General features: G+C 41.9%; 32 protein-coding genes (1 of these 32 cut by a window edge). 10 read left to right on the forward strand and 22 right to left on the reverse strand.

Going from position 1 to position 41,228, the window contains the following annotated elements:
- From M595_RS04480 to cdf31, 4 genes are all read right to left on the reverse strand, one after another.
- On the reverse strand, nt 1-675 hold the 5' portion of the coding sequence (locus M595_RS04480) for a threonine/serine exporter family protein (protein ID WP_040483557.1). Its footprint begins 600 nt before the window's first position; only the first 675 of its 1,275 coding nucleotides appear in the window; its start codon is at nt 673-675; its stop codon lies off the left edge, out of view.
- 68 nt (nt 676-743) lie between these two features.
- On the reverse strand, nt 744-1,448 hold the full coding sequence (locus M595_RS04485; RefSeq protein WP_023064881.1) for an esterase/lipase family protein: 705 nt from the start codon (nt 1,446-1,448) through the stop codon (nt 744-746).
- Between the two features lie 157 nt (nt 1,449-1,605).
- Nucleotides 1,606-1,794 carry a hypothetical protein gene (locus M595_RS04490; RefSeq protein ID WP_023064865.1) on the reverse strand — a complete coding sequence of 63 codons (189 nt, stop codon included), beginning with the start codon at nt 1,792-1,794 and terminating at the stop codon, nt 1,606-1,608.
- Nucleotides 1,795-1,975: 181 nt separating this feature from the next.
- Nucleotides 1,976-2,902 carry a CDF family zinc efflux transporter Cdf31 gene (gene cdf31 / locus M595_RS04495; protein WP_023064844.1) on the reverse strand — a complete coding sequence of 309 codons (927 nt, stop codon included), beginning with the start codon at nt 2,900-2,902 and terminating at the stop codon, nt 1,976-1,978.
- A gap of 648 nt (nt 2,903-3,550) precedes the next feature.
- On the opposite strand from cdf31, the gene M595_RS04500 reads away from it, so the two are divergent.
- Complete coding sequence (locus M595_RS04500; RefSeq protein ID WP_023064788.1) at nt 3,551-4,573, forward strand: calcium-binding protein; 1,023 nt, start codon at nt 3,551-3,553, stop codon at nt 4,571-4,573.
- 182 nt (nt 4,574-4,755) lie between these two features.
- Nucleotides 4,756-4,899 (forward strand): hypothetical protein, encoded by a 144-nt coding sequence (locus M595_RS31730; protein WP_023064823.1) that lies wholly within the window; start codon nt 4,756-4,758, stop codon nt 4,897-4,899.
- Nucleotides 4,900-5,567: 668 nt separating this feature from the next.
- On the opposite strand, the gene panB is transcribed toward M595_RS31730, so the two are convergent.
- On the reverse strand, nt 5,568-6,347 hold the full coding sequence (gene panB, locus M595_RS04505; RefSeq protein ID WP_023064805.1) for a 3-methyl-2-oxobutanoate hydroxymethyltransferase: 780 nt from the start codon (nt 6,345-6,347) through the stop codon (nt 5,568-5,570).
- A 145-nt stretch (nt 6,348-6,492) separates the two neighbouring features.
- Entirely contained in the window at nt 6,493-8,226 is a 1,734-nt protein-coding gene (locus M595_RS04510; protein ID WP_023064878.1) for a serine/threonine protein kinase, read from the reverse strand.
- Between the two features lie 303 nt (nt 8,227-8,529).
- Between M595_RS04510 and M595_RS04515 the strand changes: the two genes are divergently transcribed.
- Nucleotides 8,530-10,239 carry a cation:proton antiporter domain-containing protein gene (locus M595_RS04515; RefSeq protein ID WP_023064816.1) on the forward strand — a complete coding sequence of 570 codons (1,710 nt, stop codon included), beginning with the start codon at nt 8,530-8,532 and terminating at the stop codon, nt 10,237-10,239.
- A 136-nt stretch (nt 10,240-10,375) separates the two neighbouring features.
- On the opposite strand, the gene M595_RS04520 is transcribed toward M595_RS04515, so the two are convergent.
- Nucleotides 10,376-10,705 (reverse strand): hypothetical protein, encoded by a 330-nt coding sequence (locus M595_RS04520; RefSeq protein ID WP_023064828.1) that lies wholly within the window; start codon nt 10,703-10,705, stop codon nt 10,376-10,378.
- A gap of 581 nt (nt 10,706-11,286) precedes the next feature.
- Here M595_RS04520 and M595_RS04525 point away from each other — a divergent pair.
- From M595_RS04525 to M595_RS31520, 5 genes are all read left to right on the forward strand, one after another.
- Nucleotides 11,287-12,717: a form I ribulose bisphosphate carboxylase large subunit gene (locus M595_RS04525; protein ID WP_009785551.1), complete on the forward strand. Its 1,431-nt coding sequence runs from the start codon at nt 11,287-11,289 to the stop codon at nt 12,715-12,717.
- Between the two features lie 92 nt (nt 12,718-12,809).
- Entirely contained in the window at nt 12,810-13,211 is a 402-nt protein-coding gene (rcbX, locus tag M595_RS04530) for a RuBisCO chaperone RbcX (protein WP_023064799.1), read from the forward strand.
- A 52-nt stretch (nt 13,212-13,263) separates the two neighbouring features.
- Nucleotides 13,264-13,608, forward strand: coding sequence for a ribulose bisphosphate carboxylase small subunit (locus M595_RS04535; RefSeq protein ID WP_023064797.1), 345 nt, complete (start codon nt 13,264-13,266; stop codon nt 13,606-13,608).
- A 986-nt stretch (nt 13,609-14,594) separates the two neighbouring features.
- Complete coding sequence (locus tag M595_RS04545) at nt 14,595-18,485, forward strand: GAF domain-containing protein (protein WP_023064860.1); 3,891 nt, start codon at nt 14,595-14,597, stop codon at nt 18,483-18,485.
- A 354-nt stretch (nt 18,486-18,839) separates the two neighbouring features.
- Nucleotides 18,840-18,992, forward strand: a complete 153-nt coding sequence (locus M595_RS31520) for a hypothetical protein (RefSeq protein ID WP_023064861.1) — start codon at nt 18,840-18,842, stop codon at nt 18,990-18,992.
- An 80-nt stretch (nt 18,993-19,072) separates the two neighbouring features.
- On the opposite strand, the gene M595_RS04550 is transcribed toward M595_RS31520, so the two are convergent.
- The 11 genes from M595_RS04550 to M595_RS04600 form a co-directional block, all read right to left on the reverse strand.
- Nucleotides 19,073-19,882, reverse strand: a complete 810-nt coding sequence (locus tag M595_RS04550) for an endonuclease (RefSeq protein WP_023064818.1) — start codon at nt 19,880-19,882, stop codon at nt 19,073-19,075.
- 99 nt (nt 19,883-19,981) lie between these two features.
- A complete protein-coding gene (locus M595_RS04555) occupies nt 19,982-20,374 on the reverse strand; it encodes a DUF4189 domain-containing protein (RefSeq protein WP_238987023.1) in 393 nt (130 codons plus the stop codon).
- A gap of 88 nt (nt 20,375-20,462) precedes the next feature.
- On the reverse strand, nt 20,463-22,793 hold the full coding sequence (pbpC, locus tag M595_RS04560; RefSeq protein ID WP_023064858.1) for a penicillin-binding protein 1C: 2,331 nt from the start codon (nt 22,791-22,793) through the stop codon (nt 20,463-20,465).
- A 368-nt stretch (nt 22,794-23,161) separates the two neighbouring features.
- Entirely contained in the window at nt 23,162-23,851 is a 690-nt protein-coding gene (locus M595_RS04565; protein WP_023064765.1) for a pilus assembly FimT family protein, read from the reverse strand.
- Between the two features lie 61 nt (nt 23,852-23,912).
- Nucleotides 23,913-24,548 carry a type II secretion system protein gene (locus M595_RS04570; RefSeq protein ID WP_023064892.1) on the reverse strand — a complete coding sequence of 212 codons (636 nt, stop codon included), beginning with the start codon at nt 24,546-24,548 and terminating at the stop codon, nt 23,913-23,915.
- 71 nt (nt 24,549-24,619) lie between these two features.
- Nucleotides 24,620-25,624 (reverse strand): hormogonium polysaccharide secretion pseudopilin HpsC, encoded by a 1,005-nt coding sequence (gene hpsC / locus M595_RS04575; RefSeq protein WP_023064883.1) that lies wholly within the window; start codon nt 25,622-25,624, stop codon nt 24,620-24,622.
- Nucleotides 25,625-25,718: 94 nt separating this feature from the next.
- On the reverse strand, nt 25,719-26,390 hold the full coding sequence (gene hpsB, locus M595_RS04580; RefSeq protein ID WP_152983530.1) for a hormogonium polysaccharide secretion pseudopilin HpsB: 672 nt from the start codon (nt 26,388-26,390) through the stop codon (nt 25,719-25,721).
- 38 nt (nt 26,391-26,428) lie between these two features.
- A complete protein-coding gene (gene hpsA / locus M595_RS04585) occupies nt 26,429-31,369 on the reverse strand; it encodes a hormogonium polysaccharide biosynthesis protein HpsA (protein ID WP_040483559.1) in 4,941 nt (1,646 codons plus the stop codon).
- Between the two features lie 731 nt (nt 31,370-32,100).
- Nucleotides 32,101-32,337 carry a 50S ribosomal protein L28 gene (gene rpmB, locus M595_RS04590; protein WP_040483560.1) on the reverse strand — a complete coding sequence of 79 codons (237 nt, stop codon included), beginning with the start codon at nt 32,335-32,337 and terminating at the stop codon, nt 32,101-32,103.
- Nucleotides 32,338-32,988: 651 nt separating this feature from the next.
- Nucleotides 32,989-34,947: a molecular chaperone HtpG gene (gene htpG / locus M595_RS04595; protein WP_023064849.1), complete on the reverse strand. Its 1,959-nt coding sequence runs from the start codon at nt 34,945-34,947 to the stop codon at nt 32,989-32,991.
- Nucleotides 34,948-35,084: 137 nt separating this feature from the next.
- Nucleotides 35,085-35,930 (reverse strand): sulfotransferase family protein, encoded by an 846-nt coding sequence (locus M595_RS04600; protein WP_023064811.1) that lies wholly within the window; start codon nt 35,928-35,930, stop codon nt 35,085-35,087.
- A gap of 46 nt (nt 35,931-35,976) precedes the next feature.
- Between M595_RS04600 and M595_RS04605 the strand changes: the two genes are divergently transcribed.
- Nucleotides 35,977-36,963, forward strand: coding sequence for a glycosyltransferase family 2 protein (locus M595_RS04605; RefSeq protein WP_023064834.1), 987 nt, complete (start codon nt 35,977-35,979; stop codon nt 36,961-36,963).
- Here M595_RS04605 and M595_RS04610 read toward each other — a convergent pair.
- The 3 genes from M595_RS04610 to hpsE (M595_RS04620) are packed head-to-tail and all read right to left on the reverse strand — an operon-like array spanning nt 36,949 to nt 39,790.
- A complete protein-coding gene (locus M595_RS04610) occupies nt 36,949-37,842 on the reverse strand; it encodes a glycosyltransferase (RefSeq protein WP_023064886.1) in 894 nt (297 codons plus the stop codon). The genes M595_RS04605 and M595_RS04610 overlap by 15 nt on opposite strands.
- Before the next feature lie 54 nt (nt 37,843-37,896).
- Nucleotides 37,897-38,820, reverse strand: a complete 924-nt coding sequence (gene hpsE / locus M595_RS04615) for a hormogonium polysaccharide biosynthesis glycosyltransferase HpsE (protein ID WP_023064891.1) — start codon at nt 38,818-38,820, stop codon at nt 37,897-37,899.
- 19 nt (nt 38,821-38,839) lie between these two features.
- Nucleotides 38,840-39,790, reverse strand: a complete 951-nt coding sequence (gene hpsE, locus M595_RS04620) for a hormogonium polysaccharide biosynthesis glycosyltransferase HpsE (protein WP_023064808.1) — start codon at nt 39,788-39,790, stop codon at nt 38,840-38,842.
- A 190-nt stretch (nt 39,791-39,980) separates the two neighbouring features.
- Here hpsE (M595_RS04620) and M595_RS04625 point away from each other — a divergent pair, with 190 nt between their 5' ends.
- Complete coding sequence (locus tag M595_RS04625) at nt 39,981-40,946, forward strand: glycosyltransferase (protein WP_023064787.1); 966 nt, start codon at nt 39,981-39,983, stop codon at nt 40,944-40,946.
- Here the strand turns inward: M595_RS04625 and M595_RS04630 are convergent.
- Nucleotides 40,931-41,228, reverse strand: a 298-nt coding sequence (locus M595_RS04630) for a ClpB D2-like domain containing protein (protein ID WP_023064889.1), incomplete at its 5' end; no start/stop codon positions are given. The two genes, M595_RS04625 and M595_RS04630, sit on opposite strands and share 16 nt — an antisense overlap.

The raw sequence follows: 41,228 nt of genomic DNA on the forward strand, positions 1-41,228 counted from the left end.
TACCGCATTAATTAAATGAACCCCCGGTATCAACATCAACGAAGGAACAATTAAACATAATTCCGGTGTCGAACCCCAACCCAAGCGCACCGCCACGCCGCCAATACATCCGCCCACAAACGCCGCTAAAAATGAGATTAAAAAAGGATTTAGTTTGCGTTTTCCCAACTGTTGACGCAAGACAACTCCCAGGGCAGTTGCAATACCAACAATAAAAAATGTTAGCCAGTCCGCCCCAAAAAGTTTCGCCAAACTTCCCGAGGTTATCCCCAACATTAAAATCAACAACCAAGGGTGATAATGAGGCAAGCCAGCATCAATTTTTTCTAATTCTTCAACGGCTTCTTTGGGCGTGATTTTCTCTTTTTTAATGGCATTAATAACTTGATAGACGCGAGTAATGACAGCCATATTAATATTCATCGCCGGAACACTGCGACTAAAACGAGAAATAAAACGATTTTCGACTTGTGCGGTTAACGTTAAAACTTTGTAGTCTACAAACAGACGAACAGGCCAACCAAATACATCCGCAAGTTGATAAACGGCTTGATGAACCCGACCCGTCGCCGCACTATTTTGTAATAACAACCGACCCGCTAATAGAATGAGATGAAATTTTTCTTCAATCCCTGCTTTTTCGGGAGATTTGAGAGAGTCTGTATCAAGATTCATCGGCAAAATATCAGAAACTTCAACGATTAAAAGCTGTTAAAAGTTGGGAATTTATGGTAGAATTAATATCAGGCTAAATAATCTAACCAGGTGGCTATAATATCGGGTGAACCGTACCATTTTCCAGGCGATCGCGGAGAATGCCAAACCCCCTCTAAAGTGATATTTTCAGCCCCTTCTAAATGTGCCGCTTCTACAGGTGTAATTCCATCTCCCCAAGTTTCTCCTTGACCAATGGTAAGCTGATAACTATTGTAAGGGAGCCAAGTTTTAAAGGTTCGTTGACCATAAACCGCTTTACCCGCAATACAAACATAACGCACCTGAGAATAAAAAGCACCTGGATAGTTATTTTTAACAAAGTCTAGATTCTTTTTAGTCCACCTTTCTTGACTAATGTGAGGCGTTCCTAGTGTAATTAAAGTATTGACAACGGGATACATATTCCACAAACCAATCATTTTTTCTGTGACATCACCATGCACAATATAAGGTTTTTCACCGATAAAAATTCTAGCGATCCATCCTCCAGCAGAATGTCCGACGAGATTAATTTGAGTAAGTGAATATTGATCTAAAACCTGTTTAACTGTTGTCTTTATTTTCTGCAAAATTGGCACCATCGAACGTCCGCCAATGGTCTGAAACCAATCTCGTTTACGCAGAGGAACCACAACCGTTGGAATTCCCTGTTGGTTGAGATATTGTGCTAAGAGATAGTAATCTTCAGCACCCGCAAAAAAACCCGGTAAAATGACAGTGGGTAATGGCATTCTGATTTTTGATAGATAAGATAGAACGGTTTGACAGCTATTGAAATTTTAGCGGGATTTCCAAAAAGTGTAAACTTATCGATCAAAAAAACCCAGACTAAAAAACTGAGGAATTCGTAGATGATAAATTGTATCAAGTGATTCACTTTTTCAGGTTTTACCATTTGATAAAACGCTGACTCAACGCCAACAGTGATACCGCAAATAAACCTGTAAAATAAGACGGTTCAGGAATCTTTGCAGTATTGGTAACTGTAACATTCTCATCTCGTTGATCACCAACCGTATTTATATACTCTAAAGCATCTTGATCATTGAGAATATAAGCTCGTAAAAAATGCGACAACAGAAACGGGGTTAAAAAGCGTGATTTGTTGTTGATTCATCTGAGTTAAACCAAAAGTTATGCAATCAAGTTTTCAGGTGAATTAATCTGATCTAAAAAGAATTCTTATTAGATCCGCAATCTTTGTATTCAGTCAAGCGATCGCTATCCTTATGTTACGGGTTAATTTGGAGATTGATCTTTAAATTTTCGGATCTCCCTCGTAGGTAATCCGATCCGATTTATAACTCGGTGGTTCTACATGAATTACAGTTCTAACCGGACTAAAATGTTTTTCGAGTTGAGCTTCTACTTGTTCGGTAATTTGGTGAGCATTCTTGACGTCATCCGCTTCAACAATCATGTGCATTTCAATAAAAATCTGACGACCGATAACCCCCCGAGAAGCAATATCATGACAATTAACAACACCTGGAACTCTCATTGCTAATGCTCGAATTTTTTCCGGTGGAATTGCCACCCGATCCGTTAACCAAGGTAAATTTTCTTTGAGAATTTCCCAAGCACTATGAAACACTAAAACCGCCACGGGAAACGCCATCACCACATCTAAAGCTTCCAGTTGAGGAAAGTTCCATTTCCGACCTAACCACACTCCAATTAATCCAGCAATTACCATTAAAGTTGTCCAAATATCGCTCATGGTATGCTTGGCATCCGCCACCAATAAGGCGCTTCCCAAACGTTGACCCATGTAACGTTCGTAGTAGGCAACAAAAATGTTAATTCCGAGTACAATTAACAAAATCCAAAGTTGAACCGAAGAAATGTTGATCGTATTTCCACCGCCAAAAATACGTTCAATTGCACCCGTGAGAATTTCAAAACTCGCAATACATAGAAAAACTGTCACCGCCAAAGCACCCAAAGCGTCAAATTTTTGATGTCCGTAAGGATATTCGCGATCGGGTTCGGGAGAAGCAAATTGATTCGCCACTAAACCAATAATATTATTGGCTCCATCTGTTACACTATGTAACGCATCAGCTAGTAAACTTAGAGAGCCAGTCAGTAACCCTAAAGTGGCTTTAATCCCCATAACGACCACATTCAGTATGAGCGTGAGAATGAGAACTTTGCGAATTTTTGGACGATTATCAATAACCATAAGATCTCTTTTCTGTCAATAATTTTGGATATATCTCTAGTTTATACAACTAATAGCAACTAGAGCGACTTTTCAGAAAATAGCTTTGATGATTTTTAAGAATTTTTCTCAACAATTAATAAGACGAATTGATTAATATTTAGTGAGCCTAAAATTTAAAAAAGTTGAAATTAACCGATTAGAAAGGGATTATTTCCAACGAATAACATTCTTTGCTGGGTATTTCTCAGTCCTTTACTTGCAAATATTATCTGTAACTCTATCTATAACTTGCCTTGAGTTTTCAGTCAGTCATAGATTTTTGAGGAAATTGGACGAAACTAATCCGCTTGATGAACGTCTAGCCGATCACGTCTGTTGTATCCACAGCCCCCAATTCTACTTTTTTCGCTAATTAGTCCGGAATTTATTCCATGACACCTGCACAAACACATAGAGACCAACGAGTGTGACGAAATAGGGGAGGGTGGTTCCTCCCTCTTTCTAATCTCTAAGCGCTCAAACCGTTATAGATTAACGGATATAACTCGGCTAGTCCAGGGTAATTATCATCAGGATTTCGATGCAGTTGAGAAATAAAACAACATCTATCACTCAATCTGAAATCGAATACTATAACACTATTTATCGATTGGAATAGAGCTAGAAATGTTCAATATTTTTGATAACGTTCTGAATTTTTTTAAAGGGAATTGGCCTGTATTTGAACCCCTAGTTAAAGTTCTATTCCCCGCTTATACTCCATTAATTAATGCAGCAGAACCTATTGCAGATTTACTGATCAAGACTTTATTTTCTCAAGAAAAAACTGAATTTAATTCAAGTCAACTCATTAAAACTGAACCCGAAATTCTTGAGATTCAGAGTGATTCTGATTTTCTCAGTGATTACCAAACTCGGATGAATCGTTCTATCGATTCTATCGATTCCTCGAAATTATTTTTACTGACTAATGAAGCCGATATTTTAGCGCCTGCGGGTCTGGAAATGGAACCTCCCGCAACGGGTGAATTCAAACCCGAGTGGACCGCAGAATATCCGGGTGGAATTTTAGCTTTAGAGGGTGATGATTTCCTAATGGCTTCTGTTGAGATGGATGTAATAAATGGAAATATGGGTGATGATACAGTCGCTGGTTTAGGGGGTGATGATGTTCTCCGAGGGGGTAAGGGAAATGACATCATGGGAGGGGATTTAGGTAACGATTTAATCAATGGAAATCGAGGAAATGATCAAATTTGGGGGGGTGTTGGTGATGATATTGTCCGAGGGGGTAAAGATAGCGATACTTTGCATGGAGGTGAAGGAAACGATCTCTTAATTGGAGATTTAGGGATTGATATTTTAACCGGAGATGAAGGTGCAGATCAATTTGTTCTTGCAGGAACTAATACTGAAGCTGATGTGATTACGGATTTAAACACCGCAGAAGGGGATCAGATTTTAATTGTTGCGAATTTTGGGGGTGAGAATATTACGGTGAGTTCCTTTGATTCTACTAATATTACCTCAAATCTTCCGATTGATGTTGATAATATTAAAGGCACTCTCATTCAAGAAACACAAACCGGAAATGTTTTAGGAATTGTGACTGATATCACTGACATCGAACAGGTAAAAAATGCAATCACTTTTGTAAATCCCGATGACCCAATGTTAATGCTTGGTTAAGCTGCCGGATCTGATCGCCTCCCCGCTGTAAACCTGACTCAAATACTCCCAAAAACTGCATAAGTGTTGTGGCGTGAGACATATGTAAAAGTAGAGTCGTAAAACGCTCAACCTGATTATCTTTCTATTAATTTGAGGCTGTAGTTTGTGGGGTAAGCGTTCTACCCTGGAGGTGCTCCAAAATGCAAGTAAGATGGAAAAAACTAATTACTAAAACCTTGATTTGGCTACTTGCTGAACTCTTACTCAACTTGATTGGACTGGACGACTTGGCTGACTACAGTGAGTTTCTTTTCGAGAGAAATGTGATTATTCTCAAAGCTTAATAAAAATAGGTAGACATCAATTTGCGATCATTAATGTCTACTTTTATATTATAAATGATATTTCTAATGAGTTGGTCACACTCACTTTAGATTTGGCATTGACGACAACTTTTGAACTTAAAATTAGATCAATTAATGAAGTCGTCCATTGTTGGTGGCTCTTAGCATTCGTTTACTAATCTTAAATCACTTTATTTAAAATCGCAACCCTAGAATTAAAATTCAACTGAGTTTTCAGAAATAAGATGGATTTTTGGAGGATTTCTTGTATAAATTACTGCACAAATACAAAAAAGAGACTGGAAACATTTTCCAAATCTCTTTGAGTCTATCTACTCCACATTATTGAGACAAATGAGAGCTTTGCGACTTAAACCCTTTGATGTTTCTAGTATGGCTAATTTTCGGCTTCACTAACATACATAAACTTAGTCTCTTAAAACAAACTCTAATCAAAAATTTTTACACAAACTTTAAAAACCTATTCTCAACTTTTACAAAAAAGTCTTGACTTCAAAAAATTTTCACCAAGCTGCTTGACAAAATCTTAATCAAACTGCCTTCAATCTAAAAAGTATCCCAACTTTTTCACAAGTTTCAGATTTCTCCACTTTTGTCAACTCAGAAAGTTATGCAATATTAAAAAAATCCGATATAAACCCCCTCACCTATTGAGGAAACTGTCTTGATCTCACCTCCTGACAATATTGTTGGATCGCTTGAGTGACCCCTTCTTCCAAATTGGCATAAGTTTTCACAAAAGGCGGTTGCCAAGCCGATAACCCCAACAAATCCGGCGTCACCAACACTTGACCATCACAATGCGCCCCCGCCCCAATTCCAATCGTGGGAATGGTTAACTTTTGAGTAATTTCCATTGCCAACTTTGCCGGAATATGTTCTAATACAACCGCAAACGCTCCCGCATTCTCCAAAGCGATCGCTTCCGTTAAAATCCGATCAGCCGCTTCGGCTGTTTTCCCCTGTTTACGAAATCCGCCCAACTGATGCACCGACTGCGGCGTTAACCCGACATGACCCATCACCGGAATACCCGCCTGTACCAAATAACGCACTGTTTGCGCCATTTCCGGATATCCGCCTTCTAGCTTCACCGCCTGCGCCCCCGCTTCCTTCATCACCTGTCCCGCCGATCGCATCGCTTGTTGGGGACTTTCTTGATAAGTTAAAAACGGCAAATCAACCACCATCAACGCATTTTTTACCCCACGCCGCACCGCTTTGGCATGATGCAACATCTCCGCTAACGTCAGGGGTAAAGTCGTTTCATAACCCAACGCCACCATCGCCAGAGAATCTCCGACTAAAATCACATCTACCCCTGCGGTATCCAACAGTCGCGCCATCCCATAATCATAAGCAGTCAACACGGCGATCGCACGGCCTTGTTGTTTCCATTGCATTAATTGTTGAATGGTAATACTCATAATAATTTAGGAATTTAGGAATTTAGGAGTTTAGAAAACTGTTATTGGTAAACGCATTAAATTGTCATTCTTAACCAGCGTGAAGAATCTCTTCGATCCTTCTTTTCACTCAGGGTGACAGGTGACTGTAAAGACTGCTAACTGTCTACCGCCATCCTAACCAACGCAAAATCGGCACAATTAAATAATGACTCACAGCCAAAGATAAACCCGTTGCACAGCCCAAAAGCCCAATAAACCCCAAACCAAACCAAAATTCTTCCCACTGGGGTTGAATTCCAACAGAGGGAAATTGCAATACCTCGGGCGGAAACGTTTGATCTAAACTGAGTCCCCAAAAAATTCCTGTTGTTCCTGCCGCAACGACCATCGCAGAAACCCAACGATGACTCGGTAGCCCTAACCCCAACGTCAGGACTGCTGCCGAAAGACCCATACACAAATGTCCTAAAGTCCCAAAAAGACTCAGAATTTGCCAACTGATCCCACCCACGATATAACCCAAACTTCCCATCATCGCCGCCCGTTTATAACGACGGTTCATGTCATATCCACCCGCATCCGTTAAACCCAGTCCTGTTCCTAGCCCTGCCAAACCCAACACCAAAATTTGAGTTCCCAGTCGCATCGCCGCCCCCGGAAAGAACAAAGGAAAATTACTCGATAACGCCTCAGCAACAACTTGACCCACCGGAGTCCAATAAGCCAACACCAACCCAAACACCGCCCCCGCAATACCGCCAACCCCAGCCAGTCCCATTCCCCACAACGTTGCCATACTCACTTGCATCAGTTGGGCGCTCAAAGATCCCGTCGCTTTGATCAAATTCCACAAGGCGCGATCGCTTTCCAATAAAGCCGTTTTGACCACATCTAAACCCCACTGCGACAACGACATCATCCGGCGAGGATACCGTTTTTGACGGGCAATTTTAAACAAATAAGTCTGAATTTCGGTCGCAGTTTGGGGGCGGCGAATGGCTTGATCCTGAACCATTTGATCGAGTAAATTGGCAAACCACGGACTAACAACCGCCCGATGCTGCCATCGTAATTCTGCGGTAATGGGATCTTCAAGATCGGCAGGATATACACCCGTTAACAGATGAATACAAGTTCGACCCAAGGCATAAAAATCCGCAGGTGGCCCCACAGTAGCACCCACGATTTGTTCAGGAGGACTATAACCGGGAGAAACTAAACGAGTTGTGCTTCTGGGCGTAGCTTCGCGATCGCTCGACATCAACCGTCCTACCTGTTTCGCCCCGCCAAAATCAATCATCACCAATTGATGAGTTTGGATCGGAGTCACCGTTAATGGGAATGCAGGAGTCGAACGCAACATCAAATTAGACGGTTTGAGATCTCGATGAATGATATTTGCCCCGTGTAATTCCCGTAAAATCTCTAAAGCCTGTTGTAACCAGTCAATCACCCATTCTTCTGGACAACCGTGGGGATGCTCGTCTAAAATCTCCTGTAGCGTTAACCCGTGAATTTTTTCCATCACCAAACACGGCAACGGCGAGAGAGTAGAGTTGCGTTTTTTGAGGAGAAAATAGCTATCAGGCGATACTTTCGGCACTCCAGGGTGACGCATCCGTGCCAAAACACTCGCTTCTTGTTCAAAGAGTTCTAATGCTTTAGGAGACGGTTCTAGCAATACTTTTAAGACTTTTTCTGTTTGTGTTTTTAAGTCCCAAACCACATAAAGTGTTGAAAATCCTCCTGTTCCCAGACACCGTAAAGGAACATAACGATTATTGAGTTCTAAAGGAGCGCCGCAACGTTGGCAATATTTATTTCCCCAAGGTTGACCGTCCGGTTGAGAACACTTGGGGTTAATGCAGTGCAGTGTAGATGAAACAGGATGATCCACAGTGGGTTTTACAGTGAACAGCTTTTACAGTGAACAGCGCGAAGTGGGATCTTGCGGTCAGACAAGGTGCGAGGTTTCCAACTCCTGCGTAGAGCAACTTCGCGGCGAGAATGATCAGCGCTTGCCTTGCAACAGAGTAACTTGTGATCGTCAGTTTACAGTTCTACAAAGTTGTTAGTCTTCAATTAATAAGGATACCTTGTATGTAGACGATTGATCGGGGGCAATTGTTCAGTGAATCGCAGACCCTCTAACTTCTTCTTTTTTCGGGCTTCTCCATCCTCAATTAATTCCTAAAATAATATGAGCTTGCACCATATTTTACTAGACCTCGTTTTACTTTTAGCAATTACCACTATTTCTGTCATTTTATTCAAACGAGTTAAACTCGGTTCAGTTGTCGGTTTGTTAGTGGCGGGGGTGGTTCTTGGCCCTTCTGGTTTAGCGATTACAGACGATCCCGAAGGACTGCGACACATTACTGAACTGGGAGTGGTGTTTTTACTGTTTATCATCGGGTTGGAAATGCACCCGGAAAAATTGTGGTCAATGCGTCGGCTTGTTTTTGGTTTGGGTTCACTCCAATTGGGTTTAACTGCGATCGCTATTACTCTCTACGGACTGGTTCTCGGCTATTCTGGGAATGCCGCCTTAATTCTCGGACTGGGTTTGGCAATGTCTTCGACAGCATTTGTCATGCAGTTACTCGAAGAACGCAATGAAGGCTCGACTGAATACGGTCAAACGACTTTTGCAATTTTACTTCTACAAGATATCGCGATTGTTCCGATTTTGGCTTTGGTTCCTCTATTATCAAACCAACCGACCCAGGCTAATAGTATTCCTTTTTGGCAACAGGGAGCGACTGTATTTGGTGGATTATTTGCGGTTTATTTATTGGGATGTTATGGGGTGCCGTTTGTTCTCAAAATTGTGGTCAGTCAACGCAACCGAGAAGCGATCGCCGGGATTGTGGGTTTAACGGTGATTGGTTCGGCTTGGGTGATGGATTCGGTGGGGTTATCGATGTCTTTGGGTGCTTTTTTTATCGGAATGTTGTTGTCGGGTTCTCATTATCGCCATTATTTAGAATCGGAAATTGAACCGTTTAAAAATCTTCTCCTGAGTTTGTTCTTTATCTCTGTCGGGATGTCGATTAATCTTGAGGCTTTCTTGAGTGAAGGGTTTCAGATGGTTGGTCATGCTTTAGCTTTAATGTTGGTGAAAGCAATTATTTTGTTTGGCTTGTGTTTAGCGTTTCGCTTGAGTCGATTAACATCGGTGCGGGTGGCGACTTTACTTCCTCAAAATGGTGAGTTTGGTTTTGTGTTATTTAGTGCAGCCGCTGAAACGGAGTTAATTAGTGATGAGGCGTTTTCTTGGTTGGTGGTGATTATTGTGATTTCGATGGTAACAACACCTCTATTAGTTCGGTTTGGAGATTCACTCGCGCAACGTTTATCTCAATCGACAAAAATGAGTGAAGACTCTGTTCAAGCTTTATCTAAACGCAGAATTCGGAACCCCAAAGCTGTTTTAGTGATTGGTTATGGTCGAGTCGGACAGGTGGTTTGTACGATTCTTGAACGCATGAATATTCCCTATATTGCTCTCGAAAAAGATCTTGAACAAGTCGCCGCAGGACGCGCATCAGGTCGAGCGGTTTATTTTGGTGATGTGGATAATCCTCGGATTTTATCAGCCGTTCGAGTGCGTCGGGCGCGAGCGGTGGTGATTACGGTTGGAGAGTCTAAAATTACCGAAAAGTTAGTGGGTTTGTTGCAAAGTTCTTATCCGAATTTACCCTTAGTTGTCCGAACTCGAAATTTAGAACAACGGAAAAAAATGTTAGGGGTTGGTGTCGGTCATGTCGTTCCTGAAGTGGTTGAAGCGGCGTTGATGATGGGAGAAAAAACACTCGAACTTTTAGGGATTTCTGAGCTAGAATCAACTTCGCTGTTGAGTTTACTTCGTCAAGATGAATATGCCGCCCTTCATCTCTCTAAAGATTAATGATCAATTTAATTTGAAAGAATAAAAAATTTATACAGGTTCTTTGAGTCCGATTGGGGAACTCAACATTCTCTGTCTGCTAAAAGTTTGTCAAATTCCCAGATGTCACAAGCATCTTACAGTTCAGTTGAATTTATTAATGAATTTCATTAAAGAGATTTTTACTCAAAAACTTGAATAAACTAAAAATAATCAAGGGCAAAGAAAACCAAACAATAATAATATTCATAAAATGAGTTACATTGTTTGCAAAAACTGCGTCTATTCTCCAACTCATAAAGACGACAGGAGATATTATTAAAAGCAAAGCAATTTCAGGTTGACTATTTAATTTAAAAGATAATTTAAAAGTTGCGATTAAACCTAAAAATATAGAAAAAATAATCGTAGATATTTCTGCCCATTCCCAAGCAGACTCTAAAATAGGATTTACTATTTCGGGGAAAGAAGTAACTGCAAGTATCATAGTATTTCCTTGTCTATAATTTGGGTTCACAACTCTATCATGTTTGCTTGATTATATAGCAGTTCTCAGAGCAATTACTCCCTTCTCCTTGTAGGAGAGCAGGGCTGTTTCATTCTCAGTTAAAAATTGCCGGGGGTGATGGGGAGAGGAGTTTTTTCCTCGGAAAAATAGCTTTTTATTAATAAAAATCGTCCCTACCTCCCTACCTCCCTACCTCCCCACCCCCCCACAAATCAAGTTTTAGGGCCTTAACGCGCACGGCCCTGCTTGTAGGAGAGGGGTTGGGGTGAGGTTAACAACAACAAACTCTCTATCAATCCTGAAAAAAAGAGACAACCCTTTGGAAAAACGTCATAATCTTTAAAAAAGTTAACATTTATCGTGACAATTTAGTGATACAGAAAACAGAAATCTAGCTTGATCTCTCAAAATGTAGGTAAATATAAAGAAATATAAAGAAATATTATGTAAAACTTAAAAATATTCAAGGTAAATGGGGACAGATTCTTGATACTATCTTAAATATCTTGGCACAAAGACCAAAATATAAGCGATTCCGACAAGGGAGATATCAAGGAGTTATGGCTTACTCGCAAACTCGAACTCAGTCAAAAGCTGGCTACCAAGCTGGTGTAAAAGACTATAAACTGACTTATTACACGCCCGACTATACGCCGAAAGATACAGATATTCTGGCTGCATTTCGTTTCAGCCCTCAGCCGGGAGTTCCTCCCGAAGAAGCAGGAGCAGCAATTGCGGCTGAGTCCTCGACTGGAACCTGGACAACAGTATGGACGGACTTATTAACTGACCTCGACCGCTACAAAGGCCGTTGTTATGATATCGAATCCGTTCCCGGAGAAGATAATCAATACTTCTGTTTTGTTGCTTATCCTCTCGATCTGTTTGAGGAAGGCTCTGTTACCAATATGTTGACCTCGATTGTAGGTAACGTATTTGGATTTAAAGCACTGCGATCGCTGCGTTTAGAAGATCTACGCATTCCTATCGCTTACATGAAGACCTTCCAAGGTCCTCCTCACGGAATTACCGTAGAACGCGACAAACTCAACAAATACGGTCGTCCGCTCCTCGGTTGTACCATTAAACCCAAACTCGGTTTATCGGCAAAGAACTACGGACGTGCTGTATATGAATGTCTGCGGGGTGGCTTAGACTTCACCAAAGACGACGAAAACATTAACTCTCAGCCCTTCATGCGCTGGCGTGATCGCTTCCTGTTCGTTCAAGAAGCTATCGAAAAAGCTCAAGCAGAAACCGGAGAAGTTAAAGGTCACTACCTCAACGTTACCGCTCCCACCTGCGAAGAAATGCTGGAACGGGCAGAATTTGCCAAAGAAATTGGCACCCCGATCATCATGCACGACTACCTCACAGGAGGTTTCACCGCGAATACAACCTTAGCAAAATGGTGTCGTCGTAACGGTCTGTTACTCCACATTCACCGGGCAATGCACGCGGTAATTGACCGTCAACGCAACCACGGAATTCACTTCCGCGTCCTCGCCAAGTGCTTACGGATGTCCGGTGGTGATCACCTCCACTCCGGTACTGTTGTGGGTAAACTCGAAGGTGAAAAAGGTATCACCATGGGTTTTGTAGACCTAATGCGTGAAGATCACATCGAACAAGACCGTGAACGCGGTATTTTCTTCACTCAAGATTGGGCTTCTATGCCGGGTGTAATGCCTGTAGCCTCCGGTGGTATCCACGTATGGCATATGCCGGCGTTGGTTGAAATCTTCGGCGACGACTCCTGCTTACAGTTCGGTGGTGGTACTCTCGGACACCCCTGGGGTAATGCTCCTGGTGCAACTGCAAACCGGGTTGCTCTCGAAGCTTGTATCCAAGCACGTAACGAAGGCCGTAACCTGTTCCGTGAAGGCGGCGACGTCATCCGTGAAGCGACCAAGTGGAGTCCTGAACTGGCTGTTGCTTGCGAACTGTGGAAAGAAATCAAGTTCGAGTTTGAAGCAATGGATACAGTCTAAATCCACTTCCAGAGTGATGAGGATGAATTTTAAGCAATAACTAGATAAACTTAGAATTCAAAACTCAGAACTCTTGGAGGTTGGTGTCAGACATGGATATCAAAAAAGTTGCAAAAGACACGACCAAGGTACTAACAAGCTACCTAACCTACCAAGCTGTACAGGTGGTTTCATCTCAATTAAAAGAGACAAACCCCGGTCTAGCAATTTGGTTGAGCGGATTCTCGTCCACCGGAAAAATTCAAGACGGTGAAGCGTATCTCAAAGAGATGCTTCAGGAAAACCAGGAAATGGCTTTCAGAATTATGACGGTGCGAGAACATCTCGCTCAAGAGGTGGGAGGTTATTTACCGGAAATGGTGCGTGAATCGATTCAGCAAGGCAATATGGAACATCGCCGTCAATACCTTGAACGGATGACACAGGTTTCCTTGTCTGACACCAGTCCTCATCCCGAATTTCAGATAGATTCCGAACCGACTCAGGATGAATAGAGCCTGATCGCTGGACTGTTGTATACCTTTTTTAACGTTTTAGGAAATCGCAATGCAAACTTTACCCAAAGAGCGTCGCTACGAAACTCTGTCTTATCTGCCTCCGTTGACTGATGCTCAGATTGACAAGCAAATTCAATATATGCTGTCTCAGGGTTTTATTCCGGCTGTTGAGTTCAACGAAACCGCAGAGCCAGAAGTTCACTATTGGACATTGTGGAAACTGCCCCTGTTCAATGCAACCACTGTCCGTGATGTGATGATGGAAATTCAAGCCTGCCGTCAAGAATATCCGAAGTGTTTCATTCGGGTTGCTGGTTTTGACAATGTGAAGCAGTGCCAAGTCTTAAGCTTCATTATTCACAGAGCTGATCAGTCGTCCGGTTATCGGTACTAAATCGCCCAGTTTAACAGATTAATTTGGAAAGGTAGGGAGTTATCTCTACCTTTTTTGTGCTAGCTGCAAATTAAGCTCGCATTATAACATCAAATAAATTTTATATGAGTCCCTTGACATTAGACCCCGAGTATAGGTATCTTAGTTTAAGGAACAGGTTTTTCACAATTGGAGTAGTTAATCTGTTAAGGTTATTTGATTTTAGGGTGTGTTGTGACAACTGAAGATAGACAGTGAAAGTCAATCTCATCTTTTCAGGGGCAAACAAACAGTAGACTTTCCGGTTAATTTTACGATCAGGACGAGGGTGATCTAAACCAAGGTTGGTATAATCTGATCGCAGAGAAATGTGATTAGTTGTCATATTTTTCATATTCATTATTATCCAGTGGGTAACTGGAGATGTTTCAGTGTGCATAAATTGATAAAATACTTACGTTTTTAAATAGTCGGAGGTGTATGTTAATGGTTTTTTTTTCAGGCTTAAAACAATATTCAACTGAGAAAAATACAAGAAAATATTATTTGATACGGTTAAAATTTAACTTCAAAGATTGGATACAATCTTTAGCAATCTTTGAAAAAATTCGTTACAATGTTATTACAAGAAATGAGATAGATAAATCTCCATCAGAAAACTAGAACTCAAAGTTTATACATCATCTTTGTGAACCAATCTAATTATGAGTGCATCAGTTAACCTCATCGAAGTCAAAAGATGAAATAAGTTAAATCAGTGACTACAACTGATCAATTAATTCTCACTGCATCAGAACTCTAGCTCTGCTCAAATTAGCATAGAAACTTTTATTGATCATCGGGGATAAAAAACAAAAATGATTGATTTTTTTTCAATAAAATGAATAGAAATTGATCAGTCATTTGAAGCATCTACACATTAGCTCAAACCCTAGATAGAGAGCTTAAAATCTGCTGACTGTAGTTATTATTCAAATCCGTCCTTCATCAATTAACACTCAAACTCAATGAACGATTCTGCTATTATTCCCGTACAATCTTTTGTCGTCGAAACCGATGCGAACTCCTCTGAATCCGAAGCGAGTCTAGGAGATCCAGCAAAAAATACAGCACTTGCAAAAGAATTAGCTGTTTTACGTTCTCACATGGAATATCGAGTCAATCAACTTCAAGAATTAGTTGAAAAAGAAGGTGCAGCAAGTCAACGCGCCCAACTCCTAGATCGTATTACAGCCCAACTGCGGGAATCTATTAGCAGCGATGAATTACTTAAAACATTAGTTCAGGAAGTTCGTTCAGCCTTAAAAACAGATCGGGTTGTAATCTGTCAATTAACGTCCAGTTTTTCAAAGAAAAATACTCAGGGAAAAATTATCACAGAATCGGTTGAAAGCCCGTGGTTATCTTTACTAAACGCAGAAATTACTGACCCCCGATTATCCCGCTATGCTGAACAGTATCGTCACGGCAAAGTGCAAGCGATCGCCAATATTAAAGATGCCGGACTTGATCAACAGATGGTTCATCAATTCACAACCTTACAAGTCCAAGCGAGACTCCTCGTTCCTGTTTATACTCGCAATCTCAACCTTAACGAAGAAAAAACAAGAGGGGAAAAACAGCTTTACGGCTTCTTAATCGCTCATCAATGTAATCAACCTCGATTTTGGCAACCTTCAGAAATCGAATTTTTCCGGGCAATTTCCCTACAATTCAGTTACGCCCTCGATGAACTGCGACTGCGACAACACCAACAAGCCATTATTCAACAAACCCGACGCTTAAACCAGATTAACGATCACCTGCGTCAATTTACCTGCGTCAATGAGATTTTAATGAGCGCTGTTGAAGAAACCCGAGATGCTTTAAACTGCGATCGCGTTTTGGTGTACGAATTTGGGCCAGAATGGGATGGAAAAATCATCGCCGAATCCGTTGATAGTCAATGGCCTGCGGCAATTGGAGCCAAAATTGATGATCCTTGTTTTGCCAAACGCTACGTCCAACCTTACCAACGAGGACGAGTCAAAGCCACCGATAATATCTATGAAGCCGGTTTAACCGAATGTCATCTCAGTCAACTCGAACCCTTTGCGGTGAAAGCCAATCTCGTCGCCCCAATTTTGGTAGAAAATCAACTCAAAGGCTTATTAGTTGCACATCAATGTTCAGGGCCAAGAGCTTGGACAGAACTCGATATTGATCTGATTCGGAGTGTAGCAATGCACTTAGGCTATGCTCTCGATCAAGCTTCAGCCCTCGCCCAACAGCAAGCCAACGCTGAAAAAGCAAAAATCTTAAACGATATCACCTACCAACTTCGCAACAGCAAAACGATAGAATCAGTCTTTGATCTGATTGTCGAACAAGTGCGTCAGTTGTTCAAAACCGATCAAGTTTTCATCTACAAATATTGTGAAAACGGTTCAGGGAGAGTGGTTGCCGAATCCGTTGTCAATAACCTACCGAATCTCTTAGGATTAAAAGTGGAAAATGCAGCTTTGACAGAAGCCGATCTCACCATCCTGGGACGTAAACGAGTTCACCGGATTGATAATCTCAACACCTGTGAACTCAACACCGAACTTTCCAACTTCCAGCCCTATCTAAAATTGTTGGCATCTTCTAAAACGAAAACTCATTTAATTGCACCCCTGATCACGCCCACGCAGCTTCATGGTTTGTTAGTGATCAATCACGCCACTCAAGCCCGAATTTGGAAAGAGACAGAGTTAGACTTTCTCAAACAATTAACCGATCAAGTCAGTCTAGCACTCAATCAATTGACCTTACTCCAACACCAACAAACCGTCGCTCAACAAGAACATCGCCTCAATCAAATTAATGCCATACTGCAAGAGTCCCTCAATCCGACTGAGATTTTTAAAACGGTTGTCGGAGAAACTCGGGCTGTCCTCAATGTAGATCGCGTCAGCATTTATCAGTTTGAGACGGAATGGGAAGGTAAAATTGTTGCAGAATCAGTAGATCCGAAATTTCCGAGCGCATTGGGTAATCAACTCTACGATCCCAGTTCAACTCACGACATTCAACCCTATCTCAAAGGTGATTTCATGGCGATCGCTGATCTCAAAAAATCTTCATTAGAAGCTTTTCATCTGCGTCAACTCAAAAGCTTGTATGTCAAAGCCAAAGTAGCGGCACCAATTATCGCCAAACAAAAATTACACGGGTTGTTGATCGTTCACAATTGCAGTGAGTCTCGTCAATGGCAACGCCATGAAATCAATTTTGTGCGACAATTAGCCGTTTCTGTTGGACACGCCCTCAACCAAAACTTCCTACAACAACAACAACAAGCGACTCAAGAAGCCAAACAACTCAATCAGATTTGTTTACACATTCGCCAAACGCTCAATCCACAACAAATTTGTCAAACTGCCGTTGAGGAGTTGCTGGAATTGATGCCAGCGGATCGGATTATTTTATATCAGCCCGAAGTTGAGGAGTTGGACGTTAGAAGTTCTCCAAAGACTCAAATTATTGCCGAAGCTGTACGAGCAGATCATGTAAAAATTAGGGGTTCTGTCTTTCAAGTCAAGTATCCTGATAACAAACTGTTGAAAATACTCTCTGAGGGTGATGAAGTTGCACTTTGTGATCTCACAGAAGCCCCACTTACAAAGGATCAGAAACAACAACTTTATCAATGGCAGGTTCAATCTGCTTTAATGATTCCTGTTTTTGTCAATCAAACTCTTTACGTGATCGAAGCTCACTGTTGTCAGTCTCGTCAATGGCAAAACTCCGAAATCGAACTGTTTAAACAAGTCGGTTTACAAGTGGGTTATGCACTCGAACAAGCTCAACTTTTGCAACAAGTTCAGGAAAGTCGCAGCCTTGCCGAAAAAATGATGAACGAGCAACAGCAACAAAAACAACAACTCGAACATCAAATCGAAACCTTTTTAGGGCAAATAGAAGATTCTTTTCAAGGAGATTTAACCGTACGAGCGCAGGTGAGCGAAGGGGTAATGGGAACTGTTGCCGACTTTTTTAATGCCACGATTGAGAGTTTACAACAGTTAGTTGCTCAAGTTCATCAAAGTGCAAACATTGTCACTCAAACGGCTGCTGAACGAGAGCAAGAAGTGGAAAATTTATCTGGTGAAATTTCCCAACAAACAGAAGCAATTGTCGAGGCTTTAGCCCAAATTCAAACCCTGACTCATTCTATCGAAGCAGTTTCAACTTCCGCCCAAGCCGCCCAAACTCAAGTGCAAACTGTAGCGGAGATTTTACAGGAAGGAGATCGGGCGATGAACCGCACGGTTAACGGGATTTTGACTGTCGAAAAAACCATCCGAGGGACTGCGATAAAAGTGAAGCATTTGGGAGAATCTTCTCAAAAAATTTCACGCATTGTCAAATTGATTAATGAGTTTGCTAACCAGACTCATGTATTGGCATTAAATGCGTCTGTAGAAGCCAGTCGCATGAGTCATCAGGAAGGAGGGTTTGCGATGGTGGCGACAGAAGTACGAACTTTAGCCGAACAGTCGGGGAATGCGACAGCAGAAATTGAACAGATGATTGCGGAAATTCAAGCGGAAACTCACGAGGTTATACAAGCGATGAAAGTGGGTTTAAAACGAGTTCTTCAAGAAACAGAGTTGGTGAAAAAAACTCGTCAAACGCTGACTGAAATTGTACAAGCGAGTAATCAAACCCATGAATTTGTCAATGAAATTGCAACTTCGGCTCACCATCAAGCCCAAACTTCAACTCACCTGTCTGAAACCATGCAACAAGTCGCAGCCATCGCCCAGGCGAGTTCTCAGCAGTCTCTAGAGGTCCGTCAAGCTTTTTCTCAGCTGATGCAGGTTGCTCAAGAATTGCAGCAGGGAGTGACGCAGTTTAAGGTGACTCAAGACTAACAACACAGATCAATTCACTTAGATTCTGTACCCGAATATAGCAATGTTACCTGCGAAGTAAAAAAGTAATCGAGATCACCCCCCAATGTTGGGGGGAAGGGGGGCGCGCTTCGGAGGGGATTTGGAGGCAAAGTCGTTTACAAATGATTTCTTATTGCTATATTGATCCCATTTCTCAGTACAGAATCTCACCCTGGGTTGAATGGGTATCTAAGTCTGGAGATAGAGGTTTTTATGGGGTATGATCCATTAATCTTAAAAATGTAAAGTATGGTGTAGTTGCTCCATGCTGAATAAATTGTATTAGGAGATTGGGATTTAATATCCTGTTTCTTCATCTAAGGATTTTTGTTAATGTTGAAATATAGAACGACAATCGGTTGGTCACTTATTACTTCAGGGATTGTGACTCTTTTACTTAAATATATTTTACCCGGCGCCCCTGTGGGATGGGGAGTTGCATTTATTGTGATTGGTAGTGCTATTTTCTTTATCCGAAAAAGCTAAACTTTTCCTTCGATTAAAAAAGATTCCCGAGTGCAATTTCGGGAACCAATGTATTTTTTAAACAAACCAAGAATTAATTGTTATAACGAAGAACAATAGGTTCTAGCCGCTAAGGTTGAATCGATCACAAAAGGATTTTCATTGCCTTGATATTCTGCGACTAAATGAGAGCGAGTTATTTCTTCGTCATCAACGGGATCTTCTAGATTCCACTGACACAATGTTTTTTGTTGGGCGGGAAAGAATCTAGCGTCGGCAGCATCCGCTTTATATCGATAAATAGTATAGAAATAAAACATCGCTCGGGCAACGTCTCCTTCCTTACTTTCTCGGGGTTCAAATGCGCTTTTAGTGGCTTCGCTATACTCGTCAATTAATGTTGTGGGTTTCATTTCTTGGTATTGATCAAACCGGAACCAACCTTCTGTTTGAGTATCATTGATTTCGGCAAAGGGGTTATTTCCTCGTCTACTATTAACATAAACACGAGAGGGATAAAGACTGTGTAAATCACTTTTTGCCGAACCATTCGCCCCTTTACTTTGAGGATAAATATGTTCGGCGTTAATACCTTGTTGATAGGCGGTTTGTCGAGGTTCGGAAGAATTGGGATCGAGTTTGATGGTATAATCTGTATAAATTCCTTTTAATATCCCGTCGTGATTGTCAACTTTGCTGTATAATATATCTCGTCCGCGTCGATAACCTAATGTTTGTTCGGGAGTATAGTCTTGGGCGACAACTTTCAGGAGTTCAGTCCCTTTTAGGTTAGGTGAAATCACATGAAGTTGATGATTTTCTAAGTTCTCTGCAAAACTTGGAGAAATACCACTCAGGAGTAATAAACAACTTAACCCTAATCCGATGATTATTTTGTTGATCCAGTTCATTATAAACTTTAACTGACTTCTTGATGACTTTACTCCGGTTGTGACACCCAATCCGTCAAAAATTCACAATGATCTAGAATTTTTTGACTTAATTTTGACTCAATAACGAGTTGTACAAGCCCAGGTTTCGATCCGACACGTTCCGGTTCCACAAGCGGCAACAGCTGAGGCTTCGGCTTGTTTGCGAGTCTCTGCCCAAGCCCAACCTAGTTTTCCTTCTTCGTTTTTTGCCACGGCACCACAGGCATTTTTAAACCAAACTTGTACTTGACAATTTGATTCTCCACATTCTTCTAAAGCCCTTTGTTCGGCTTGTTCTCGCGAAGGATAATCATAAGCATAACCCCAAACTTGCCCATCTGGAGTAATTGCGATCGCCCCAAAGCTGTCTGATAGTTGTGCAGAAGCAATATGACTGACTAATATTTCAGTTCCCACAAACAATGCAGTCACAATTCCTAAACGTTTCATCTCGATTGAGTCTGGTGGCATCTTTTGTGAATAATATTATTATGCAACATTTAGCACAATTAAGAAAGGTAAGATTAATTAATACTGAGGTTTGAGTTGGGCTGAAATATTATTTGCTATTGTCAGACTGAACGACAGAAAATCCTCGACGATAGGGTTTCGGTTCAGTCTCTTGAACTTGAAACTGAACGCTTTCTGTGCGATCGCCTTGTTTAACTGTTAACGTCCATTTTCCCGGTTGCATTTGCCAAAATAGAGAATTAGCCGTTTTTGTTGCTAATTTCTGATCATTTAACCACCATTCTACAGGCTGTTGAGTATTTGTGGTAATTTTAAATTCGAGTTGATGAGATTGATTTTGATTAATTAAAAAATAATCATCTGATAGAGGAGATAAAATTCTCAGTTGATTTGGGGTTAAATCCCATCGATTTTGTTGGGCTAACCATTCGTTATATTCAGAGGTTAACTTCAAGTTTTCGGCTGAATTTTGATACGCTGGAATATCATCTTGATGAAAATATTCTAAGACAATTCCAGACTGACACTCTGATGTTGGTTTTTTTCCAGTTGTTGCACAAATAGGTAACTTGACAAACTCAGAAGGAACCGAAAAATTAAGCGGTTCTTCTTGGGAATGTAAGTGCATCATAATTCGACTCCACAACGGGGCGGCACCCATCACTCCTGAGACATTTTGCATTGGTTTTCCGTCAAAGTTTCCTACCCAAGTTGCAACGGTATAATCAGGGGTAAATCCAACTGTCCAAGTATCACGATGATCGGAAGATGTTCCGGTTTTCACAGCAACAGGAAAGGGTAAATTTAACACAGATTCAACTCCAAATGCTGCCGCCCTAGCATGAGAATCTCTCAACATATCGGTGATAATTTGCCAGTTTTCTGGGGTATGAATTTGGGGTGTTTTATCCTGACAACTTTGACTATTTTCTGAACAAGTTTGAGGGGGAGTTTCAGTTAATCTTGTTACTAACGGTTTAACCTGTCCCTGATTTGCTAACGTTACATAAGCTTGGGCGAGTTCCCATAATTTGACTTCTCCACTGCCTAAACTTAATCCTAAACCATAGTGTTCGGGTGGATGGTTTAAAGAGGCAAATCCTAATGTTTTTAAATGAGATAAAAAGACAGGAACGGTAACTTTTTCTAAGACTCTAACGGCGGGAATATTTAAGGAATTTGCCAACGCTAAACGCACTCTCACCGGGCCTAAAAATGTTTCGCTATAATCGGTTGGGGTGTAGAGTTTTGCACCAGGAATCGCGTAATAAGTGGGAATATCAGCGAGAATTGTATTGGGTTGAATTATGTCTTGTTCTAAAGCAAGTTCATAGAGAAAGGGTTTTAATGTTGAACCGGGTTGACGTAAGGCTTGAACCCCGTCATTACTCCCGAGTTTAAGAGTATTAAAATAGTTAGGAGAACCCACATAAGCTAAGACTTCTCCGGTTTGATTGTTAATCACAATTGCGGCGGCATGATTGACATTTTGATTGGACAATGCCATCACAACTTGCCGAACTTGGGCTTCTACAAATTGTTGTAAGTTTAAATCTAATGTGGTTTGAATATGGGGTTTTGGGTGAATATTTTGAGCAGAATTAGACATCTGTTCAGATACCCAAAATAAAAAGTGCGGGGCGGCGATCGCATCCAGTTGAGGGGGTTGTAATTCTACATTTTCTTGATAGGCATGATTCGCATAATTTAACGTAATATAACCCTCTGCAACCATCCGATCTAAAACATAGCGTTGTCGTTGTTTTAAAGCTTGCCAATTGTAGTAGGGATTTAAGTCAGTTGGATCATTGGGTAAAGCGGCGAGTAAACTGGCTTGAGATAGGCTTAAATCTGTGGCGGGAATGTTAAAATAAGCCCGAGAAGCAGCTTCAACTCCATACAGGTTTCCGCCCATGGGTAAACGGTTGATATAGGCTTGTAGAATTTCATCTTTATTCATTCCGGCAAATAACCGCCAAGCCAACCAAATTTCTTGACTTTTATTAACTAATGTTGTGGGTGCAGGTTCCAACATTCGGGCGAGTTGCATGGGAATTGTCGAGGCACCACTGACAATTTTTCGGGCTTGGATGGCTTCTAAAATCGCTCGAACGATGGCTATACTATCGACAGCACCTTGTTGATAATATCGTTTATCTTCTGCGGCAATAATCGCTTGAATAAAATGGGGGGAAACTTGCGCTAATGGCACCACTGCGGTATGATTTTGATCTCGGCTGAGTAGCGTTCCGAGGGGTTGTCCATAGCGATCGCTAAACTCAACCGCGAGGCTATCTTGAGTAATATCTTCGGCGTGAATGGGGGCGAGATAGGGGATTAATCGCACTGTTACCCCTGTCAGAAGAATAGCCAAAATCACTTTAATTTTTAAAGGGGAAAACCAACGAATTTGTTTCATCAAAATAAAATCTTCTAAATAAAATCTTCTCCGCCTTTCTCTATTCTATTTTGACAATGCGATCGCAGGTTATTCCGGAAAATTATCTTATGTCGTGATCTAACTTGATTGATCAAAATTAATTAATCTAATATAGCAATTCTTTAATCATTTGAAAATTGTTTAGCCCCCAAACCCCCAATAATGGGGGCTGTAAACGGGTAGGATTTTTCCGAATTATTTCACGGTAAACAATGGGAACAGTAGACGGTGAAGGGGTTTTAGGATTTAGAAATGACAATCATGTATTCGCGTACTGCTATAAGCCTTCTAATTTTTGAGACTTGGGGGCAATGTCGTTTACAAATGATTGCTTGTGGCGATAAAATTTAATAGCAGTATAAATCGTTTTGGGGTTTGGTATGTTCTTGTCCGATGCGAACCACTCCAATTAAAGTAGAAACAATCACACAACGTTTTGCATTTTCTAGGTTTTTGTGTTTGAGTCCCAAGCGTCCTCTTGCTCTCGGGTGAACTTGAGTACATTCATCGGTAGATTCATAGATGGGACAGCCTTTGTAGTTAAATAACGCCCGATAAACGGTACCCGCATTTCTAACTGAGTTATCAACAGGATCGACTTTGATAAGAGTCGTTTCAAGTTTACCTTTATCATTTTTTACTTTATCATCAATTAACACACCAGAAGGCAAGCTTTCCCAAGCACTATCTGAAAGTTTATCAGGGGGAATAGTCGCTAGATGAACCGCCCATTGAACTTGGTTATCATTCTCTCGAAAACTGGCTTGAACAGCAATTTTTTGACGTTTGGCTTCACTCTGAGCGGTTCGCATCGCCCAATACACTCGGTTTGCACCCGCACGCAATTGTTGACGCCCAACAAACCCATTCCAAGCAGGAACGGCGATCGCACTAAATAGACTAATTAAAGTCACAACTGATAGGACTTCAATAATAGTATATCCGGTGGTATATCTAATCTTTGAACTTGAGGCGAGAGAGGTAAAAGGCTTATGAGAAATATAGCGATCGCATTTTAATCGCGTGTCTGGTTTCATTGAGTTGCACTACCCTGATTAGAATTAAAATATTAATCTAATTTTACATCAATTCTTTATTCTACGGACATCCCATTGTATTATCATCACCTTCAGATGTTATCATTGCCCCTAATAATGTCACAACTTTTACACATCTTTTCAAGCCGCCATCTGGAGTAGAGACTGTTACTGTGAAACCATCTGTATTTTGTCCATTATCCGGTATTTCTTCAGGGTCTATTACTGCTCCTAAATAGTCAAAGATAATCGCATCTTGTAGACGAGCGGTTCCATTATTAGCTTGCGTTGTTATTTTAATTTGTCCAGGTTGAATCTGACCATCAATCTTAATAACTGTTTCACTGATTAAATCGTCAACAGGATCAAAGTTCCCATTGTCGTCTGCTTCATAAATTTTATACATTGGCATATTTCCATTGTTCAGAAACTGAATTGCTCTATTAACTTTATTTCGTTTGGCTTCAGATTGTGCAGTTTGCAACACCTGTAACACTTGACCATTAACGGCTCGAATGCGTTGACGGCTAACAAAACCATTCCAAGCGGGGGCGGCGATCGCTGATAAAATACCAACCATCACAACAACAACCATAACTTCTATCAGGGAAAAACCACCGTCAGTTTGATGATTTTTGCGGGAGTGTTGGAGGAGATAACGTTTCAATTGGTTTGGGGTTTGAGAATAGATGTTCATAATTAGCTCTTTGAAATTTGATTGGGCGATCGCCGAATAGATAATAACTTCACCAGGATTCTAAGATATTATTAATTATTGACATCAAAATCACTTCCTCCTCTAATGGTAACGCTATATTTGGGAAAATATTGGCTGTTGTTTGCTTTGTATTCTGCATCGGTTTGAATGCGACGCAAAGCGTTTCCTCGAATCGTTACTTGTGCTAATCGATTTCCATTTGGATTGACACAAGCATAAAAGCTCTTGCTATTGGTATCGCGTCTCAAATCTGGCTCTGTAGCAGGTCGTGTTGTACCATCAGCTAGAGTAATATTTATGCTGGCTAAATTATCTATACCCAAACTTTCCTGACAATTAACCTCTATATCATCATCATCATATGTTGTGTTGTAGTCAATATAATTAACTAATACTTCGCGGTTAGGAAAAGTATCGCCTTCTCCTCGAACAATCGTTTTTGGCGCTCTCAAGTTCGGGTTAGTTGGAAATACTTTCTTACTATCGTCTAATCCAAATTCATCTCGTTCGTCATGGGCATTCATCTCAAATCGAGTAATTCGTGCAGGACAAGAAATGCCATCTGGACACCAAGTTTGATCGTTATCTTGTCGTAGATAGTAAGCAACTAACGATAGAACAAATTTACCATCCATACATTCATCGCTGTTCTCAGGTGTACAACCAGGAACACGAACAATATTGTCCTTAAACTCTCGTTTCCAAAACACTAGAATGGGCGTTTCGCTTGCATCATTAGGAATTAGAGGTCTGGTTGATGTTGTAATCGCCTCAACGCCATCGTTATCATAGATGTAAATTGCTTGGCTTAAATCCTGCTTGATATAATCTAAAGCGGATTGGATTTCTTCCTCTGTTGTTGCTTTCGCTCCTTCTCGGCTTTCATCATTTAAAAGACCGATCACCAATCCCAGTAACGGAGTGATGATCAGAAATGCCATGATCGTACCGATCAACAACTCGATCATACTCATCCCGCTATCGGAACGAACAGAATGAGAACCTTTGTTAAAATGGCGTTTATTTTTGAGTAGGAGCCGCAGTAAACTGTTCATGGTTGAGTTTCTTCCTTATAGATTTAGAAGTAACATAAATCCGAATCACTAAACATTTAATCAATTAAGCTTGTTCTTTTCTGGGTTATGGAGTTTAGTTGTCTGGTCTTCCACAAGTGTCTAAAACGATAAAACGATTAAAGTTATCGAATGAACCACTCCCAGGAGGAATCTCTGTGGACATCTGAATTAAAGGTAAAGAGCGATCGCCCAAAGCGTTAGTGGTAATGCTGTCAGAGTCTACTTTTCCATCCGTGAGGGGGGTGAGTGCTGGAGCATCAGGATCAAAGGAGTTCGCCCGATAGACTCGAACTCCCAGCACATAACCATCTTCAGCTACTGTAGAAGTTGGATGACAGGCACTCCCTTGAACGTACATATCAACCAGACTCCCAACTTGACAACCCGCTTCTTCGTCGAAATTGACGCAGTACAATTGTTGTTCGGGGTCTGCGCCAGCGGGAACAGCAACTTCATTCACCGGAGTATCTGATAAGGTTAGAGTTGTCTTGGGTTGACCCGTCGGATTGGCTTTCACTGGTTCTGTCGGATCGGCTTTGACTGCATCAATATACGATCGCGCGGCTTGGGTGGCGAGTTCGACCCGTTTAGCCTGAACCCGAGTACCGACGGAGAAGGCAATCACAGGCCCCATTGCACTCAGTAAGAATGTCACCACCACGATCGCGATGATCGCTTCGAGGATAGTGTAGCCCTCCTCTGGAGAGGACTGTATTTTTTTGAGGAATTTTTGCCCGAGCATCATGTTACCTTCTCCTTTTTGTTGATATTGCCTAGAATGATTTAGTCACAGCCATTTGGTTTTGTTGCACTATTGGTGGCTGCGTATGTTGAACTTCCATTAAGTTGAGAACAGTACAGCACTCGAACCCAGGGTTCACTGCGGCTAACTTCTCGCAGGTACTCCTCAGAAGCATCGAGTCGGTTTCCTGCGGCGTCGGTTATGGGAGTTGTGAACAGAGAGGAGAACAGGTCAGGATATTGGAACAGCAAGCCAACATCAAAACCCCATTGGCGACTGGGTGGAGACTGTTGGGGTGTCCGACCACCACCTGCGGTGTTGTAATCTTTCTTCTTGTAGCGGAACAAACTGTCTTGCTCAGACGGGTTGCGGACAGGTAAGTAAGGAGCGGTTGCATAAGCGCTTCGGAAAAGCTGCATGAACGAACCCTGGATGAACGTTGATCGGGTTGCACTGTTATTCTGTCCTTGCCAGTTTTCGAGCAAGCGGGGTAAGTTTTGTAGACCTCCATTGGTTTCTCCTGCTCGGCTCGGTACATCTCCGACAGCCATCACCATATTAAAAGTTGTGTTATTTCTGGCTCTCGGTACCCACTTCGTTCGCTGGTGCGCTGCGTTGCCTCCTGGCTCATTGTTACCGGGATTAGTATTAGTGGTGGCATAAATTTGCATCACCGGAACGAGTAGGGGTTGCTGTACTGTACCGACGTTATTACCAGTTGCAGGTAACGAGCTTTCATAGTACAGATTATTTGCATTGTATTGCCAACCATTATTATTTGATGGATTGGTTCTACTGGTCGTTGTTCTGAACCAGAGTGCATTATCTCGGGTTGCAGGAACACCAGCCGAAAAGCTTGTAATAGTGCCACCAGGATCGAACTTCTTGCTGGTCATCTTGATGTTTACAGTAGAGTAGGGGTAATAGTTAACATTTTGACCACCATCAATTCCTAGAGGCACAGGAGCATTATTAGCGTCAAGGAACAGCTTGAACTCGTTTGCATTACTTGGATAGCGCAAGAAGGCAACCCGACGGGGGAAACGTTGATCGTCTGGATCTAAAGGTTGTCTAGCAGTTGTACCTGAGAGCAACTCTGTTACCGGAGTGCCGATAGGAATTTGATCGGCTCTTATTTCTATGTCGCTGCTATTTAGTTCTTCTAAAGTTATCTTGTTGTCATTATCCTGATCGGTTCCTCTGCCGACAAACCAATCATCTGGCCCACAAGCTGAAATCATCGGCTTCCGGCAGATTTCCATCACATACTCGGGTAATTTGGCTCGTCGCTGAACGGGAGTAATAAAGTTGTTGAAGTAGGAACTGTTAGCGTTTCTTTGGTTGTCGATATATTTATCAACGTAGTATTTATCATTGAGAGCAGTTCCGCTCACAGGTGTAGGTTGGTAGAGAATTGAGTCAATAACTTCTTCTGGGTTGGTGGGGTCTTTAGAATTATCAAACCTGAACCCACCACTACTCAGACCGTTGGTAACGAAGTTATTTTCATGGAAGCCGTTAATTAGACGGGCAACCTTAGCTGTGATTGTAATACCATCATCAGTAGCATTACCATTTCCGTTGAAATCTAAGTCAAAATAATCTTCATCAACGGTTTCCTCAGCACCATTTCCATCAAAGTCACTAGCTACGCTTCCATTTTCGGAATAAGTAATCGCACTACCTGCATTGCTTCTGAGGTCGAAGTCTCCTTCGTTACGGTAGCCCGGACGGAAGTCAGCCGAAAGGATATTGAGTGCATCGGCTAACACTTTGGCGGGTCGCCATTCATCTCCCTGACCGTCACAACCGTCTTGGCCTTGACGACAAGCAAATGCTCCGTTGCGTCCCGTGCGTCCGTAGAAGTTGTTCCAGTAGCTATTTCCATCTGACAGACTATCAGAGGTGAACTCCTCCTGCGTGTGAAGGTTAAAGTCTCCTTTGATATAAACCGGATTGTTGCTAGCCAGAAGCAAACCTTTTTCAACCTGCGGATCACTCGCTTGGTTATCACCCCGAGCCAATTTTTCTCCATTAACTAACATAATGCCATTGGGTCGGCGGCTTGGATCGAGTTTAAAGTCGGTGCGGCTGACCAAATCTCGGGTTACTTTGTCAATGTTGCCGTCATTTCCGGCTACTCGGTGGCTCCAGTCTGGTAGAGCATCTTCCCGACTCGCATAGACAACCCCGCTCATGGGCAGAATGTATTCTGTTTGGGGACCCTTTGGAGACTTTTTGCTGTATGATGCTTTTCGCATTTGATCCAAATCTAGGATGGTCAGACGCACTTCCAGAGGCTGACGTTCTTCTAGAGGTAAGTCGTATTCGGTGGAAAGATTATCGCTGTCGCCCAAATCACCCTTAAAAGTAAAGGTTTCGTCAATATCTGTATCGGGGTCATCCTTTGTAACCGCTTTAACTTGACGAGCATCCAGAATGGCAGTTTCGTAAATCATGCCATTGGTAATTCCGTCAGGATCGGGTCCCAAGCTGACTAATTGTGGTTGTGATGGATTTTCCTCTGCCAAAATACCCAAGGAACACATCGCCGTATCGATCGCCGCTTGTTCGGCTAGAGAGCGATCTGCTTTCTGCAAGGCACTTCGCAACAGTTCGTTAGCAAACCGACCATCAGGAAAGACCATGTTAGCTTGTTTGGCGAGAGTTCCTTCTAGGTTTGTTCCCTCTGTAAATAGCCCATTGTTACCGGGTGTTGCCGAGCCGGGACGGGCTGTGGTTGGTGGCCCGTAGACAATACCGTTATTGGAGCGTCCATCCGGATCTTCATTCCAACCCAAACCCGGAGCGTTCCTAGCTGTAATATTTGTACTGGGGTCGTAGTAGCTGCTAATACAGGCGATCGGTTCTTGTCTCTCGGGCGGGTCGTTTTCTTCTGCATCTTCAACGCCGCTACTAGCGTAGTGATAGACTGCCGTTGCTCTCATCCGCAAGTCGCCTCGGGCAAACTGAGCGTTACCTGTTGGTAGGAGATTGGGTACGTCTACCCACTTAGGATCATTAGGATCATTATCGTATACCTGCGAACCCGGAACCGGAGACATGGGCATAGTGTCCGGCCAAACAACTGTATAGCTCTCTGTGTTCGTCGTGTCTGGGTCATCGTAGGTCTGACCTACAGGAATAGGCGGGGGAAGAAAGGATAGTTCGCGATCATAAATTCCCGCACCCGTAATCACTCGCAGACCCCCGAAACCTTCCGTTGGCGTTTCGGGTAATTGAGCCGCAGCTCCTTCCCAAAATCCATCTCGGTCAATTGCTCCCACCGAAGGTAAGGGGGTGACTTGAGAGGGACGAAGCCGTTCGGCTTCAATTATATTGCCCTGTTGGTCAGACCATTTGCCGTAAATGACTGATGCGGTTTCAAAACTGTTGGTCGTTGCATTGAAAATTTTGGCGGGGAGGTTGTTGCCCACTTTTACGCGATCGCCCAATAAGTATTCGATCGAATCTTCATTGAGATCAGGGTCAACTGCTTTGAGTTGATTTTCTCTAATTGTTAAGTTGGTTTCTTCAAAAGGGTTCGTCAGTTCAGCGTTAGGTCGGAGTTCGTTTCCGGTTCCCTCCAGTGTGGTATCCAAAGTTAGTGGGTCTGCCGTTTCCGCAATATCTTCAAAGGGAAGTCTGCGGACGCGATCGCGAAAATAAACTTCCAGAGCCTTGCGCCGACCTATTGCTTCGGTTAAAGTCTGAACGTCATCAGGATCGGTGTCTACTACTGCATTATCATCGGCATCAGGATCGGCGATCATATTGGTAACGAGGTTAGCGATCACTGTTTCGTAAGCGTTGCTGTTATTCCCCACCGCAGAAGATGCGTCGTTTGTAGATCGATTGTTATTACTAATGCTTGCCTGTCCCTGAGCGTTTTCTCCTCGATATAGGTCTACATCAGCCTCTCCCGTGCGATTGTCTTCTATCGTCCCGTTGAATACGTTTCCACCAATGAGAATTTTGCTGTTTTCAGGATCGTCATAAAAGCAGGAGTTCTCTCCACTGATGAGAAATAGATCAAATGCGTTTCCACCCAAAGGAACGACGAACATATTCCCGTTGGCAACTATGCGACCGTTGAGGCGAAACGCAGGCCCGGGAGCGATTTCTAGGTCGCCATCGTAGACCACAGCGTTGTTATCTAGAGACTGTCGAACCAGATCCTGTTGGTACTCCAATGCGGAGAACCCTTGAGAACCTTGTCCTCCTATTGGAACCGTTGTGGTGTAGACAAAAACACTTTGTTTAACCCGGTTGCCGTATTTGACCCAGTTCACCAACTCCCCAGCCAGGGGTTTACCCTCAGCATTCAGTTGGATCGCACAGTCGGGATCGCTGAGTGCATCTATGGGAGGCATCGGTTGCGCTCTGGCATCTAAAGATCCCCGTTCTTCACCCGCAGGAACGCTATAAAAAATTCCATAGAGGGTATAGCTATCATTGTTATCAATCTTTCCATCGTTATTAATATCAACTGGGAACCGCCACCCTGTTGTGATTGTATTATTCGGATCTTTTAGATCGGTTAATACCAGTCTATCTTCGTCGGCAAAATCGTAATCGGGTCTTTCGAGCAGTGTCCTCAGTTTTCGTGCCGGGGGGGTTGTGCGAGGTCTGGGGTCTAACAATTCTGCGTCTTCTATCGCTTTTTGAATCTTGGCTTTCGCCCGATCAAGTGCGGGTGCTGCTGCTGCGATCGCCGCTTCATCCACCCGTCGATACTGAGCAAACTTTGCCCGCTCCATCGACCGAAACAATATCGCCACACTCAGCAACACCACCACCAATATTACCATCGTTACTGTTGGCAAGACAAACCCCGCCCGACCATAGCGATCGCGACGGTTGACTCTCATCCAAGTTCTCAACAGCGATCGCATCAGCCTTTGAATGATTCTCTCTATAGACCGATACACATTCTGTAACAGAGATAGTATTGACAAATTTGACTTATTATGCTTAGACATAGACTTGTCCTGACTTTCAGTCGAGTTTAGTTTGCTGGTGGTGGGATGAGGACAAAGCCACAACCCTAGTTATTGTTTACTTCGAGGAAAAAAGGCACCGTTTGCTGATTTCAAGCTCAGTCGTTTAATGTAAAATCTAGGTTTGTTATTATCTTTAATTTTAAGATCCCACCGTTTCCGTTTCCCGAGAGGGAAAGTTAGATAAAGTTACGGTTCGGGGGACACAATCGACCAGAAAAAATCCAGTCCGATACACCTTTTATAGATAGCAAATCTTTTGGCAATTGGGGCATTCCCCCTATCACACCTCTAGTGTGTGATCGATCACACTCCTGATACATCTGTCACAAGTACAGAATTTATTGTTATTCTTCCCAACTTCAGCAAAAAAGCGATCGCTGTCCATTAAATTAACCCCATTGCCTTCTGTCTGTCGAGTTGGTGGGAAATCGCCCCCTAATCCCTAATTCTGGGGAAATCGCCCCCTAATCCCCAATTCTGGGGAAATCGCCCCCTAATCCCCAATTCTGGGGAAATCGCCCCCTGACCCCCAATTCTGGGGGAAAGATAGAAGTCACCCATTGTTGCAGGATTTAGGGGCTACTGGGAAAAGATTAAAAGTCCCCCATTGTTGGGGGATTGAGGGGGCGATCAGGATTTAGGGGCTACTGGGAAAAGATTAAAAGTCCCCCATTGTTGGGGGATTGAGGGGGCGGAGATTGAAATCAAGACTAAAACTTATTGAGATTCAGCCCGGCTTCTTTTGCCATTGCGTGAATCCCTTTCGTTTCTAGGGTTTTAATCGCCTTCGTCGAAATTTTCAGTCTCACCCAACGCTTTCCTTGAGGCCACCAAACCCGTTTCCATTGCAAGTTTGGCTGTTGTAACTTGTGGGTACGACGGTGGGAGTGAGACACAGCCATCGCGTTATTTGCTTTTTTCCCAGTAAGCTGGCATCTACGAGACATAAAACCTCCAAATTAACATTATTACTGACAAGTCCAAACCTTTATTATATTGCCTCAACCGCAGAACCCAGAAATCTGTGATTCTCACTTGAGTTCTCAAATTTTGTTAATCTTAAAGCCATATCTGCAATTTTGCGAAGGGTCTCAAAGATTCTTCGTTTAATTGTCACCCTGAGAGCAGCAAAGGGTCTCAAAGATTCTTCGTTTAATTGTCACCCTGAGAGCAGCGAAGGGTCTCAAAGATTCTTCGTTTAATTGTCGCCCTGAGAGCAGCAAAGGGTCTCAAAGATTCTTCGTTTAATTGTCACCCTGAGAGCAGCGAAGGGTCTCAAAGATTCTTCGTTTAATTGTCGCCCTGAGATCAGCGAAGGGTTTCAAAGATTCTTCGTTTCACTCACAATGACATTTACCATCAATTAATTGTCACCCTGAGAGCAGCGAAGGGTCTCAAAGATTCTTCGTTTCACTCAGAATGACATTCACCATCAATTAATTGTCACCCTGAGAGCAGCGAAGGGTCTCAAAGATTCTTCGTTTCACTCAGAATGACATTCACCATCAATTAATTGTCACCCTGAGATCAGCAAAGGGTTTCAAAGATTCTTCGTTTCACTCAGAATGACATTCAGAAGGAGTTGGGGGAGAGGTTAATTAAACCGCCCGTTGGGTTAACTCAGTTAACACATGATTTGACCGTTCTACAAAAGATTTCATCCCGTTTGCATCAAAGCCTTTTTGTGCCATTAATGCCAAGTCATAAACATGGTGACAAATCATATCTGCCAATTCTGCGGAAGGAGATTCAGCCCCTTCTATACTTCCTTGACTCAAGTTAGCGAGATTTTGAATTAAGGGATGAGAAGTATTAACCAACAGAACATGATTGTCGGGAAAATCTGCTTTTTGTTGCTGCATTAATGCAGTCATATCCTGTAACCGTCGCATCGCTTCTGGAAGTAAAACCATCGCTGGTGGTGTGTCTTCCGATTTCAGCGCTTCGGTGCGAATATTCACACTCGGTTTATTGAGAGATTTCTCAAACAATTCTTTGATTTGTTCGCTGCGAGTTTTATTGGTTTTGGGATCGACAATTTCAGTTTTATTGCTGTCTTTATCAATCAACTCATCGTTAATCTCTGAGTCTACTCGCTGGAATTTGACATCGCTGTGTTCCCGTTCCAGGAAGCTAATAAAGTGAGTATCGATGAAAGAATCCAGGAACAACACTTCCAAGCCTTGACTCTTGTGCAGTTCTATATAAGTCGCTTGGGCAGCTTCTTCGGTGCAGTAAAAAACACTATTTTCATGGCGTTCTTTGTTGCGTTCTAGATATTCGTTTAAAGTGGTGTAATAGTTTCCTTGTTCGTCAAAACTACCCGCAGTATTTTCTGAAGACTCCCAAGCATCATCTGCTTCTTCGGGTTTTTGGCTGTCGGTGGGTTCGGGTTTATAAGTTGTTCGGAAGACGAGAATATCTTCAACTTGCTTTTTAAACTTCTCGTCGTTGAGAGAACCGAACTTGACAAAAGTACCGATGTCTTGCCAACAGCGAATATATTCTTTGCGATCGTCTCGATACACTTCTTTTAAGCGATCGCCAACTTTTTTAGCAACATAATCGGCAATTTTCCGAACTGTGCGGTTGCTTTGTAAAGCACTCCGAGAAATATTGAGAGGAATGTCGGTACTGTCAATTACGCCCCGCAACGGTAGCAGGAATTTAGGAATGATTTCTTCGCAGTGTTCGCTGACAAAAACTTGGTTACAAAAGAGTTTAATATTCCCTTGGCTAACATCAACATCGGGCTTGAGTTTGGGGAAGTAGAGAATACCGTTGACAATAAAAGGATAATCAGTATTGAGATGAACCCAGAGGAGAGGATCTTCTTGGAAGGGGTAGAGATAACGGTACAGATCGAGATAATCATCGTCTGTGAGGTTACTGGGTGACTCTCTCCAGGGTGCTTTTTGGCGGTTGAGGGTTTCACCGTCCATCTTGATCGAGACGGGCATAAAGTCGCAATAGGTTTTCACCAGTTGACGAATGCGACTTGCTTCGGAGTATTCGAGTTCATCATCCATCAAGGTGAGGGTGATGGTGGTGCCGCGTTGGGTGCGGTTGGAGTCTTCGAGTTTAAATTCGGGGGAACCATCACAAGTCCAGTGAACTGCTTGCGCTCCCTCTTGGTAAGATAGGGTATCGATTTCGACTTGTCGAGCAACCATGAAGGACGAATAAAAGCCTAAACCGAAATGTCCGATAATGGCGTTATCCGCGTTGGATTGATATTTCTCGATGAATTCTTCGGCGCTGGAGAAGGCGACTTGGTTGATGTATTTTTTGATTTCATCAGCCGTTAAGCCAATGCCGTTATCGGTGATTGAGAGGGTTTTGTTGTCTTTGTCAACTTCGACGATAATTTCAGGTTCGCCTGTTTCGCCGGAGTATTCCCCAGTACGGGCGATGGTTTTGAGTTTGGAGATGGCATCAACGCCGTTTGAGACGAGTTCCCGAAAGAAGACTTCGTGATCAGTGTAAAGGGATTTTTTGATGATCGGGAAGATATTCTCGGTGTGGATGGTAATCGTTCCCTGTTCAAGTACGGTCATAGGTTATACTGCTAATTATAAATACGGTATTCAGCAACCATTGTGTGCGATCGCGATCCCTTTTGGTGAATAGGATCACCCCCAAGAAAGGATACGGAAATCCGTATTTGGGTGAGTTAGCGGCGATCGCGGATGGGTTAAAGTGGCATCTGTTGGAGAGTTGTATTCACTTCGGATACACGCTCTCGGATATACTGTTGTTGTGAGGAGTCAAAGAGTTTTTCAAATTTATTCGATTGAGAACGACTAATGCCTTGAGTATTGACAGTTCGACCTCCACTTTGCAGCAATAAAGGTTGAGCAGCATTACTATAATTTTGAATGATATTTTGGTCGTAAATAATCCCAATAAAGTTACAGATTTTTTTTAAAACTACTTCTGGATCTGCGGTTAAATGTTCATAGGTAACGAGGTGATGATTGGGTTGATTTTGATAGCTTAAACTAATGTTTACGGCTTGTTGCCAATGCTCAATACATTGATCGATTTCCCATTTTCCATCCCAAGCCTTTGGGTAGCGGTGTGTGACCTCATACAAGGACGCCACAACGTCGGTTCCACTGCGTAAGAGATGAATTATTTTGACATTAGGAATATACTTTTTGATAGTATTAATATAAAAAATATGTTGGGGGGTTTTTTCGAGAAAAATCTGTTTGTCTTGTTCTTCCGTTAAAAGAGTGAGAATTTTGATAAATTTCTGTGCATATAGAGATTGTAGAGGAATCTGAGGAAAATGGGTGAGCAAATCGGGGCGACCCAGATGTTCAGTAAAATAAGTCTTCAGCCAGGGCTTTAACTGTTTAGAAATTAATCCCAGTTTCTTTCTCCGAAGTTCATATTCTGGGGTACAATACTGAAAAAACTGAGACTCAGGAAAGGATATAATCTCAGGATGAGCCGCGAGTAAGCTTTGAAGTAGCGTTGTACCGGAGCGGGGACATCCAACCAAAAAAACAGGTGTTTTGGACTGTACTCTCATTTCTAGCACCAAGCTAAACGTTATTGAAACCCGGAGCAAATTGGAGATGCCACAAGTTTCTGTTATTATTCCAGTATACAACGGTGAAAAGACTATTCGAGAAACGATTAAATCAGTTTTAGATCAGACTTTTACTGATTTTGAATTGATTATTATTAATGACGGTTCAACAGATAAAACTCCTGAAATTTTAGAAAATATTTCCGACTCTCGGATCAAAATATTTTCTTTTACAAATTCCGGTTCATCTACGAGTCGAAATCGGGGAATTGATCGCGCCTCGGGTAAATATATTGCTTTTATTGATGCGGATGATTTATGGAAACCAGATAAACTTGAGGCTCAATTTAATACCTTACAAGCGAACCCAGAAGCGGCTGTTGCTTACAGTTGGACAGATTATATTGATGAAACGGGTCAATTTCTTCGTCGTGGCCCTCATTGTAATTTTAGCGGTAATGTTTATGCCAAGTTATTATTAGCAGATTTTATTGGAAGTGGCTCTAACCCAATGATTCGGACGCAGGTATTTTCTGAAGTGGGAACATTTAATGAATCCCTTCGTTATGTAGAAGATTGGGAAATGTGGTTACGTTTAGCGGCGCGTTATTCGTTCGTTGTTGTGCCATTTGTTCAAGTTTTTTATCGAAAATATGCCTATTCTATGTCTTATAATGTTTGGGGAATGGAAGCAGCCAGTTTACAAATTTTAGAACAAGCATTTGCTGAGGCTCCAAAATCTATTCAATCTCTGAAGGCGACTTGTTTAGGAAATCGTTATAAAGGTTTAACAACGATGGCGCTAGAAGCCAAACCCGAACGGCTTCGCGCTTTGAAAGCGGCTTCTCTATTTTGGAAAACAGTTGGTTATGATTCATCTCTAGTCAAAACTCGAACTTTCTACAAAGTGCTACTTAAAATTACAGCAATGGCAGTGTTACCTTCTTCATTAGCCCAAGCTTGTTTTACTCGGTTTGAACGGGTATTTAATACAACAACGTTATCTGGATATGCACGCTTAGATGATCGCTAACAAACTTTTAATAGACATTTTGAGTACAAAAGGAAATTGAGATAAAAGATGAGATTCATTTTGAGTATAATTCCAAAGATAACGAACGGCTTCTAAGCCTTTGTGGGATTTTGATCCGGCTAGTGTTTTCCAGAGTAGATACTTATAAAGATCCGCCAAACTCTCTTTTTTGAGATATTGAAGTGATGGGGGTGCTTGATGATAGGATTTTTCTAAAACTCTCAAGCTTTCAAGTTCGAGTTTGCGAACGTTAGTTGTACTCGAATGAGGAGAAACTCGATAGAGAATTTGGGTTTTCGGAATGTTGACAAACTCATAATATTTTGAAAGCCGAATGCACAGTTCCCAATCTTCTCCGCCACTAATTGACTCATCAAACCCTCCAACTTTGAGGTAAGCATCTTTACGAATTAAAAAATTAGAACCATTTTCTAAAGCATATCGAACTAATAGTTTTTCATAAATATTGCCATTTAATGTAATATGTCTACCTAAATAAATGATTTTATCAGATTCATTAATATAGTCTGTCCAGCTATAAGCAACCGCAGCGTTTGGATATTCTTGTAAAGCTTTGAGTTGCAATTCTAATTTATCAGGAGTCCACAGATCATCCGCATCAATAAAGGCTAAAAACTCACCCGAAGATTTGTTAACGCCTCGATTTCGTGCGGCTGAAACACCTGCATTTAGAAAAGAAAAAAGGGAGATGCGATTATCTTTTATTTCGGCAACGACTTCTTTTGTACTATCCGTTGAACCATCATCTATAATGATTATTTCCCAATCTGAAAAAGTTTGGTTTAAAACAGATTTGATTGTTTTTTTAATTGTTTTTTCTGCATTGTATGCAGGAATAATCACAGATACAGGTACCATGTTTTTATTTTTAATATTGAAAAGTGATTTTGTTCGGTCATATTTTGTGTAAAATCAAGTTCTGTTCAAGTAATAGTGAAAAGGACTAATTGCACTCGCCCAAAAAAATTCGAGTTCACAGGCATTAACTAAGTCTGATTTTGCTTTTTTATTATATTTAACTAAATGCAGAATAACTCTTTTTAAACTCCCGAACATCACCCGCAGAAATAAAAGAGGTTTTTGCCAGCTTTTAACTAAAATAACTCTAAACCCAAAAGTACATAGACCATAGCGATGTGCTAAAGATAGCAAGTAGCTTCTTTCTAGACGTTCAGCAGGAATCCAATGATTTAAGTGCATAGCAGAATTGTACCAAATTTCCCAACCTTTCCGATGTAGATAAATAGATAGTTCACAATCATTATCTCCTCTACGGGTAGCCATTAATTCAGGGTTAAAATTATCTAACCACGCTTTTCGACGAAGAACTAACCCTGCACCAGATGGAAGTTGTAGTAATTCTGGATTAAACTGAAATGATTGGTCGCCACTTTCACGAATTGCTAACAGAATATGTGCAACTCTTTTGAAGTTTTCAGGAGGTTCTGTTTGATAAAGTGCATGAATTTGACCTCCATAGATACCTGCTTTATGGTGCTTATTTCCAAATGAATAAGCTTGTAAAATCCAATCTGAATTCGGAAAGTTATCATCATCTAGAAAAGCAATCAATTCACCTTGACTCTCCTCAATTCCCCTATTTCGAGCAAATACAATTCCCTGCTGATGCTCAAAAACATATTTTAAAGGTGCTTTGACATTCCAACTCTTTTGAAAATCTTGAACCACTTGAGGGGTATGATCACTGCTATTATTATCAACAACAATAATGTCCCAGTCTATTTCCTCTGTTCCCATTTGCGATCGCAATTTTTCCAACACTTGAGGTAAACGATCAGCACCGTTATAAGTTGGAATGACGACTGATAAATCCATTATTTACTCCTTGAATTGGTTAACTGGTTTGCTGTAGCTTGAGAATAAAGTAAAATGGACTGAGTAATCTACCGATTAGGAACTGCATTTCACTAGCAGCCACAACCTCAGTGCGAATGGCAATTTTATACTTAAACAGATGGATAATAATCTTGCGGAGATCGTTGAGTAAGTAAGCAACGGCTATCAATGGCTGTTGCCACTGAGGGTATTTTAGCATTCGGATAGCGTGACTACTCAACCCGACTCCAAAACACAATTTCATTAAATAGTCTTTTTCTAAGCGTTGGCGAGGAATACAATGATAAACAACCATGTCTGAACAATACCAAATTTCCCATCCGGCTTGCTGAATATATCGTAATGCTTCTAAGTCTTCACTGGCTAACATTTTACCCCCAACTCGACCCGCAAGAACTAACTGTGAGGGAACATTTTTTAACCAAGCTTCTCTACGAACGACTAAACCCGCTCCCGGTGGTAGTATTTTTTTTCCAGGCTCATAAAGAGAGGGTTGGTTTCCTCGTTCTGTTAAAGCGAGAAAGGAGGCGATGCGTTCAAAGTTTTCCGGAGGAGTGACTTCAAACTTTCCGATAACTCGACTTCCAAATGCACCGACTTGAGGATGAATTTGAGTGAATTTATAGGCTGCGGTTAACCATTGAGGTTCGGGATAATTATCATCATCAAGAAAGCCAACCCATTCACCTAATGCTTCTGTTATACCCCGTTGTCGAGCGAAAGCTAAACCTTGTTGGGCTTCAAAAAAGTATCGTAATGGAACGTTTGATAACCAATTTTGCTGATACTGTTTAACCACTTCAGCCGTGTTATCGGTGCTGTTGTTGTCAATAACAATAACTTCCCAGGAGACTTGCTCAACATCGGTTTGCGATCGTAATTTTTCGAGTACCTGGGGTAAACGTTTTGCACCATTGTAGGTTGGGACTGCGACTGTGAAATCCACCATAACCACTTGTTTGTTTAGGTTTGAAGTGATTCGCTTTCAGCCGATAGGCTCTCTGTTAATAGAGAACTCAGATAGATCGAACTGCATTATTAATATATCTCAATTTCACCCGATGAACCAATGTTTTCCTCTCAGTTGAAGGTTTTAGGTTCTATACTAATAAGTAGCTCTACCCGGATGCAGATTTAGGATGCCAAAAATATCGATTATTCTTCCTGTCTATAACGGTGCAACAACGATTCAAGCCACAATTGATTCTGTTCTCCAGCAAACGTTTTCAGATTTTGAATTGATTGTTGTTGATGATGATTCAACTGATAATACTTTAGAAATTATGTCTCAGTATACAGATTCTCGCATCCAGGTTTTGTCTTGTCCTCATCGGGGTGCAGCAGCTAGCCGGAACCGAGGACTTCAGCAGGCTTCTGGGGAATATATTGCGTTTTTAGATGCTGATGATTTGTGGGCGCCTGATAAACTCGAAGCTCAACTCAACGCTCTACAAACCAACCCCAAAACCGCAGTTGCTTATAGTTGGACCGATTATATTGATGAGTCGGGGAATTGGCTAAAAGCAGGTAGACATACGAGAGTCAATGGAGAAGCCTATGCTCAGATGCTACACTTTAACTTTCTGGAAAATGGTTCTAACCCTTTGATTTGTCGTTCTGCTCTCGACGATGTGGGAGATTTTGATGAGTCTCTGACAGGGGGACAAGATTGGGATTTATACTTGCGTTTAGCGGCTCGTTATCTGTTTGTCAATGTTCCGGCTGTCCAGATATTTTACCGCATTCGCAGTAACTCAATATCTTCTCATACTACTCGCCAAGAACAACAAGTTGTGAAAGTCTTAAACCGGGCTTTTTCGCAAGCTCCCGCCAGCCTACAACCGTTAAAGCGAAAAAGTTTGGCTCTTGTTTATAAGTATCTTGTGTGCAGAACCCTTGACCTTTTACCAAATCGTTCTAACGGTTGGAAAGCTTTACGACTAATCATGATTTATATTGGCTACGAACCCCAACGAGTCAAACAGTCGAAGTTGATTTTCATTCTTTTACTCAAAAGTATTGGTTTGATCCTAACCCCTCAATTTCCCCAACTCCTCCAACAACTCAAACGTCTCATTCACTCAGAAGTTCATGCTTCGGGTTGAATTGTTGTGGAAATTGCCGTTAACTGAGAGGGAAGTTTTTCTTCTTTTTCAGAGCTTTTGGGTTGACTGGTAAAAGACAAACCTTCCTCTAAACGATCAATATAAATCGTATCTCCAGCCACATACTTTTGTTCTAATAATAAATTCGCAATCGGATTTTCTAACTCCCGTTGAATGGCTCGTTTTAACGGTCTCGCTCCATAGACTGGATCGTACCCCACTTCTGCAATATAATTCATTGCCTCTGGAGACAACACCAAACTAATTTTTTGATCGACTAAT

It is taken from the genome of Lyngbya aestuarii BL J (genome assembly GCF_000478195.2).
Lineage (GTDB): Bacteria > Cyanobacteriota > Cyanobacteriia > Cyanobacteriales > Microcoleaceae > Capilliphycus > Capilliphycus aestuarii.

What these genes read in the sequence shown, in the direction of transcription:
- hpsE (WP_023064808.1), bottom strand. Translation starts at nt 39,790, where the DNA reads ATGGTGGATTTCACAGTCGCAGTCCCAACCTACAATGGTGCAAAACGT.
- M595_RS04570 (WP_023064892.1), bottom strand. Translation starts at nt 24,548, where the DNA reads ATGAACATCTATTCTCAAACCCCAAACCAATTGAAACGTTATCTCCTC.
- cdf31 (WP_023064844.1), bottom strand. Translation starts at nt 2,902, where the DNA reads ATGGTTATTGATAATCGTCCAAAAATTCGCAAAGTTCTCATTCTCACG.
- hpsB (WP_152983530.1), bottom strand. Translation starts at nt 26,390, where the DNA reads ATGATGCTCGGGCAAAAATTCCTCAAAAAAATACAGTCCTCTCCAGAG.
- M595_RS04550 (WP_023064818.1), bottom strand. Translation starts at nt 19,882, where the DNA reads ATGAACTGGATCAACAAAATAATCATCGGATTAGGGTTAAGTTGTTTA.
- pbpC (WP_023064858.1), bottom strand. Translation starts at nt 22,793, where the DNA reads ATGAAACAAATTCGTTGGTTTTCCCCTTTAAAAATTAAAGTGATTTTG.
- M595_RS04485 (WP_023064881.1), bottom strand. Translation starts at nt 1,448, where the DNA reads ATGCCATTACCCACTGTCATTTTACCGGGTTTTTTTGCGGGTGCTGAA.
- M595_RS04565 (WP_023064765.1), bottom strand. Translation starts at nt 23,851, where the DNA reads ATGAAACCAGACACGCGATTAAAATGCGATCGCTATATTTCTCATAAG.
- rcbX (WP_023064799.1), top strand. Translation starts at nt 12,810, where the DNA reads ATGGATATCAAAAAAGTTGCAAAAGACACGACCAAGGTACTAACAAGC.
- M595_RS04610 (WP_023064886.1), bottom strand. Translation starts at nt 37,842, where the DNA reads ATGGTACCTGTATCTGTGATTATTCCTGCATACAATGCAGAAAAAACA.
- M595_RS04600 (WP_023064811.1), bottom strand. Translation starts at nt 35,930, where the DNA reads ATGAGAGTACAGTCCAAAACACCTGTTTTTTTGGTTGGATGTCCCCGC.
- hpsA (WP_040483559.1), bottom strand. Translation starts at nt 31,369, where the DNA reads ATGTCTAAGCATAATAAGTCAAATTTGTCAATACTATCTCTGTTACAG.
- M595_RS04605 (WP_023064834.1), top strand. Translation starts at nt 35,977, where the DNA reads ATGCCACAAGTTTCTGTTATTATTCCAGTATACAACGGTGAAAAGACT.
- hpsC (WP_023064883.1), bottom strand. Translation starts at nt 25,624, where the DNA reads ATGAACAGTTTACTGCGGCTCCTACTCAAAAATAAACGCCATTTTAAC.
- M595_RS04525 (WP_009785551.1), top strand. Translation starts at nt 11,287, where the DNA reads ATGGCTTACTCGCAAACTCGAACTCAGTCAAAAGCTGGCTACCAAGCT.
- M595_RS04555 (WP_238987023.1), bottom strand. Translation starts at nt 20,374, where the DNA reads ATGCCACCAGACTCAATCGAGATGAAACGTTTAGGAATTGTGACTGCA.
- panB (WP_023064805.1), bottom strand. Translation starts at nt 6,347, where the DNA reads ATGAGTATTACCATTCAACAATTAATGCAATGGAAACAACAAGGCCGT.
- M595_RS04545 (WP_023064860.1), top strand. Translation starts at nt 14,595, where the DNA reads ATGAACGATTCTGCTATTATTCCCGTACAATCTTTTGTCGTCGAAACC.
- htpG (WP_023064849.1), bottom strand. Translation starts at nt 34,947, where the DNA reads ATGACCGTACTTGAACAGGGAACGATTACCATCCACACCGAGAATATC.
- M595_RS04625 (WP_023064787.1), top strand. Translation starts at nt 39,981, where the DNA reads ATGCCAAAAATATCGATTATTCTTCCTGTCTATAACGGTGCAACAACG.
- hpsE (WP_023064891.1), bottom strand. Translation starts at nt 38,820, where the DNA reads ATGGATTTATCAGTCGTCATTCCAACTTATAACGGTGCTGATCGTTTA.
- M595_RS04500 (WP_023064788.1), top strand. Translation starts at nt 3,551, where the DNA reads ATGTTCAATATTTTTGATAACGTTCTGAATTTTTTTAAAGGGAATTGG.
- M595_RS04535 (WP_023064797.1), top strand. Translation starts at nt 13,264, where the DNA reads ATGCAAACTTTACCCAAAGAGCGTCGCTACGAAACTCTGTCTTATCTG.
- M595_RS04515 (WP_023064816.1), top strand. Translation starts at nt 8,530, where the DNA reads ATGAGCTTGCACCATATTTTACTAGACCTCGTTTTACTTTTAGCAATT.
- M595_RS31730 (WP_023064823.1), top strand. Translation starts at nt 4,756, where the DNA reads ATGCAAGTAAGATGGAAAAAACTAATTACTAAAACCTTGATTTGGCTA.
- rpmB (WP_040483560.1), bottom strand. Translation starts at nt 32,337, where the DNA reads ATGTCTCGTAGATGCCAGCTTACTGGGAAAAAAGCAAATAACGCGATG.
- M595_RS04520 (WP_023064828.1), bottom strand. Translation starts at nt 10,705, where the DNA reads ATGATACTTGCAGTTACTTCTTTCCCCGAAATAGTAAATCCTATTTTA.
- M595_RS31520 (WP_023064861.1), top strand. Translation starts at nt 18,840, where the DNA reads ATGTTGAAATATAGAACGACAATCGGTTGGTCACTTATTACTTCAGGG.